Source organism: Pseudomonas fluorescens, from assembly GCF_001623525.1.
Classification (GTDB): domain Bacteria; phylum Pseudomonadota; class Gammaproteobacteria; order Pseudomonadales; family Pseudomonadaceae; genus Aquipseudomonas; species Aquipseudomonas fluorescens_Q.
In genome coordinates, this window is sequence record NZ_CP015225.1 from 3,096,480 (window position 1) to 3,154,150 (window position 57,671).

Below are 57,671 nucleotides of genomic sequence, written 5' to 3' on the forward strand. Positions count from 1 at the left end.
TGTGGCGCTCGCTGCTGCACTGGCTCGGCGGTATCGGCTTCATCGGCATGGCGGTGGCGATCCTGCCGCTGCTGCGCATCGGTGGCATGCGGTTGTTCCAGACCGAATCGTCGGACCGCTCGGAAAAAGTCATGCCCCGTTCCCACATGGTGGCGCGGCTGATCGTGGCGTCCTACGTGGGCATCACCATCCTCGGCACCCTGGCGCTCTGGTGGGCCGGGATGAGCCTGTTCGATGCCATCAACCATGCGATGTCGGCGATCTCCACCGGCGGTTTCTCCACCTCGGACCTGTCCCTGGCCAAATGGACCCAGCCGGCGGTGCACTGGGTCGCCATTGTCATCATGATCCTCGGCAGCCTGCCGTTTGCCCTGTACGTCTCGATGTTGCGGGGCAATCGCCGGGCGCTGATCAAGGACCAGCAGGTCCAGGGGCTCATCGGGGTGTTGTTGGTGACCTGGCTGGTGCTCGGCACCTGGTATTGGGCGACCACCGACCTGCATTGGCTGGACGCGCTGCGGCACGTGGCGCTGAACGTGACGTCCATCGTCACCACCACCGGTTTCGCCCTCGGCGACTACAGCCTGTGGGGCAATTTTTCGCTGATGCTGTTTTTCTACCTGGGGTTCGTCGGTGGTTGCTCAGGCTCGACGGCCGGCGGGATCAAGATTTTCCGCTTCCAGGTCGCCTACATCCTGCTGCGGGCCAACCTTAATCAACTGATCCACCCCCGCGCGGTGATCAAACAGAAATACAACGGTCATCGCCTCGACGAAGAAATCGTCCGCTCGATCCTTACGTTCTCGTTCTTCTTCGCCATCACCATCTGCGTGATCGCCCTGCTGCTGTCGCTGCTGGGCGTGGAATGGATGACGGCGCTGACCGGTGCGGCCAGCACCGTGTCCGGCGTCGGCCCGGGGCTGGGAGAGACCATCGGGCCGGCCGGCAACTTCGCACCGCTGCCGGACGCGGCCAAGTGGATTCTGTCCGCAGGCATGCTGCTGGGCCGACTGGAGATCATCACGGTGTTCGTGCTGTGTATCCCGGCGTTCTGGCGTCACTGACCACTTCTGGCTGGCTCGCCAACCGTGCCCGGTATTCACCGGGCGTGGTGTCGAACCAACGGCGAAAGGCCCGGAAAAAATTGCTCGGGTCGGCAAACCCCAACAGATAGGCGATCTCCAGCAGCGTCATGCCCGGCTGCGCCAGATACTGCTCGGCCAGTTCACGACGGGTGTCCTCCAGCAAACTCTGGAAACTGGTGCCCTCTTCCTGCAAGCGCCGCTGCAAGGTGCGCTGTGACAGGTGCAGCGTCTGCGCCACCACGTCACGCTTGGGCTCGCCCTGGGGCAACAGCCGACACAATATTTGTCGCGCCTTGTGGGTCACGCGGCTTTCCGAAAAACGCGCGAGGTATTCACCGGCAAACCGGTCATGCAACTGCGCCATGGCTTCGTTGGCCGTAGGCAGCGGCGCCTCCATGTCGGCCCGTTCAAAAATCAGCGCGTCATAAGACGCGCCGAACTCCAGCGGCGCGCAGAAGGCTCGCTGATAAGGCGCCAGGTCCAGGGGTTCGGTGCCTTGGAACAGCACTTTTACCGGGTGCAAGGTACGCCCGGTCAGCCAGTTGCACAGGGCCAACGCACAGGCCAGGGATGCTTCGGCACTTTGGCGGGTCGGGGGCAAATGGTCGCCGTGTACCGTCAAAATCAGCCCGTAGCCTTCTTCCAACCGACGAAAACTCAAGTCGGCGCTTTCGGCAATGATCCGCTGGTATCGCACCAGTCGCTGGAACCCCTCCGCCAGCGTGCGACTGGACATCAAGGCGTAGCCCGCCACATGGAACGAGGCCGGGCGCACCACTTTACCCATGTTCAAGCCAATGGCCGGGTTACCTGACAATTCCACCGCCCGTTGCCAGAGCCGCGTCATCGAGTCCTGGGAAAAACGTGCATCCGGATCGTCGAGCGCATCGAAGTCCAGCCCCAGTTGCTTGAACAGCACCCGACAATCCAGGCCGTCGATTTCCAACGCCTTGACAATCCCCATCGCCCAGCTTGAAGAAGTCGTTCGTTCGTTCATGACGTTTTACTTGCATGACGAGCCGCAGGGTACGGCTGGATTTGCGAAGGATAGCAGTGTCCGGTCTTACCAATAACGCCCCTTTTGGACGAGCGGCTGTTGTTGTCAGGCAAGACGCCACGACGACTCATAGCCCGCTATGGCGAGGAGTGGCAACGCAGCATGACGGCAACAGAAGCCGTCCAAAAGGGGCGTTATTGGTAAGACCGGACACTAGAGTGGCGCCCATTGTCACTGGCTGTTGCAAATGATGGCTCTAGACTCAAAGCAAGCCACTGGATGCATCGGTCGCCAGAACAATAACCAAAGAGCCTGCAGTCTTGGAAAACACTAAACGATTCAATAGCTTCGCCGAGTTCTACCCGTACTACCTCAGCGAACACAGCAACAGCACCTGCCGACGATTGCATTTCATCGGCACATCCCTGGTCATCCTGGTGTTCGCCCTCGCTCTCGTCGTGGGAAGCGGGTGGCTGTGGCTCGCCCTGCCCGTGGCCGGCTACGGCTTCGCCTGGGTCGGGCACTTCTTCTTCGAAAAAAACCGTCCCGCCACCTTCCAGCATCCGCTCTACAGCCTGCTCGGCGATTTCGTCATGTACCGCGACATGCTGCTGGGCAAGGTCGCGTTCTAACAAGGACTGCCGATGAGCAACCACGCGCGCTTTACCCACATGAAAGAAGGCACCCAACAAGACTGGGCGATCATCGCGGCCGACTTCAGCGCCTACGCGCGGCAATTGCCGGGCCGGATCCTCGCCCACTTGAAACTGCTGGACGGCGATTTCGGCGGGTTCCCGGTGGATCGCCTGACCCATTCCCTGCAAACCGCCACCCGCGCCTACCGTGACGGGCGGGACGAGGAGTACGTGGTCTGCGCCCTGCTCCACGACATCGGTGACACCCTGGGTTCATACAACCACCCGGACATCGCCGCGGCGATCCTCAAGCCTTTCGTCAGCGCCGAAAACCTGTGGATGGTGGAGAAGCACGGGATTTTCCAGGGCTATTACTTCTTCCATCACCTGGGCATGGACCGACACCTGCGCGAGCAATTCAGTGGCCATCCGCAATACCAGGCGACCATTGAGTTCTGTGCGAAGTACGACGCGGCGGCATTCGATGCCGAATACGACACCCTGCCCTTGAGTTTCTTCGAGCCGATGCTGGAAAGGGTCTTTGCCACGCCGAAGCAATCGATCTACAAGGCGGCGATGGCTGACATACCGGCCTGACAGATACAGTGCCCCCTGTGGCGAGGGGATTTATCCCCGCTGGGCTGCGAAGCAGCCCCAAAATGACTACCTGAGTTTGCGATCTACCTGATAAACCGAGGGGGCTGCTGCGCAGCCCAACGGGGATAAATCCCCTCGCCACAAAGGGTGTAAGACTCACGCAGGTTCGGCGACCTTTTCGGCCTTGAGCAACGCTTCGCGCGCCTGGGCCTCCGCCAACCGATACAACTCGATCGACCCGTCCCAATGCTCGATCAGCGCCGTGCAGGATTCGACCCAATCGCCACAATTGAGGTATTCCACCTCACCCACCCTGCGCATCTCCGCGTGGTGGATATGCCCACAGACCACGCCATGCAGTTCGCGCTTCACACACTCGTGGGCGATGGCTTCTTCGAAATCGCTGATGAAGCTGACGGCGGTCTTGACCTTATGCTTGAGGTACGCCGACAACGACCAGTAGCCGTAGCCGTAACGGGCTCGCCAATGGTTTAGCCAGCGGTTCAACGTGAGGGTGAACTCGTAGGCCGAATCCCCGAGGAACGCCAGCCAACGGTGGTACCGGGTGATGACATCGAACTGGTCACCATGGATCACCAACAGATGCCGGCCATCGGCCGTGACGTGCACCGCTTCGTCCACCAACTGGATATTGCCCAGGATCAGCTTCGAATAGCGCCGCAGGAATTCGTCATGGTTGCCGGTAACGTAGATCACTTCGGTGCCGCGCTTGCTCATGGTCAGCAAGCGACGAATGACGTTGGTGTGGGCCTGGGGCCAATACATGCCACCGCGCAGTTTCCAACCATCGATGATGTCACCCACCAAGTAGATTTTGTCGGCGTGGTAGCCCTTGAGAAACTGCGACAAGTGCTCGGCCTGGCAATCCCGGGTACCCAGGTGCACATCGGAAATCCACAGGGTGCGTACACGCTGTTTGCGGCTGGGTCTGGCGAGCTCGGCGCTGGTCATTGGGCAACCCTCTGATCGTTTTCGCCACTGTGCACGCCAGCGGTTAATGGCCCATGACAAACACAAGTCCATTACATGACAGCGCGGGCCGGTGTGCCCCCGGTGTATGCTGGCGGCCTGACACGGGAGACCGCGATGAGACCGATCCTCACGCTACGCCACTACAGCCACGATCTGATTGTCCACAGCCACGACCACGCGCAACTGGTGTTCGGGTTGTCCGGCGCGCTGGATTTCGAGGTCGAAGGGCGTGGCAGCCAGGTGGTGCAACAGAGTTTCGTGGTAGTACCCGCCGGTGCCCATCACGCCTGCGGCAGCCCCCACGGCAGCCGTTGCCTGGTGCTGGATGTGCCCAGTGACGATTGGGTCGGGCAATGCCTGGGGGATCACGCCGACGCCAGCCGCCGTTTGCTCGACGACACCGCGCGCCTGCCCCTGGATGCGGGGCAAAGCCAGTTGGTCAGTTGGTTGGCGGGCAGCCCGGTGGACGATCCGGTGATCGCCCAGCAAGGCGCGGTGCTGCTGCTGGCGAGTCTCAATAACGCTCGCCAGGCAACCCACGGCGGCCGGCGCCTGCCCTACGCCGCGCTCAATGCCCACATCGACCAGAACGCCGCCTATGCGCTGCAAGTGGCGGACCTGGCGCGAATCGCCGGCCTCTCCAACGCCCGCCTGCACGCACGCTTCGTCGCCGAGTGCGGGCAAACCCCGATGGATTACATCCGCAGCCGTCGCTTGCACAAGGCCGTAGCGTTGTTGCGTGATTCGCAGTTGCCCATCGGTGAGATCGCCCACCGCGTCGGCTACAGCTCCCAAAGTGCCTTCTCCGCGGCGGTGCTGCGCGAATTCGGCGTCTCGCCGGGCAAGCTGCGGCGTCAGCGCTAGCTTCGCGCTAAAAATCGCTAGGATCGCGACAGACGCCAGCACCTCCCTAACGCTTAAATACCCCCATGGGATTGATGTTTGTCCGTCGGTTTTGGCTTATCTGTTGAAAGGATTGAAATGACACCTCGTACTGCCCTAGGCGCCCTGCACATCGGCGCACTCATGTTTGGCCTGACCGGTGTCTTCGGCAAACTCGCCGCGGCTTCGCCGGCGGTCATCGTGTTCGGGCGCGCCGTCTTCGCCGTGCTGGCCCTGGCGATGTTCGCCCGGTTCGCCAGCAACAGCCGCTGGCAGAAGCTGCGGGCCCGGGATGGCCGGCGATTGTTGCTTGGGGGGCTGTTGCTGGCCGGGCATTGGGTGAGTTTCTTCATCGCCGTGAAGGTGGCCGGCGTGGCGGTCGCCACGCTGGGGTTCGCCAGTTTCCCGGCCTTCACGGTATTGCTCGAGGGGCTGATCTTCCGCGAACGGATTCGCGCCAATGAAATCTGGCTGGTGGTGCTGGTGAGCGTCGGCCTGGTGTTGGTCACGCCGAACTTCGACCTGGCCAGCGGTGCCACCACTGGCCTGCTGTGGGCCGTGGCCTCGGGGTTGCTCTTCTCCCTGTTGTCCTTGACCAACCGTGCCGGTTCGGCGCACGTCCCGCCGGTGCAGGCCGCGCTGTGCCAGAACGTGGTGGTCGGGTTGTGCCTGCTGCCGATGGCCGCGCCACAATTGAGCGACGTTCGCCCCCTCGACTGGTTGTGGATCGGCTTGCTCGGCGTGTTCTGCACCGGCCTGGCCCACAGCCTGTTCGTCGCCAGCCTGGCGGTGATCAAGGCCCGCACGGCGGCGGTGGTGTTCGCCATGGAGCCGGTCTATGGCATCGCCATGGCCTGGTGGCTGTTCGATGAGAACCCGACCCTGCGCATGCTGCTGGGTGGCGTGGTGATCATCGCGGCCATCGTGATCTCAAGCCAACTGGGCGGTTCGAAGAAACCGGGGGTTGGCGCCCAAGCCGCGTCTCACTGAACCCGATCGTTGTGGCCCAGGTCCCGCTCCGGATCGATCCGGTCGCGGACCCGCTGCTTGAGGACCTTGGCTTCGGGAAAACCGCCATCGGCCTTGCGCTCCCAGATCTGCGTATTGTCGCAACTGATGTGGAACACGCCACCGGTGCCCGGTACCAGGGACACTTTGCCCAAGTCGTCGCCGAAGGTGCTGAGCAGTTCCTGGGCCAGCCAGGCAGCGCGCAACAGCCATTGGCACTGGGTGCAATACGTGATGACGACTTCCGGTTTATGTTCGGTCATTGCGGGTGGACTCCTGGATTCGAAGGCGTCGTTATAATACCCGCCTTTGACGCCCGCCCCGAGATTGACGATGCGCCGCCTCCTGCCCCTCCTGCTTCTGTTGCTGTTGCCCCTGCTCGGCCATGCCAACGTGTCCGCCGTCGAAGCGCCACGCCCGAAAATCGGCCTGGTGCTGTCCGGCGGTGCCGCACGGGGGCTGGCTCACATCGGCGTGCTCAAGGCCCTGGAAGAGCAAGGCATCAAGATCGATGCCATCGCCGGCACCAGCATGGGCGCGGTCATCGGCGGGCTATATGCCTCAGGCTACAAGATCGACGAACTGGAAAAACTCGCCCTGGGCATCGACTGGCAACAGGCTCTGTCCGATGCGCCGCCACGCAAGGACGTACCCTTCCGGCGCAAGCAGGATGACCGGGACTTCCTGGTCAAACAGAAACTGAGTTTTCGTGACGACGGCAGCCTCGGCCTGCCCTTGGGGGTCATCCAGGGCCAGAACCTGGCCCTGCTGCTCGAAAGCCTGCTGGCCCACGCCAGTGATACACGGGACTTCGACAAACTGCCGATCCCGTTTCGCGCAGTCGCCACTGACATCGCCACGGGCGAAAAAGTCGTGTTCCGCAAAGGCCACCTGCCCAAGGTCATCCGCGCCAGCATGTCGATCCCGGCGGTATTCGCCCCGGTGGAACTGGACAACCGACTGCTGGTGGACGGCGGCATGTCCGACAACATCCCGCTGGATGTGGCCCGGGAAATGGGCGTGGACGTGGCCATCGTGGTCGACATCGGTACGCCCCTGCGCAACCGCAAGCAACTGGTCACGGTGGTCGATGTGCTGAACCAGTCGACCACCCTGATGACCCGGCGCAACTCTGAAGAGCAACTGGCAACGCTGAAGAAAGACGACGTGCTGATCCAGCCGGCGCTGGCGAGCTTCGGCTCCACCGATTTCGGCCGGGCCCAGGACATGATCGACGCCGGTTACCGTGCCACGCGGATACTCGAGACACGCCTGGCGCCTCTACGCCCGTCCGAGGCGCCCGACGCCGAGCTCATGGCCGCGCGCACCCCAAGCGAGCGCACGCCGGTCATCACCGCCATTCGGGTGGAGAACGACTCGAAAGTCGGCGATGACGTGATCCGCTATTACGTTCGCCAGAAAATCGGCGAGCCGCTGGACCTGGGCCGCCTGCAGACCGACATGGGCACACTGTACGGCCTGGATTACTTCGAACAGGTGCAATACCGCGTGGTCCGCAAGGGCCCGGATCACACGCTGGTGATCAGCGCCCGGGGCAGACGTACCGGCACCGACTACCTGCGGCTGGGGCTGAGCCTGTCGGACGACATGCGCGGCGACAGCGCTTTCAACCTGGGAGCCAGCTATCGGGTCAACGGCATCAATCGCCTCGGTGCCGAATGGCTGACCCGGGCGCAGATCGGCGACAAGCAGGAGCTGTACAGCGAGTTCTACCAACCATTGGATGTCGGTTCACGTTACTTCATCGCGCCCTACGGGCAATTTGAATCCCGCAACGTGGAGTCCATCCTGGACAACGATCCGGTGGCCCAGTATCGCGTCGAGCGCTATGGCTTCGGGCTGAACGTGGGCCGCCAAATCAGCAACAACGGCGAAATCCGCTTCGGTGTCGGCCAGGCCTGGGGCAAGGCGGATGTGCGCATTGGCGATCACGACCAGCCCAGCGAAAACTTCAATGAAGGTTTCTATGAGCTGAAGTACTCCTTCGATTCCTTCGACAACGTGTATTTCCCCCACGAAGGGGAAGATATCGGCCTGAGCTGGCGCCAATACGAACCAGGGCTGGGTTCCGACCAGCGTTACCGCCAGTGGGAGTTCAAGCTGGACAAAGCCCTGAGCAGCGGCCCGGACACCTTCATCCTGGGCGGGCGCTACGGTCGAACACTGGACACTGCTGAAGTCGTGACGTCCAGCTTTGTGCTCGGTGGCGCGCGGCAACTGTCAGGCTTTCGCGAAGACGGGGTATCCGGACAGAACATCAGCCTGATGCGTGCCGTGTATTACCGCCGCCTCACACCGCGGGCCTATCTGCCACTGGACTTCCCGCTGTACATCGGCGGCTCGTTGGAACGCGGCCGGGCCTGGAACAACGACAATGAATTCGACAGCGGCTACATCAACGCCGCCAGCATTTTCCTGGGCTTCGATACACCGCTGGGGCCACTGAATTTCAGCTATGGTTTTAACGACGATGATGAACAGGCGGTGTACCTGAACCTGGGGCAGACGTTTTGATGGGCTGGGTGTTGCCTGGACGGGATTGATAACCTGACAGACCGTCATCGCGAGCAAGCTCGCTCCCACATGGGGGCGCAGATGGCTGTGGGAGCGGGCTTGCTCGCGAAGAGGCCAGCCGCTACAGCCTCGATGGTTCTTAGCGAATCCCCGCCAGCAGCACCCGGGCGGTCTGCTTGAGGGGTTCGTCACCCTCCTCGAGCAGTTCTTCAAGCAGGGAGACGGCGGTTTTCAGGTCTCCGTCGTCGATGCAATTCTGTGCCTGCTCCAACTTGACCGAGTGTTCCGGGGCCTGAGGCTTGAGGGGCAGGGTGTCCAGGGAAACAGGTTCAAGGGCCAGTGGCTCAAGTTCCAGCGACTGTTCTTCGTCGGCAAAGCTATCGAGGAAGGCATCGTCCAACGACTCGGTTTCCAGTGGCGCTTCCCATTGCAGATCCGGCTCGTCAAAACCTGAAAGCGAAAAGCTCTCGGCGGCGTAAGGTGAAACAGCCTCTTTATCGGCAGTGTTGTCCTGGGCATCGGCGAGGTCCCAGCTGGTTTCCATGGACAGCGCATCCAGGTCCAACTCGAACTCGTCACCGGGCCCCGGCTCACGTTCAGGAGCAGGTGTCGGTGCCGGAGTAGATGAAAGAACCGGGACCTGAGGTGGTACCGACGCCACTGTCGGCGTGGCGATCATGGAAACCTTGGGGTAGCGCCCGCGGACCTCCTCCAACGTCCCGGCATCGATACCCTGTGCCTGTAGATGATGCTCCTGGGCCTGGAAACCGATGACATCGCCCTGCTTGCCCAGTACTTCCAGCAACTTGAGGCCCAGGTCGGTGCGCTCCGGCTCCGCCAGCAACGCGGCGCGCAACAGCCCTGCGGCCTCGGTGAATCGACCGTAGGTCAGGTAGATCCCGACGCCCTCCAGCACATCACCCAGGGGCGTGTCACCGTTATTGAACGATGCCGCGGTCTCGGACGGCTCCGTATCGGGGATTGATGCAAAGGTTTCGTCGCCCTCCTCCAGCATCGGCTCGGGACGCCCGGTCATCGGTTCCAACTCGGCCTGCTGCTGCCGACGCCGAACGAACAGTAACAGCGCCAGCAACCCCAACAGGCCCACCAGCCCCGCCACCCATGTCCAATTGATGCCCTCTGGCTCTGCTACCGGTTCTGTAGCGGGTTGCGCGTTCGACGCCAGTTCCGATGCAGGAAGCGCCGGTTGCGGTTGCGTCGATGCGACAGGGGCTGGCGCTACCTCGGCCAGCCGGGCCTGCAATTCGCTGATCTGCTTGCGCTGGCCAGCGACTTCCTCGTCCTGGGCCTGGAGCCGGGCCTGCAGTTGCTCGATAGTCTTCTGTTGCTGCTGGTTTAGCAGCACGCTGGCGGCCAATTGCTCATCGGCCGCGACGGGGGCCTGGCCGGCCGGGGTTGCAGCCGACGTCGGCAGCACGGCCGAATCGGGCAACAACAAGCGCTGGCCGATGGAAAGCCGGTCGCTGCCGGGGTTCAAGGCCTGGATTGCTTGCATCAATTCATTGATCGACGCGTTGCTGCCGGCGTCATGCAGGCGTTTGGCGATGAGCCAGGGGTTGTCCCCCGGCACCACGGTGTAGCGCTTGCCCTGTACCGCCGGGGGCGGCTTGATGGACGGCGGGGCCTCGGAAGGTTCGTCACGGACAGGCACGATACCCGGTGTGCCCGGCGGGTCGATCAGCACGGTGTATTCGCGCAGCAGGCGCCCGTTGGGCTGATTGAGCTGCACCAGGAAGTTGAGAAAGGGTTCCTCCACCGGTTTGCTGGAGGTCACCCGAATGAAGCTGCGCTCCCCGCGCAAGACCGGCGTGAAGCGCAGGTTGTTGAGAAAAAACGCCCGCTCCACACCCGCACGACTGAAATCGTCCGGGCTCGCCAGGCTGGCCGACAGATCGCCCTCGCCGATGCCGGCCACATCGACCAGGGCGATATCGGCGCGCAACGGCTGGTTCAGGGCGGAATGGAGCGTTATGTCCCCCAGTCCCAGCGCCGACGCCAAGGCCGAATACCCCAGGGCACCCACGACGACCGACACGTTGACCCAACTGCGCAACGTGGACTGCAAACTTTCAAGCATGGGTATCCCTTTCGACTACCAGACTGAGCGTAAACGCATCCATTACGATCACTTAGTACTGGTTATAGTTCGCTAATCGCCGAATCTCAAAAGTCTGGCGCCAGGGATATGCCTCAGGATTTTTCCAGGTTGGCCAGGATCGTACCGTGGACCCGCATGCACACGCGCATGTCCGCTTCATCGACCCCTTCGAACAGCTCACGACGCAATTGCGTGGCAATGGTTTCGATTTGTTCGATCAACGGTAGGGCCGGTGCGCAGAGCACGATTTTCTTGGCCCGGCGGTCCTCGGCCACGGCCTGGCGCTGCACCAGCCCCTGGGTTTCCAGGCTGTCGAGCAACCGGGCCAGGGTCGGCCCTTCGACGGCGACGCTCTGGGCCAGTTCACGCTGGGTCGGCGCCTGTTCGAAACGGGCCAGGTGCAACAGCACCAGCCAACGCGCCTGGGACAGGCCCAACCCGGCCAGGCGACGATCCAGTTCGGCACGCCAGCCTCGAGACATTTGCGCCAACTGCATGCCAAAACGGTGTTGATCGGTTAACGGCATAAAAAAACTCATCAGATCTGAAATAGAGAAAAACTAATTATTAGTCAGCTAAGCATGAGCTTTGGATTCAAGCAAGGCTCGCCTTGTACTGAATCGTTAAAGGAACGCAACTTACTGATCAGACTTCAAATTCCGACTGCAATGCAGCCCTGACGCAATACAACACGCCTTCGGGAACCCGTCCGACAAACAGTGCGGCAACTTCAGACACTGGTGGTAACTCGCCTTCGCCGTCCAGGAAGGCATCCTGCACTTCACCCATCAGTTCCTCGGGCAGATCCAGTGCCTGTTCCAGGGATAACTGCTGTTTGCCAATGGCCTCGGCCAGCATCGTGTAGACGTTCTTTTCCGAGCACTGCAGTTGCCCGGCGATCTGCAACGGCGTCATGCCGGCCCGGGCCAGTGTGATGAGTTCGTGGCGTACATCGGCCACCGCTTTCGGTGCTTCGGCCTCGCCGCCCAGTACCTGGAGGAAGGCCTCGCCATACCGCTCCAGCTTGCGCGCGCCCACGCCACTGACCCGGGCCATTTCCGCCAGGGAGGTGGGCTGGCTGCGGAGCATTTCCAGCAGCGTCGAGTCGGGGAAGATGACGTACGGCGGGACGCCGTGCTCCTCGGCCAGCTTGCGCCGCAAGGCCCGCAAGGCTTCCCATTGATCGCGCTCTTCGCCACGCACCAGTTGGCTGGCCTGGCTCTTGCTGCTCTTGACCGCCGTTGCCGGTTTGAGGTCGCGGCGCAGTTCGAGGGTGACTTCACCTTTGAGCAATGGCCGGCAAGTCGCACTCAGGCGCAGGCCGCCGTAGCCTTCCAGGTCGATGTCGGCCAGACCGCGGGCCACCAGTTGTCGGAATAATGAACGCCACTCACTCTCGGTGCGCGCCTTGCCCACACCGAACACCGACAGGTGCTGGTGGCCAAAGCTGCGGACCTTTTCGTTGTCCTTGCCCAGTAACACGTCCACCAGATGCCCAACACCGTAGCGCTGGCCGGTGCGGAAAATCGCCGACAAGGCCTGGCGGGCCGGTTCGGTGGCGTCCCAGGTTTCCACGCCATCGACGCAGTTGTCGCAATGCCCGCAAGGCTGGGGCATGTCTTCGTCGAAATAGGCCAGCAGGGTCTGGCGCCGGCAGCGGGTTTCTTCGCACAGCGAGAGCATCGCGTCGAGCTTGTGCTGCTCCAGGCGCTTGTGGCGCTCATCACCTTCGGAGCTCTGCAACATCTGCTTGAGCATCACCACGTCTTGCAGGCCGTAGGCCATCCAGGCGTCGGCCGGCAAGCCATCACGACCGGCACGCCCGGTTTCCTGGTAATACGCCTCGAGGGACTTGGGCAGGTCCAGGTGCGCGACAAAACGCACGTTGGGCTTGTCGATGCCCATGCCGAACGCAATGGTGGCCACCATGATCAGGCCTTCCTCGTTGAGGAAGCGCTTCTGGTGATAGGCCCGCAGGTCGTTGGGCAGGCCGGCGTGATACGGCAACGCCGGGAACCCCTGCTCACACAGAAACGCCGCCACTTCATCGACCTTCTTGCGCGACAGGCAGTAGACGATGCCGGCATCACTGCGACGTTCGGCGAGAAACGCCAGCAACTGCTTGCGCGGCTGCTCCTTGGGTACAATGCGGTAGAAAATATTCGGACGGTCGAAGCTGGACAGGAAGCGCTCGGCATCCTGCAAGTGCAGGCGCTCGACGATTTCCTCGCGGGTGCGCTTGTCAGCGGTGGCGGTCAGGGCGATGCGCGGCACGTCGGGGAACAGTTCAGCCAATTGCCCCAGTTGCAGGTATTCACGTCGGAAATCGTGGCCCCATTGAGATACGCAGTGGGCTTCGTCGATGGCGAACAGGGCGATTTCCAGGCTCTGCAGGAACGCCAGCATACGTGGCTGCACCAGGCGTTCCGGGGCCAGGTACAACATCTTCACTTCGCCGCGCCTGATGCGTGTCGCCAGGTCCCGCTGTTGCTCGGCGCTGAGGGTGGAGTTCAGCGAAGCAGCGGCAACCCCCAGCTCCTCGAGGGTCGCAACCTGGTCGTCCATCAATGCGATCAGTGGCGAGACCACCACGGCCAGGCCGTTGCGCAACAACGCCGGGACCTGGAAGCACAAGGATTTGCCGCCGCCGGTGGGCATGAGCACCAGGGCATCGCCACCGCTGGCCACGCGCTCAATAATGGCACCCTGGCGGCCACGGAAACTGTCGTAGCCGAAGATGTCCTTGAGGACGCGTTGAGCCTGTTCGAGCATAGAAACTCCAAAAATCACCGAAACATCCCTGCAAGGCTGGTTCAGAATCACAAAAGCTGCACCGGCAAATCGTAAGTGCGCGTTTCGAACCGGCGGGACGCCGCAGGGCATCACAAAACGCGGCAGTATACCCGAGGCCTTCGTTGCGAAGGGCGCTGCTGACAAGAGGTGTTCGATGAAGCCCTTGCACTGTTGCCAGTCATGCACCGAACCTGTGGCGAGGGAGCTTGCTCCCGCTGGGTGGCGAAGCCGCCCCAAAAAACAGGGCCGCTGCGCGCCCCAGCGGGAGCAAGCTCCCTCGCCACGGGGGATATATGCCAGGGCATGCGGGCAACCCAACCCTTACCGACAAGGCAAATACGCCACGCGGCTGGCCTGGGCGCTCAAGAAGGCCTAGAATTCCCGCATTGTTTATTCCCCAAGGTAGCCCGTAATGTCCTTCGCTGAGCAACTGACCCGCCTGCAAGTCTTCCTCGACGCCGATGAGCTGCACGAAGAGGCGCTGGACTACGTGGCCGCTCACGGCTATCTGACCGCCCTGTCCATCTGCGCAGAAACGGTGCCGGACCGTGAGTGGATCGACGCCCTGTTCGCCGAAGAGCCGCATTACAGCGACGAAGCCCAGCGTGCCGAAATCGAAGCCACGCTGGTCGGCCTCAAGGCCCACATCGCCCGCCAACTGGCTTCCGACGAAGAGTTCGAACTGCCGTGCGACCTGGACTTGGGCGATGACCCGGACGATTCGGAACTGCGTGGCTGGTGCATCGGCTTCATGGAAGGCGTGTTCCTGCGCGAAGCCGCCTGGTTCGAAACCGCCGAAGAGGAAGTCAGCGAAATGCTGCTGCCGATCATGGTCGGCTCCGGTTTGTTCGACGAGCAACCGGAGTTTTCCGACATCGCCGCCGACGCCAACCTGATGGACGACATGATCGTCCAGATCCCCGAAGCCCTCACGGCCCTGTACCTGCTGTGCAACGCACCGGACGAGAAACCGGCGATCCTCAAGCCTCGCCACCACTGAGTGACCGGGTGCCCTCGCCCATTGGCAATCGCCCGCTGATCCTGCGTTACGTTCTGTTGGCCATTGGCTGGCTGAGCGTCGCGCTGGGGGTCATCGGCATCTTCGTCCCCGTACTGCCCACCACCCCTTTCCTGCTCTTGGCGGCGGCCTGTTTCGCCCGCAGTTCGCCGCGCTTCTACCAATGGCTGGTAGAACATCCCCGCCTCGGCCCGTGGATTCGTGACTACCTCAGTGGCAAGGGCATCCCGCTCAAGGGTAAGGTCTATGCCATCGGACTGATGTGGGCGAGCATCCTCTTTTCCTGCTACCTGGTGCCCCTGCCGTGGGCCCGGGGGTTCATGCTCACCAGTGCGGTGCTGGTGACGGTTTATATCCTCAGGCAAAAGACGCTGCGCAAGCCTTGAATGTGGCACGAGCCTGGAACTCCCTCGCCACAATGGCATGCATGCGTCCAGCCAATCTGTGGATCCACCCACAAGTTTCAAAAAGACAAAACCCGCCATTTCCAGACCGAAAATCGCGGGTTTTGTTATTTCAGCTCATCTCACACCGTGTCCACCTTCAACGAGTGGTCATTCAACATCCCGTTGATGATGGTCGCCGTATCTGCACCTGCGATCATTCCGTCTGCGCCAGGTGTGACGCCGTAATGACTGGCGAGGTTGACGCCGGCCAGGTCGATGGTCTGGTTCGGCGTGGCGCCGGCGATGGCGCTGACGTCGATGCTGGTAATGACCGACGCCCCGCTGCCGCTCACGCTGAAATGCAGGTAATCGTCCAGTGACGCCGCGCTGCCATTCTCCCCCTGCAACAACTGGGACAGGTCGAGTTTGTCGACACCGGGCGCGAAGTCCGTGATCACGTCGTGGCCGCTGTTGCCTGCCTGCCATTGGAAGGTGTCGGCACCGCTGCCGCCAGTGAGGGTGTTGTTGCCCAGGCCGCCAATCAGCAGGTCATCGCCGCCACCGCCATTGAGCACGTCATGGCCCAATCCACCGTTGATGCGGTTGCTGGCGCCGTCGCCGGTGAGGGTGTCGTTGAAGTTCGAGCCCACCAGGTTTTCGATGCCGATCAATGTATCGGTGCCCGCGCCCAGGGTGTTCTGCGCCGCCAGCAGGCCCAGGTTCACCGTGACTGCCGACGTGGCATGGGCGTAGCTGACGGTGTCGTTGCCCGTACCGCCATCGAGCAGGTCGTTGCCAGCGCCGCTGTAGAGCAGGTCATTGCCGGCCCCACCATTCAGGGTGTTGTTGCCCGAACCGGCGCTGAGTACGTCGTTGCCGTCGCCGGCGTTGAGGATGTTGTCGCCGTTGCCAGCCAACAGCACATCGTCGCCACTGGTGCCCGTCAGGGTATGGCCCGCCTGGTAGCTGATGCCTACCGCTGCGCTGTCACTGCCGCCATGGTTGTCGCTGGCGGTGTAGCTGCCGTGGTAGTCCGGTGTTTTGTCTTGCGCCCCGGAATAGTCAACGGTGAGGGTCAGTTGATAGTTCTCCGCAGCGTTGGAATTACCGCCGCCGGGATTGGCGATATTGGTGACGTGGATCTGGTAATTGCCATCCGCTGCCGCGGTGAAAGAAGCCCCATCGTTGATCGCAATGAATGGCCCGCCGTTGAGCGAATACTCCATCGCAATGCGACCGGCCGACAGGTTGTGGTCCAGGGTGAGGGTTTCGCCCTGTTTGAGGCTGATGTTGAGCCGGTCTTCATCGTTGGTGTTGTTATTGGACACCATCCCCAGTGCACCGCTGACCACCAACATCGCCGTCATGCTCGCGGTATTGGCGACGAAAGCGCTGCGGCTGAGGTTGATCGATTGCACGTTGTTGCCGGTGAAGCTGGCCGTGCCGGTGCTGCCGGTGAAGTCCGCGCCTTTGGCGACCCAACCGGTATTGAAACTGGTGGGTGACGCGCTGAGCGGATCGCCGTTGGCGTCGCTGTCGTTACCCAACAGCAATTCGCCCGGAATCACGATGTTGCCCGACAGCACGTTGGTGATGATGTTGTCGTCAGCCGCTATCGGTGGGCTGTTGGGTACAACGTTGATCACCAGGTTGGAGCTCGCCAGGTCACCGTCATGGTCGCTGACGGTGTAGCCGATGTGCTCGGTGATCAAGGTGCTGGTGGCCGTCTGGGAGGTGTAGCTGAACGCACCGGTATCGAGGTTGACCACCAGGGTACCGTCGTGGTCGGTGGCGATGCTCAACGTGTTGGTGGCTGTATTGAAGGAGCCATGGTTGAGCCCGCCGCTGGCGGTCAGCGCGCCATGGCCACCGTTGGCCGCCGGGTCATAGCTGTACGTGGTGCCATCGACCACCAGACTCTTGATAAACCCGCTATCGGCGCCGAACGAGCCCCCCTCGCCCAGCAGGTTGCCGGTGACCGGCGCGCCTTGCACGGTACCGGAAAGCACCGAGTTGAGCTGGTTCAGGTCGGTGACCACCACCGCGTTGGTATCGGTGTGCGTACTGCCGTCATAAGCCAACGGGTCGAGGTTGACGTTTCTGGCACCGCTGCCCAGGCCGACGGCGTAATTCTTGATGCCGTTGGCATCGAGAAAGGCTTTCCATGCGACCTCGTCCGCCGAGCCGATTTCGCCCAAGGTCGGCTTGCCATCGGAGAAAAAATAACCAATGTTCTGGGCGCCGGTCAGTTGTCCGGGGGTGGCGAACGCCGTCTTGGCCATCGCCACGGCCGCATCGTAATTGGTGTCACCGTGCGCGCTCAGCGCGGCGATCAGTGTCTTGGCAGTTGCCACGTCCACCCACACGGCACTCTGGTCGGTGGCACTGCCGCTGAAGGTCACCAGCTGGACTTTGACGTCGCCCATGTCGTCGTATTTGTCGAGCAAGGCGCTGATCGCCTGTTTGGCCAGATCCATACGCGAGAGCCCCGGCACGCCGGAATCGTCTTTCATGCTGCCGGACACATCCAGCACGATCAGCAGGTTCGAATCGACCTCCACCGCCGTGACCGAACGCTCGGACGCGACAGCCTTTGGTATGTCATCGACGATGCTGACCACCAGGCTGCCGGTGGTGCTGTTGCCCAGGGAGTCCGTGGCCTGGTAGGTGAAGCTTTCGCTCAACACGTTCGGGCCATCGTTGGCATGGGGTGTGGTCGTGGCCGGCGAGGTCAAGGTGTAGGTGTACGACCCATCAGGATGGAGCAGCAACTGACCGTAGGCACCGGTGGCATTGCCCACCAGGGTGAAGGTGACGGCGCCCGTGGCACCGCTGACCGAGCCGACCAAGGTCCCGCTGGCGGTTTCACCGGTAGCGCTCGGGTCACTGCCGGTGACGGTGCCGGGGGCCAAGTCCAGGCCGTCCTGGGTCAGGTCCAAGGCTTTTTCGTAGACGGTCACGTCATGGTCGGTTTCTGCGACGAGGCAGCTGTTGTGCACGTCGACAGTGATGGTCGTCGTGCTTTCATCACCATCGGCATCACGCACGGTATAGGTGAAGACATCGGTCGCGCCTGGTGCGCCGACAGCATCGGGATTGCTGTGGTAGACGGCGTTGCCGTTGGCGTCCAGGGTCAGGTAGCCGTAGGTGCCATTGATCTGGCTATTGAGGCCGCCGATGGCTGGGTTGGTGGTGTCGTTGCCGGCACGCACGCCGATGATTGCGCCGCCGTCCGCACCGAGTACGTCGTTGTCCAGCACGTTGCCATTGACCGTGCCGCCCTCTACCACCGAGGCAAAATCGGCATGGGCCTTGGGCACGTCGTCGACAATGTCGATGACGATGGTGCTAGTGACCGTGTTACCCAACGAGTCCGTGGCCTGGTAGGTGAAGCTTTCACTCAAGACGTTGGGGCCATCGTTGGCGTGAGGCGTGGTGGTGGCTGGCGAGGTCAGGGTGTAGGTGTAGGAGCCGTCGGACTGAAGTGACAGTTGACCGTAGGCACCCGCGGCGTTGCCCACCAGCGCGAACGTGACGGTGCCAACGGCGCCGCTGATCGAGCCCACGAGGCTGCCGCTGGCGGTTTCACTGGTGGCATTCGGGGCGCTGCCGGTGACGGTGCCGGGGGCCAGGTCCTGGCCGTCCTGGGTCAGATCCAAGGCTTTTTCGTAGACGGTCACGTCATGGTCGGTTTCTGCGACGAGGCAGCTGTTGTGCACGTCGACAGTGATGGTCGTCGTGCTTTCATCGCCATCGGCATCACGCACGGTGTAGGTGAAGACATCGGTCGCGCCTGGTGCGCCGACAGCATCGGGATTGCTGTGGTAGACGGCGTTGCCGTTGGCGTCCAGGGTCAGGTAGCCGTAGGTGCCATTGATCTGGCTATTGAGGCCGCCGATGGCTGGGTTCGAGGTGTCGTTGCCGGCACGCACGCCGATGATTGCGCCGCCGTCCGCACCGAGTACGTCGTTGTCCAGCACGTTGCCATTGACCGTGCCGCCCTCTACCACCGAGGCAAAATCGGCATGGGCCTTGGGCACGTCGTCGACAATGTCGATGACGATGGTGCTAGTGACCGTGTTACCCAACGAGTCCGTAGCCTGGTAGGTGAAGCTTTCACTCAAGACGTTGGGGCCATCGTTGGCGTGAGGCGTGGTGGTGGCTGGCGAGGTCAGTGTGTAGGTGTAGGAGCCGTCGGGCTGAAGCGACAGTTGACCGTAGGCACCGGTGGCGTTGCCCACCAGCGCGAACGTGACGGTGCCAACGGCGCCGCTGATCGAGCCCACGAGGCTGCCGCTGGCGGTTTCACTGGTGGCATTCGGGGCGCTGCCCGTGACAGTCCCAGGGGCCAGGTCCTGGCCGTCCTGGTTCAGGTCGAGGGCTTTTTCGTAGACGCTGATTTCATGGTCGGGTGTGGCGACGAGGCAGATATCGTGGACATCGATGGTGATGGTGGTAGTGCTTTCGTCGCCATCGGCATCACGCACGGTGTAGGTGAACACATCGGTCGCGCCCGGGGCGCTGACGGTGTTCGGGTTGCTGTGATAGACGGCGTTGCCATTGGCATCCAGAGTCAGGTAGCCGTAGGTGCCGTTGATCTGGGTGTTCAAGCCGCCAATCGCCGGAGTCGAGGTGTCGTTGCCCGCACGCACACCGATCACGGCACCACTCGCAGCCGGTCCGTCGGCACCACCTTCGTCGTTGTTCAGGACGTTGCCACTGACCGTCCCACCCTCATCCACCGAGGCGGAATCAGCATGAGCGGTTGGCAAGTCGTCGACGATGTTCACGTCCAGATTGTCGTTGGCCGTGGTGCCATTATCGTCGGTGACCACTACGGCGAATTGCTCGCTAACGCTATTGGCACCGTTGGCGTTTGGATGGGTTTCATTGTCCAGCAAGGTGTAGCTATAGCTCACCACACCGGTGCTGGCGTTGTAGCCAGTGATGGTGAGCGTGTTGCCCAGCGCAGTGGTAATCGATTGTGGGAAACCCGCCGCCACGCCGCCGATGACGACGTTGATACCACCCACACTCAAGGTCTGCACGCCGTCCAACGCAGTCACGGTAAAGGTGCCGCTTTGAGTCAGCGCCAATGCATCCGGGCTGCTGCCGTCGCTGAGGTTTTTCTCCAGCAACGACAGCTCACCACCTTCGGTGTCGAGGCCGGTGATGACTACCGGGTCGTCGTTGTTGTGCACTTGCAGCACCAGGTTCGCGGTGCTGGTGTCGCCATCGGCGTCGGTCAGGGTGTAGGTGAAGGTTTCGCTGCCATTGCCACCACCGTGCAAGCCTTTGAAATCGGCGTCAGAGGTGTTAAGGGTGTAGGTGTAGGAACCGTCGGCGTTGAGCACCAGGGTGCCGTAGGTGCCGGTAAAAGTGCCGGGTGTGATGGGGCCGGACGCCACGTGATCCGCACCTTGGGTGTCGTTAGGCAATACGTTGCCGGTCAGGGTGACCAGGGTTTCCGAGGCCGTACTGGCGTTGCTGTCGTCCACGGCCTTGGGCAAGTCGTCGACGATGTTCACGTCCAGGTTGCCGTTGGCCGTGGTGCCGTTGTCGTCGGTGGCGACTACGGCAAATTGCTCACTAACGCTGTTGGCGCCGTTGGCGTTTGGATGGGCTTCGTTGTCCAGCAGCGTGTAGCTGTAGCTGACCACCCCAGTGCTGGCGTTGTAGCCAGTGATGGTGAGCGTGTTGCCCAGCGCAGTGGTAATCGATTGTGGGAAACCCGCCGCCACGCCGCCGATGACCACATTGATGCCGCCCACGCTCAGGGTCTGCACACCGTCCAACGCAGTCACGGTGAACGTGCCGTTTTGAGTCAAGGCCGATGCGTCCGGGCTGCTGCCGTCGCTGAGGTTTTTCTCCAGCAACGACAGCTCACCACCCTCGGCATCAAGGCCCACCAACACCACAGGGTCGTCGTTGTTGTGCACTTGCAGCACCAGGTTCGCGGTGCTGGTGTCGCCATCGGCGTCGGTCAGGGTGTAGGTGAAGGTTTCGCTGCCATTGCCACCACCGTGCAAGCCTTTGAAATCGGCGTCAGAGGTGTTAAGGGTGTAGGTGTAGGAACCGTCGGCGTTGAGCACCAGGGTGCCGTAGGTGCCGGTAAAAGTGCCGGGTGTGATGGGGCCGGACGCCACGTGATCCGCACCTTGGGTGTCGTTAGGCAATACGTTGCCGGTCAGGGTGACCAGGGTTTCCGAGGCCGTACTGGCGTTGCTGTCGTCCACGGCCTTGGGCAAGTCGTCGACGATGTTCACGTCCAGGTTGCCGTTGGCCGTGGTGCCGTTATCGTCGGTGACCACTACGGCGAATTGCTCGCTAACGCTGTTGGCGCCGTTGGCGTTGGGATGGGCTTCGTTATCCAGCAAGGTGTAGCTGTAGCTGACCACACCAGTGCTGGCGTTGTAGCCGGTGATGGTCAACGTATTACCCAGCGCAGTGGTAATCGATTGTGGGAAACCCGCCGCCACGCCGCCGATAACCACATTGATGCCGCCCACGCTCAGGGTCTGCACACCGTCCAACGCAGTCACGGTGAACGTGCCGTTTTGAGTCAAGGCCGATGCGTCCGGGCTGCTGCCGTCGCTGAGGTTTTTTTCCTGCAGCGATAGCTCACCACCCTCGGCATCAAGGCCCACCAACACCACAGGGTCGTCGTTGTTGTGCACTTGCAGCACCAGGTTCGCGGTGCTGGTGTCGCCATCGGCGTCGGTCAGGGTGTAGGTGAAGGTTTCGCTGCCATTGCCACCACCGTGCAAGCCTTTGAAATCGGCGTCAGAGGTGTTAAGGGTGTAGGTGTAGGAACCGTCGGCGTTGAGCACCAGGGTGCCGTAGGTGCCGGTAAAAGTGCCGGGTGTGATGGGGCCGGACGCCACGTGATCCGCACCTTGGGTGTCGTTAGGCAATACGTTGCCGGTCAGGGTGACCAGGGTTTCCGAGGCCGTACTGGCGTTGCTGTCGTCCACGGCCTTGGGCAAGTCGTCGACGATGTTCACGTCCAGGTTGCCGTTGGCCGTGGTGCCATTGTCATCGGTGACGACTACGGCGAATTGCTCACTAATGCTGTTGGCGCCGTTGGCGTTTGGATGGGCTTCATTGTCCAGCAAGGTGTAGCTGTAGCTGACCACGCCCGTGCTGGCGTTGTAGCCGGTGATGGTCAGCGTGTTGCCCAACGCAGTGGTAATCGATTGTGGGAAACCCGCCGCCACGCCACCGGTGACGACGTTGATTCCACCCACACTCAAGGTCTGCACACCGTCCAGCGCGGTCACGGTAAAGGTGCCGCTTTGAGTCAGCGCCGATGCATCCGGACTGCTACCGTCGCTGAGATTTTTTTCCTGCAGCGATAGCTCACCACCCTCGGCATCAAGGCCCACCAACACCACAGGGTCGTCGTTGTTATGCACTTGCAGCACCAGGTTCGCGGTGCTGGTGTCGCCGTCGGCGTCGGTCAGGGTGTAAGTGAACGTCTCAGTGCCGCTGCCCCCACCGTGCAACGCGACGAATTGCGGGTCGCTGGGGTTCAGGGTGTAGGTGTACGTGCCGTTGGGGTTGAGCACCAGGGTGCCGTAGGTGCCGGTGAACGTGCCGCCGATGATCGGCCCGCTGTCGGGACCGGTGGGGATCCGGTCGGCGCCCTGATGGTCGTTGGGCAATACGTTGCCGGTGAGGGTCACCAGGGTTTCCGACGCCGTGTTGGCGTGGCTGTCGTCGATCGCCTGGGGTACGTCATCGGTGATGTTGACGTCCAGGGTGCCGGTGGCCGTGTCGCCGTCGGTGTCGACAGCCACCACCGGGAACTGCTCGGTAATGTTGTTGGCACCACCGCCGGCAGGATGGGTTTCATTGTCCGTCAGGGTGTAGCTGTAGCTGACCACCCCCGTGGCCGGGTCATAGCCGGTGATGGTCAACGTGTTGCCCAGCGCCGAAGTGATGGTTTGCGGGAAGCCCGTGGGCACGCCGCCTGTGATCACGTTGATGCCGCCGATGCTCAGGCTGCTCAGCCCGTCAGGCGCGGAAACCGTGAAGGTGCCGCTTTGCACCAACGCCCCCGGATTGCTGGCCGAACCATCGGCCAGATTGGCCTCGTTGGTGGTCAGTTCGCCACCCTCGACATTGACCCCGTCGAGGGTCACCGGGTTATCCGGTGTCACCGGCGGCACGGTTGCATCGTCGCCCGTGTTGTCCGGATCACCGGCCAGGCGCAGCTGTGGAAACTCGGGAATCCCGTTGAACCCGGCCGTCGGAAAACCGATCTGCGGATCGACCTCCCCGCCAACCTCTTCCAGCAGCACAAAACTGTGCCCACCGCCCACGCCCCCCGGGTTGCCACCCTCGGGGCCGGCGGCCGTGGCTTCACCGGTCTGGGTCGGGTCGGCACCGGCGGCGATGGCTTGCTGCAGCTTTTGCACATCGGTCAGTTGCGCGTTACTCGGTGTCGCCGCGTCAGGCGTGTCGACATGCGGCGCATGGTTGGCGAGCAACTGCGGAGTCAGGGTCAGGTTGCTTTCGCGGCCCAGGGTCAACGTCTGGCCGTTCTGCATACGAACAGCCACCGCCCCTTCGGCACCGGTGACCAGGTGTTCGCCGGCATAAAGCCGATCGCCTTCGACCAGAGGCCGCCGCAGGCCACCGGCCGCTTCTGCGAATACTTGCCCGACTATTTTGCTGACGATACCGATGAGCGCTGCCATGTGCATTTCCTCCGTTGCCGACCGCAATCGGCACGTGTCTGGGTGAAGAATCCGTCCTCAGGTTTGGCAATCCAGAAAGCTGGAAAATCTGCCAGCTTTCGTGAAAGCAGAAGGTGCTGGCAATTCGCCAAAACGACAAAAAACCGTCACCAAAAACCACTTCACAGATCGCTCTTTCGACACTTCTTCACATCGTTTAAAAATTTGCATGGAACTTTTATTGACGCCTAAAAGCCGTCGCAACCCGCAAACTAAAAGGCTTTCGCTCTGAACAATGTGCCGGTTTTTTTCAAGCTCATAAGTTTTTTTCGGAATAAGCCTTATGAGAAATTCTTCTTAGGTTTTGCTCAGGATGTTCTTAGCTGTGTTGTTACAAGGTTGAAACGGTTTTGATCTTTAATACGTCAATATTTTGGCGACAAGCGAAGCACTACAGACCTCAGGAGATGCACCCCATGCGCGTTCTAACCCCCCTCTGCAGCGCGGTTTTACTGGCCATGGCCTGCTCTTCTCAGGCGCAGGCAATGTCCTTGACCGAGGCGATCCAGAGCACCATTGCCACTCACCCAGAGCTGGCACAACGGGTGGACAGCCGTCTGTCGGCCAATGAAGACGTCAAGGTCGCCCGAGGGGGCTTTTTCCCATCGGTGGATTTGAATGCCGGTTACGGTCGTGGCTATAGCGACAACACCAACACCCGGGCCTTGGGCAACCACCACACCAACATCCTCACCTATACCCAATCGGAGCTGCGCCTGCGGCAGATGATCTTCGACGGGTTCAACACTGCCAATGAAGTGGACCGCACCCAGGGCGTGGTCAACTCCCGGGCCTATTACGCCCAAGGCACCGCCCAGGACCTGGCGCTACGCACCATCGAGGTCTACCTGGAAGTGCTCAAGCGCCGCGAGCTGGTGACCCTGGCCAAGAACAATCTGCAGGCGCACCTGCGGGTCAACGACCAGATCGGCCTGCGCACCGAGCGAGGGGTGGGCAGTACGGCCGACTCCGACCAGTCCAATGCCCGTCGGGCCCTGGCGGAAAACAACTACGACACCGCCCAGGTCGACTTGGCCGACGCCGAGGCCAACTTCTACAGCGTGGTCGGACGCATGCCCGATGAGCTGGAGACACCGCCCTCGACCAAAGGCGAAATCCCCGCCGACCTGCGCGAAGCCCAGCAAAGCATGGTGGATAACAACCCCTACCTGAAATCGGCCCAGGCCGACATACAGTCCGCCGAGAGCCAGTACGAAGTGGCGAAGTCGCCGTTCTACCCACGCTTCGACGCCGAGGCAGCGGTGGGCGCCAATAACAACATCGGTGGCGAAGAAGGTCACGACAACAACTGGCGGGTCGGCGTGGTGATGAACTACAACCTGTTCCGCGGTGGCAGCGACAAGGCGCGGTTGGCGTCCAACGCCCACCAGATCAACCAGGCGATGGACATCCGCAACAATGCCCTGCGCCAACTCAACGAAGATACGCGCCTGGCCTGGAACGCGATGCTCAACGCCCGCAAACAGACCCCCACCGCCCGCGAATATGCCGACACCACCGCCCGTGTGCGCGCCGCATACCAGGATCAGTTCGGTCTCGGCCAGCGCACCCTGCTCGACCTGCTCGACAGCGAAAACGAGCTGTACAACGCCAACCGTCGCTACACCGAGGTGCGTTACACCGAGGAGTACTCGATGTACCGGGTGCTGGCGAACATGGGCCTGCTGTTGCACAAACAACGGATCGTGCTGCCGGCCGATACGGTCGCGCAGACCGAAGTCAAGAACCAGGCTCGGCTGCCGGAACTGAAGTAGCCCCCTCGAAAAAAAATGGGAGCGAACACTGTGACCAGCATGGAACCCGCAACCCTTGGCGCTGATCCGCGCCTGAATTTCGATGATCCCTTGCTGGACGGTCTGTTGATCCTCTGCAAACTCCATGGCGCGACGGTCAGCCGCGCCAGCCTCAGCGCCGGGCTCCCTATGGCGCACCAACGCTTGAGCCTGGACCTGCTGCCCCGCGCAGCGGCCCGGGCAAGCTTGCAGGCGCGGCTGTTGCGTCGTGAGCTGGCGGACATCTCCCCCCTGAACCTGCCGGTGATGCTGATCCTGGCGGGGGGCCGCTGTGCGGTCTTGCGACGCTGGGGCGAGGATGGCAAGGCGCTGATCCTGCCCAGCGAAGCCGATGGCGGCGAGCAATGGGTCAGTCGCGAGGAACTGACCACCGATTACAGCGGCCAGGCGCTATTCGCCCGGCCGCGCCATGAACTCGAAGACCTGCGCGCGCCCCTGGTGCCGCGGGTCGAGGCGTGGTTTCGCGACACCTTGAAACTGTCGCGCTGGCTGTACAGCGACGCGATCCTGGCGAGTTTCCTGATCAACCTACTCGGCCTGATGGTGCCGCTGTTCGTCATGCAGACCTACGACCGCGTGGTGCCGAACCAGGCCACGTCGACCTTGTGGGTGCTGGCCGTGGGGCTGTTGATCGGCACCGGTTTCGAACTGGTGTTGCGGGTGGTGCGTGCCCATCTGCTGGACACCGCCGGCAAGAAAACCGACGTGATTCTCTCCGCCACCCTGTTCGAGCGCATCACCGGCATGGCGATGAAGGCCAAGCCCGTGACCATCGGCGGCTTCGCCCAGAGCATCCACGACTTCCAGGGCCTGCGCGAATTCCTCACGGCGGTGACCCTCACCAGCCTGATCGACCTGCCCTTCGCCCTGCTGATGCTGGTGGTGATCGGCCTGTTGGGCGGCTGGCTGGTGGTGATTCCAGTGGTGGCGTTTCCAATCACCATTGTCTTCGCGATGATCATCCAGGTGCGCCTGCGCGACACCGTGCAAAAAAGCCTGGCCCTCGGCGCCCAGCGCCAGGCTCTGCTGATCGAAACCCTCGGCGGCCTGGAAACCCTCAAGGCCTGCAGCGCCGAGAGCGAGCGCCAGCATCAGTGGGAAAGCACCCACGGAGCCCTCACCCGCCTGGACAGCCACGCGCGCAACCTCTCGGCTCTGGCGACCAACGGCACGTTGTTCCTGCAACAACTGGCCGGCATGGCGACCATCGTCGCCGGAGTCTACAGCATCATCGCCGGCAACCTCAGCGTCGGCGCGCTGGTGGCGACCTATATGCTCGGCAGCCGGGTGCTCGCCCCGCTCGGGCAGATCGCCGGGCTGATCACCCGTTACCAGCAAGCCCAGCTCACCATGCGCAGCACCGATGCCCTGATGGCGCTGCCCCAGGAACGCGATGCCAAACAACGGCCGCTGGATCGCACCCAGTTGCAGGGCGCGCTGGACGTCAGCGGCGTGACCTTCCACTACAACGGCCAGAGCAGCCCAGCACTGGCGAACATCAGCTTCAGCCTCAAGCCCGGCGAACGGGTCGGGATCATCGGCCGCAGTGGCTCGGGCAAGAGCACCCTGGCGCGCCTGGTGATGGGGTTCTATGCGCCGGAGGAAGGCCAGTTGCTGCTCGACGGCCTGGACCTGCGGCAACTGGACGTCGCCGACCTGCGCCAACAGATCGGCTACGTTGCCCATGACCTGCCGCTGCTGGCCGGTAGCCTGCGGGACAATCTCACCTTGGGCGCCCGTTACATCAGCGACGCGCGCATGTTGGAAGTGGCGGAGCTGACCGGTGTCACCGAACTGGCGCGCCAACATCCCCAAGGTTTCGACCGCCCGGTGGGCGAGCGCGGGCAACTGCTCTCCGGCGGCCAACGCCAGGCCGTGCTGCTGGCCCGGGCCTTGCTGCTCGACCCGCCGATCCTGCTGCTGGACGAACCCACCAGCGCCATGGACAACAGCAGCGAAGACGTCCTGCGGCAAAAACTCCACACCCATGTACAGGGCAAGACCGTGCTGCTGGTCACCCACCGCACCTCGATGCTGAGCCTGGTGGACCGCTTGGTGGTGTTGGACAACGGACGGATCGTGGCGGATGGACCGAAGGAAGCAGTCATCGATGCGTTGCGCAAGGGACGGGTGGGAACGGCGGCGGTTTAACAGCCCCCACAACACCTGTGGCGAGGGAGCTTGCTCCCGCTGGGCTGCGAAGCAGCCCCCAAGCCATTCACCCGATTGTGTCAGACGGACCGCCTCGACAGGTTTTACGACGGCTTCGCCGCCGAGCGGGAGCAAGCTCCCTCGCCACAAAAAGCAGCGCCCAGCTCTCTTCTAAAAGCAGCACCCGCTCTTTTCTAAAAAGCAGCGACCGGCTCCACTTCACTTAACCGACGGGTACCGCTCCATGTCAGCCCAAACACCGGATTCAACCGCTCGAAGCTACTTCGGCAGTTTCAGCAAAAGCGCCGAAAGCGAGTTCATGCCGGAAACCGCCGGCGCCACGCTGCAGGATTCGCCCCGCCGCTCGCGGGTCACCGTGTGGCTGGCCGCCGTGTTGATCGTCACTGGGCTGGTCTGGGCGAAGTTGGCGGTTTTGCAGGAGGTCACCACTGGCGAAGGCAAGGCGATTCCGTCGAGCAAGATCCAGGTGATCCAGAACCTGGAGGGCGGCATCGTCACCGAAATATTCGTGCGCGAAGGCCAGATGGTGAACAAGGGCGACACCCTGCTGCGCCTGGATGACACCCGATATCAGTCGAACAAGGGCGAGAGCGAAGCCGACCGCTATGCCTTGACCGCCCAAGTCGAGCGTCTGTCGGCCGAGGCCGAGGGCCGGCCGTTCAATCTTTCGGCCGAGGTGATCGCCAAGGCCCCGCAAGTGGCCGAGGACGAGCGCTCACTGTACGAACAACGCCAGCGGCGCCTGGCCAGTGAACAACGGACCCTGACCGAACAGCTGCGGCAGAAGACCCAGGAGCTGGCGGAGTTTCGCTCCAAGCAAGGCCAGTTCAGCTCGGCCCTGGCCTTGCTGCAAGAAGAAATGAACATGTCCGCCCCGCTGGTGCGCACCGGGGCGGTATCACCGGTGGAGATCCTGCGGCTCAAACGCAGCGCGGTGGAAATCCGCGGCTCGCTCAACGCCACCACCCTGGCCATTCCCCGAGCCGAATCGGCGATCAACGAGATCAAGAGCAAGATCGACGAATCGGAACAGACCTTTCGCTCCGAAGCAGCCAAGGACCTCAACGAGAAACGCACCGAACTGTCGAAAATCACCGCATCGAGCATCGCCATCGACGACCGCGTGACACGCACTACGGTGGTCTCGCCCGTGCATGGGGTGATCAAGCAACTGAAGGTCAACACCATCGGCGGCGTCGTGCAGCCAGGCAACGACATGGTGGAAATCGTGCCCCTGGAAGACAACCTGCTGATCGAAGCCAAGGTCCGCCCCCAGGACGTGGCGTTCCTGCACCCGGGCCAGAAAGCCATGGTCAAGTTCAGCGCCTACGACTACACCATCTACGGCGGGCTCAGCGCCAAGCTCGAACTGATCGGAGCCGACACCATCACCGACGACAAGGGCAACAGTTTCTACTTGATCCAGGTGCGCACCGACAAAAACCATTTGGGCGGGGATGCCAAACCCTTGCTGATCATTCCGGGCATGGTGGCGACGGTGGATATCATTACCGGAGAGAAGAGTGTGTTGGATTACTTGCTCAAGCCGGTGTTGAAGGCGCGGACCGAGGCGATGCGCGAGCGCTGATCTGGATTTGACTCGCCCTGTGGCGAGGGAGCTTGCTCCCGCTGGGCTGCGAAGCAGCCCCAAGACCATTCACCTCGCTGTATCAGACAGACCGCGCCAGTAGGTTTTACGACGGCTGCGCCGCCGAGCGGGAGCAAGCTCCCTCGCCAAAGGGGCCTCTAAACCTCTCCATGGTTCTTCTGGTAAGTCTCCTCCCCCATCGCCGCAATCTGCCCCTCGATCAGCGCTTCGAACGGCCTCAATAACGGTTCGAAACTCGTCGGCGCCTCCAGCGTCTGCAACGCCTGGACAATCGCCTCCACCGTCGACAACGCCCCCGGTCCGGGCGCCTTGCGCAAGCGGTAACGGGACACAGCGCCTTCGGCCAGGGTCACCCTCGGCAGCGCCGCCAACAAGGGATTGAGGTGCAGCAACTTGCGCGCCTTGCGCCAGGTGCCATCGGGAACGACCAACAGCAGCGGCTCATCGGGCAGGACATAGGCTTGCAACGGCTGCGCCTCGTCGCCGGGAAACAGCAAGCGCGCCTGATACCCCGGTTGATTGAGCAACCGGGGCAAATCCTCGAACACCTCACCCACGATCAACTCGGCATTATTGAGTCCCAATGCCGCCAGCCGGGCGGTATTCAAAGCATGGTTCACTTCACTGGGATGCTGTAACAGCAAGACGCGGGTACGGCTGTCGAGGCTGGGGATCAGCGGGCACAGGCAATGGCTTTGCGGCCTGTGGCAACGCGGGCATTGGATTCTGGACATGGTCAGGCCTGATTCAGTTGAGCTTTGAGCAAATCGCGGAAGGTCTGGATCAGCGGCTCGCGGCTACGACCACGGCGTACGATCATCGAAAACGGCGCCTGATAACCAAAGGTCGCCGGCAGCAGCACGCGCAAGTCGCCCTTGTCGACCCAGGCCTGGGCGTAGTGCTCGGGCAGGTAACCGACGTAGGCGCCGGATAACACCAGAATCAACTGCGCCTCCATGCTCTCCACCGTCGCCGCGCTGTGCTTGAAACCGTGGCGAGCCAGTTCGGCCTGGCTCCAGTAACCGCGCCCGACCATGCGTTGCTGGGTGATGACCTGCTCGGGGATGCGCCGCTCGTTGAACAACGGGTGGCGGTTGCTGCAGTACAACCAGTGCTGCTCACGGTACAGCGGCATGTAGACCAGCCCGCTCATGCGCGTGGAAAACGCACCGATGGCCAGGTCCAGGCGATTGTCCTGCACGCCGAGTTGCAGCTCGTAAGGGCTCATGACCGACAGGTGCAAATGCACCGCCGGATGTTCCTGGCTGTAGGCGCCGATGGCTTCGGCGAACGGCAAGGCCTTGTCGCTGACAGTGGAGTCGATCACCCCCAGGTTCAAGGTGCCGCGCAGCTCACCCTTGAGCGCTGCGGCATATTGCTCGAACCCTTCGAGCTCGCCCAGCAGGCGCAAGGTTTCCTGATGGAACAGCTCGCCCTTGCTGGTCAGGCTGAAGCCACCCCGGCCGCGATGACACAACACCAGGCCCAAGGCCGATTCCAGTTGGCTCATGTAGGTGCTGATGGCCGACGTGGACAGGTTGAGTTCGTGCTGGGCATTGGCGAACCCTTGGTGCCGAACCACGCTGACAAAAATGCGCAGCAGTTTCAGGTCGGGTAGAGCGTTGGCCATCAGATACTCCTGAACTCACGGGACATAGAACTTGCAGAGCTTTTGTGGCGAGGGAGCTTGCTCCCGCTCGGCGGCGCAGCCGTCGTAAACCTATCGCTGCAATCTGCCTGAGGCACCGAGGTGATTTTGGGGCGGCTTCGCCGCCCAGCGGGAGCAAGCTCCCTCGCCACAGGGGCACCATGTCCCCCAGACCACACGGGATACTGCACGGATTGGGAGTCTATCGCCCCGCCCGCCATTAGTTTAGAAAAATCTGAACTAAGTATTTGCCCCCAGCGATTCTTCACGGCAACGGCTTTTCGCAGAATCGGCCCCTGATAAGTAAAACAACGATGAGGCCCTACCCGTGGACAAGATTCTGCACCAACCACTGGGCGGCAACGAAATGCCGCGCTTCGGCGGCATCGCCACCATGATGCGACTCCCCCATCTGCAAACCGCTGCCGGCCTGGATGCGGCGTTCGTCGGCGTACCGCTGGACATCGGCACCTCCCTGCGCGCCGGCACTCGTTTCGGGCCGCGGGAGATCCGCGCCGAATCCGTGATGATCCGCCCCTACAACATGGCCACTGGCGCCGCGCCGTTCGACTCGCTGTCGGTGGCCGACATCGGCGACGTGCCGATCAACACCTTCAACCTGCTGGACGCGGTGCGGATCATCGAGGAGTCTTACCACAAGATCCTCGAACACAACGTCATCCCCCTGACCCTGGGCGGCGACCACACCATCACCCTGCCGATCCTGCGGGCGATCCACAAGAAACACGGCAAGGTCGGCCTGGTGCACATCGACGCCCACGCCGATGTGAACGACCACATGTTCGGCGAGAAGATCGCCCACGGCACCACCTTCCGCCGCGCCGTCGAAGAAGGCTTGCTCGATTGCGACCGCGTGGTGCAGATCGGCCTGCGGGCCCAGGGCTACACCGCCGATGATTTCAACTGGAGCCGTAACCAGGGTTTCCGTGTGGTCCAGGCCGAAGAGTGCTGGCACAAATCCCTCGCCCCTCTGATGGCCGAAGTGCGTGAGAAAGTCGGCGGTGGCCCGGTGTACCTGAGCTTCGACATCGACGGTATCGACCCGGCCTGGGCCCCTGGCACCGGCACCCCGGAAATCGGTGGGTTGACCACCATCCAGGCGATCGAAATCGTGCGCGGCTGCCAGGGCCTCGACCTGGTCGGTTGCGATCTGGTAGAAGTCTCGCCGCCGTACGACACCACCGGCAACACCTCGCTGCTGGGCGCCAACCTGCTGTACGAGATGCTCTGCGTACTGCCCGGTGTGGTTCATCGCTGAGGTGCGCCCATGAACGAACAACAGCAGGTTCTCAAGGCCGCCGCCGATCTGGTGTCGGCCTTCGCCCGTAATGACCGCGACGCCTACTTCGGCGCGTTCACCACCGATGCGAGTTTCGTGTTCCACACCCTCGAACAGCCCCTGCTGTCACGCGATGCCTACCAGGCGTTGTGGGATCGCTGGCGGTCCGAGGATGGCTTCGAGGTGCTCAATTGCACCTCGAGCAACGCCTTCGTCAGCCTGCAAGGGGACGTGGCGATTTTCATCCATGACGTGGCCACCGAGCTGCGCATGCAAGGGGAGCTTCACTTTAGCCAGGAGCGCGAAACCATTGTGTTTCGCCAAGAACAACAAGGCCTATGGCTGGCCTGCCACGAACATTTGTCCGCAATGCCGGAAGGGCTGCCAATCCCTTAGCAACAGGTGACGCCCGCACACGACGGGCGCGCCTTTATGATCGGAGCAGATCATGCATAACAATAACGACAACAGCCTTACGCAAATTGAAACCTTCGGGGTCGAACAGATCCCGGACCACGAGCGAACCGCCGGCCCGGGCGATCTGTTTCGCCTGATCTTCGGCGGCGCCAATACCTTCGCCACCGCCGTGCTCGGCAGTTTCCCAGTGCTGTTCGGCCTGTCATTCCAGGCCGGGGTCTGGGCCATTGTGCTGGGCGTCCTGGTGGGTTCGATCATCCTCGCGCCCATGGGTCTGTTCGGCCCGCTCAACGGCACCAACAACGCGGTTTCTTCCGGTGCGCACTTCGGCGTGCACGGGCGGATCGTCGGCTCGTTCCTCTCGTTGCTGACCGCCATCGCGTTCTTCTCGCTGTCGGTGTGGAGTTCGGGGGACGCGTTGATCGGCGGCGCCAAGCGGCTGATCGGCGTGCCGGAAACCGACCTGAGCCTGGGCCTGGCCTACGGCCTGTTTGCCCTGCTGGTGTTGACGGTGTGCATCTACGGCTTCCGCTTCATGCTGTGGGTCAACCGCATCGCCGTATGGGCCGCCAGCCTGCTGTTTTTGCTGGGTATCCTGGCTTTCGCACCGACCTTCGACAGCCAGTTCGCCGGCACCGTCAGCCTCGGCCAGCCGGGCTTCTGGGCGGCGTTTATCGGCGCGGCGCTGGTGGCCATGAGCAACCCGATTTCCTTCGGTGCGTTCCTGGGTGACTGGTCGCGCTACATCCCCCGCAACACGCCCAAGCGCCGCATCATGCTGGCGGTGATCGCTGCGCAGCTGGCGACGTTGATCCCGTTCCTGTTCGGCCTCGCCACCGCCACCATCGTGGCGATCAAGGCGCCGGACTACATCGCGGCCAACAACTACGTGGGCGGCCTGCTGGCGGTTTCGCCGAGCTGGTTCTTCCTGCCGGTGTGCCTGATCGCGGTGATCGGCGGCATGTCCACCGGCACCACGTCGCTGTACGGCACCGGCCTGGACATGTCCAGCGTGTTCCCACGGGTGCTGTCGCGGGTCAAGGCGACGCTGCTGATCGGCGTGCTGTCGATTGCGTTCATCTTCATCGGGCGCTTCGCGGCGAACCTGGTGCAGAGCGTCTCGACCTTCGCCGTGCTGATCATCACCTGCACCACACCGTGGATGGTGATCATGATCATCGGCCTGTTGGTGCGCCGCGGCTTCTACTGCCCGGACGACCTGCAAGTGTTCACCCGCGGCGAAACCGGCGGGCGCTACTGGTTCAGCCATGGCTGGAACTGGCGCGGCCTCGGGGCGTGGATTCCCAGCGCATTGGTGGGGTTGTGCTTCGTCAACCTGCCGGGGCAGTTCGTCGGGCCGCTGGGGGAACTGGCCGGTGGGATCGACATCAGCCTGCCGGTGACCCTGGGGTTGGCCTCGGTGGTGTACCTGGTGCTGCTTGGGTTATTCCCGGAACCGGCGGCGGTGTACGGGCCGGATGATCCGCGGAGCAAAGGCTCTTCGGTGTCAATCGATAGCCCCTCCCTCAGGCAGACCGTCTGACCCGAGCCAACAAACCCCCTGTGGCGAGGGAGCTTGCTCCCGCTCGACTGCGCAGCAGTCGCTATCAAGGGCTGCTTCGCAGCCCAGCGGGAGCAAGCTCCCTCGCCACACAAGCACGTTCGCACTGAGGGCGCGGTGCCAGGGAGGGCATCACCCCGACTTCCTATAAAAAAGACAATCGGAGACACGCCATCATGGCTTTGGACTTAATCGTCGTTCTTCTCTACGCCACTGGCATGATCGCCCTCGGCTGGTACGGCATGCGCCGCGCTAAAACCCGTGACGACTACCTGGTCGCCGGGCGCAATCTCGGCCCGGGCTTTTATCTGGGCACCATGGCTGCCACCGTCCTGGGCGGCGCGTCCACCATTGGCACCGTGCGCCTGGGTTATGTCTATGGCATTTCCGGTTTCTGGCTGTGCGGCGCCATCGGCCTGGGCATCGTCGGCCTGAGCCTGTTCCTCGCCAAGCCGTTGCTCAAGCTCAAGATCTACACCGTGACCCAGGTGCTGGAGCGCCGCTACAACCCGGCCGCGCGCCAGGCCAGTGCGCTGATCATGCTGGTTTACGCACTGATGATCGGCGCCACCTCGACCATCGCCATCGGCACCGTGATGCAGGTGCTGTTCGGCTTGCCGTTCTGGGTGTCGATCCTGGTGGGCGGTGGCGTGGTGGTGCTGTATTCCACCATCGGCGGCATGTGGTCGCTGACCCTCACCGACATCGTGCAATTCCTGATCATGACCGTTGGCCTGGTGTTCCTGCTGATGCCGATGTCCATCGTCGATGCCGGTGGCTGGGATGCGATGGTGGCGGCATTGCCGGCCAATTACTTCGATTTCACCGCGATTGGCGGGGACACCATCCTCACCTACTTCCTGATCTACTTCTTCGGCATCTTCATCGGCCAGGACATCTGGCAGCGGGTATTCACCGCTCGCAGTGAAGGCGTGGCCAAAGTGGCCGGCACCGCCGCCGGCCTGTACTGCGTGCTGTACGGCCTGGCCGGTGCGTTGATCGGCATGGCGGCCAAGGTATTGCTGCCGGACCTGGAAAACGTCAACAACGCCTTCGCCAGCATCGTCCAGACCAGCCTGCCCAACGGCATTCGCGGCCTGGTGATCGCCGCGGCCCTGGCAGCCTTGATGTCCACCGCCGCAGCGGGCCTGCTCGCGGCGTCCACCACGGTGGTCCAGGACTTGCTGCCCCGTCTGCGCCAGGGCCGTGAAAGCGGCAGTGGCGACGTTCACGAGAACCGCATCGCGACCCTGCTGATGGGCGCGGTAGTCCTGGTGATCGCCCTGGTGGTCAGCGACGTCATCAGCGCCCTGACCCTGGCCTACAACCTGCTGGTGGGCGGCATGCTGATCCCGCTGATCGGCGCCATCTACTGGAAACGCGCCACCACCGCCGGCGCGATCACCAGCATGTCGCTGGGCTTCCTGACCGCGCTGTTCTTCATGCTCAAGGATGGCCTGGACGCCAACACGCCGATCTACTACAGCCTGAGCGTGGCGCTGGTGAGTTTTGTGCTGGTGAGTGTGCTGTCGCCACGGCCGAGTGCGGTGGCCAAGGCGATCTAACCGGTACGACGCAGTACCCGTGGCGAGGGAACTTGCTCCCGCTGGTGCGCGAAGCGCGCCCAAAGCCAGGCGCCTCGGTGTGTCAGAAAGGGCTCAGGTGCTGATGGGGTCTGCTTCGCAGCCCAGCGGGAGCAAGCTCCCTCGCCACAGATTGCATACAAAATAAAAGATCGCAGTCCTCGGCCGTCTCGTTTGAAACGGTCGAAGACTGCGATCTCTCCAAATTCTGCGGTGTAGTTACCGGCGGCGCGGTTGGCGGCGGCGTTGCTCGTCATCGGTGCGGATCGGTATCGGTTGCATCGGTGGCTCGATCAGGCCAAGCGCGACACCCAGGTCATGAAGCCAATTCTGGATTTTCTCTTTCATCGTGGTGCCCCCTCAGGGTGGTACGAGCGGCAAATTACTGTGGCCCCTTCGCACTGATAATAGTCCGATGTTCTACGCAATGCTCGTCTCAGTTTGCAATGATCTGTTACTGAATTGATCCAAATCCACCTCCCGGAGTTCAAGCCGATTGCGCCGTCGTCATGGGCGTTCGCGGCCAGGCCTGTTGTTGCAATTCAATCCAAGCGTTGAGGTTGGCCCCGACCATGCCTTTGCGCCACATCAGCCACGTGGTGGCACTGGCGAACGGCTCGGCCAGCGAATGCACCGATACCCGCTCGCGGCCCGGCAGGCTGGCCAGCATCGACTCGGACATCAACGCCACCCCGGACCCGGCGATCACACACGCCAGCATCCCCTGGTAAGACTCGATTTCCATCGCCCGGCCCATGGTCGCGTGATCATGGGCAAACCAGGCCTCTAATCGCATCCGGTACGAACAACCACGCCGGAACGTGAACACAGCGCGGCCCTGCACATCCAGGGCACTGCGAACCGGCGGATGATCGGCCTCGGTAATCAGTACCAACCGCTCGTCGCACAACGGCACGCCATCCAACCCCGCGAGCTCCAGCGGGCCGTCCACCAGCGCCGCGTCGAGCCGGTTGGTGAGCAGGCCTTCAAGCAGCTCGCCACTGGGCCCCGATTGCACTTGCAGGTTCACCGCCGGATACGCCCGGTGATAAGCCGCCAGCAGGTCCGGCAAATGCGTCGCCGCCGTGCTGTACATCGTGCCCAGCAGGAAGTCCCCGGCCGGCTGCCCACCCTGCACGGCGGCATGGGCCTCGTCGTGCAAGGCGAACAGCTTGGCCGCGTAGTCCAGCAGGACTTTTCCTGCCGGCGACAACTGCAAACGCTGACGCTCCCGCAGGAAAAGGTCCACACCCAGTTGCTCTTCAAGCTGCTTGAGCCGGGTCGACAGGTTCGACGGCACCCGGTGCAGGCGCTCGGCGGCCCGGGTGATGGAACCTTCCTCGGCCACGGCCTGGAAAATTCGCAGTTGGCTGAACTCCATGACCTTCTCCAAAAAAGAACAAGTTACTCACTATTATTCATTTTTAATGAAAGTCAATCAGTCCTAGCCTGACGGTCATTCGCCCCGACACCGGAGAACGACCATGTCACCTCTAATTCGCCTGCTCGGCAGTTTCATCGCGCTGATGATGGCCATGGGCATTGGCCGCTTCGCCTTGACGCCCCAGTTACCTCATTTGATCGGCGAAGGTCAGGTCGACTTGACCGCCGCCGGTCTGATTGCCGCCGCCAACTACCTGGGGTATTTCCTTGGCGCGCTGGACGCCATGTTCGCCCGTCGTCCGGAACAGGTGCGGCGGCGGTTGCTCGGCGGCCTGTGGCTGTGCGTGCTGCTGACCCTGGCGTCGTTCTGGGCCTGGGGCTTCTGGCCGCACCTGGCGTTGCGCTTCGGCACCGGCGTGGCGAGCGCCTGGGTGATGGTGATGATCACCGCCCTGAGCCAACCCTTGGCCGCGGCGGTGGGACGGCCACGGCTCGGTGCCCTGGTGTTTGCCGGCCCGGGCCTGGGGATTTTCCTGACCGGCCTGCTTGCCCTCGGCTCGAACCTGCTGGGCCAGACCTCCGCCACCCTGTGGCTGGTGTATGCCGGCGTCGCCTTGGCGATGTTGCTGGTGATCTTGCCGATCCTGCCGCAGCCGGCCGTCGCAACACCTGTCGCTGGGCCGACCGCCCCTTCGCCGAACACCGGCATCGCTCGACTGGGCGTGGTGTACGCCCTGTACGGCGTGGGCTACATCATTCCGGCGACGTTCCTGTCGCAGATGGCCTCGGCGCAGTTCCACGGCCAATGGCTGGCCGATCTGTTCTGGCCTTGCTTCGGCCTGGCCGCCGCCAGCGGCGTGTTGCTGGTCAGCCGGCGGCGGCCGAACCCGAACACCACCGGCCGCTGGCTGATCGGCACGCTCTGGCTGCAAGCCGTCGGGGTATTTGCCTGCCTGCTGGGCAGCGGGCCGGGGCTGGCGCTGGGGGTGATCCTGTGTGGCACGCCGTTCCTGGCCTGCATGCAGTTGGTGATGCTGCGCTCCCGGGAACTGGCGCCCCACGCCACCCAGCGCAACGCTGGCCTGTTGACCGCCTGCTTTGCCGTGGGCCAGCTCAGCGGGCCACTGCTGGCGGCGCTGAGCAGCCATTTCAGCGGAGGCCTGCAACCGGCGCTGATCATTGCCGGCAGCGGCCTGGTGCTGGCCGGTGGCCTGTTGCTGCGGCCCGCCAGTCGGCGCGCGGCGAGCCCTTGCGCCGAGACCGCCCTGCGTTGATCAGGCCTGGCCAGCCGGGCTGAACGCCTTGCTCGACTGCGTGGCCGGCTCGCGTCGCGCCAAGGCGAAATACAACACCCCGCCGAGGAAGCAACCGGTGAACCAGGCAAAGTTGGCCATCGGTTGCAGCATCGGCGTGAAGGTGATCGCCACCCCCATCAGCGTCGCCGGAATCAACGCCTTCACCGCCGTCCAGTTGATGCCGCCGCTGTAGTAATAACGCCCGCTCGGCCCGTCATTGAACAGCGCATCGACGTCGATCTGCTGTTTTTTGATCAGGTAGTAATCCACCAGCAGAATCCCGAACAGCGGGCCGATAAACGCCGCCAACACGTCCAGGGTGTAGTGGATCACTTCAGGGTTATTGAACAGGTTCCACGGCGTGATGAAAATCGAGGCCAGCGCCGCGATCATGCCACCAGCGCGCCAGCTGATTTTGCTGGGAGCGACGTTGGCGAAGTCGAAGGCCGGCGAGACGAAGTTGGCGACAATGTTGATGCCGATGGTCGCCGTCACGAAGGCAAAGGCCCCCAGCAAGACCGCCACGTCGTTGTCGATGCGCGCCACGGTGGCAATCGGGTCGTGGAGCATTTCACCGAACACCGGCAAGGTCCCGGAAACAATCACCACGGTGACCAGGGAGAACGCCAGGAAATTCACCGGTAATCCCCAGAAATTACCCCTGCGCACGTCAGACATGCTCCGGCAGTAACGGCTGAAATCGCCGAAATTCAGGGTCGGACCGGAAAAGTACGACACCACCAGTGCCGTCGCCACGATCACTTGGCCGAACGCCTGCCAACCGGACAAGGACTTTTCCGCCAGGGTGAAGCTGATGTTGCTCCAACCGGCCTTCCACACGATCCAGCCGGCCAACAAGAACATCACGGCGTACACAACCGGCCCCGCCCAATCGATGAAACGACGGATCGAATCCATACCGGTCCAGAACACCAGCGCCTGGACGAACCACAAGTTGAGGAAACCGAACCAACCCAGGTAGGACAAACCGGCAAAATGCGGCGTCGCGTAGACCTCCATCGAAGGAAAAAACCGCAGCACCACGATGATCAGCGCGCTGGAGGCCAGGTAAGTCTGAATGCCATACCAGGCCACGGCGATCAAACCGCGAATGACCGCAGGAATATTCGCCCCGAACACCCCGAACGCCAGTCGGCAGATCACCGGATACGGCACCGCCGCCTGTTGGCTCGGCCTGGCGACCAGGTTGGCGATCAACTGCACGATGCAGATCCCGCCGAGCAAGGCGATAAGCACCTGCCAACTCGCCAGGCCCAAGGCGAACAGACTGGCGGCGAAGACATAACCGCCCACGCTGTGCACATCACTCATCCAGAACGCGAAGATGTTGTACCAATTCCATTTCTGCGGCAGTGGGCCCAGGTCCTCGTTGTAAAGGCGGGGGCTGTAGCCATTGGGCAATTGCTCGGACATTGCGGGGCTCCTTTGAGTACCGCCGTGCCCCCGTATCGACCTGCTCACCATACTGCGCACGGGAGCCGGCATGGTTTGTATACGCGTTTCCACGCAGAATGCGTGCCATAGGCGCTGAATGTGAGACAAACCGGGGTGTGTGGCGCAGAGAAACACCACGCAGGAACAGGCATACGCCCACGAACAGGGCGCGAGTGCATGCTAAAGGTGCAAGATTTTGTATACAGCGAAGATCAACCTGTGGCGAGGGAGCTTGCTCCCGCTGGGGCGCGAAGCGGCCCCTTCGAACATGCTACCTCGGTGTCTTAGCTTGGATTGAGTGCAGCTGGTTTGGGGCTGCTTCGCAGCCCAGCGGGAGCAAGCTCCCTCGCCACAGGAATTGTGTGCAGTTAGCTCAATTCAATGCGATCGGCATGAATGACAATCTGCCCATTCTTGTACAGCGCACCAATGGCCTTCTTGAAGTTGCCCTTGCTCACGCCAAACAGGCTGCTGATCAGCGCCGGGTCGCTCTTGTCGCTGACCGCCAGGGTGCCGTTGTTCTCTCGCAACTTGGCGAGAATCTTGGCGTTCAGGCTGGTGGCAGCTTCCTGGCCCACCGGCTGCAGGCTCAGGCTGATCTTGCCGTCTGGGCGAATCTCCTTGATGAAACCTTTTTCCTGCATGCCCGCGCGCATGAACTTGAAGATTTCGTTCTTGTGGATCAAGCCCCAGTGCTTGTTATTGATGATCGCCTTGAACCCCATGTCGGTGGCTTCGGCGACCAGCAAATCCACTTCCTGGCCCGGCGTATAGTTGGCCGGGGTCTTGTCCAGATAGCGATCCAGGCGTGCCGTGGCGGTGATGCGGCGGGTGTGCTTGTCGAGGTAGACGTGCACCACGCAGTATTCGCCGGCGGTCATCTGGCGCTTTTCTTCGGAATACGGCAGCAACAGGTCCTTGGGCAGGCCCCAGTCCAGGAACACGCCGATGCTGTTGACCTCAACCACTTTCAGGCTGGCGAACTCACCGACCTGCACTTTTGGTTTTTCGGTGGTGGCGATCAGTTTGTCGTCGCTGTCCAGATAAATAAAAACATTGAGCCAGTCTTCATCTTCGCTGGGAATATCCTTGGGGATATAACGGTTGGGCAGCAGAATTTCGCCGTCCGCGCCGCCATCCAGATATAAACCGAAGTTAGTGTGTTTAACCACTTGCAAACTGTTGTAGCGCCCGACTAAAGCCATTTCCAATACCCTCATTGCGTGGGCGGCATTCTACCCGGTTTTGCGGCGCGATTCGTGGCCGCCGGCAAGGTTTGCCTGGAAGGCCCGGCACAACCGTTGATTTTCCTGGGTTTGCGTCCGAGGCACAGCCATTCGTCAGGCCGGAGACGGTGCATGCCGTCCTTTCTCGGCACAATATTCTTCACACGGTTGTTATTTAAAACAGAGGCTTAGGGCAATTATTGCCGGATAACGGCTGATTATTCCCGTCACGCTGGCGATAATTCAGAAGGATATTTGCCAAGCAATTGTCAAGTATTTCCTGTACGATGCCTGGCCCAATTAATTATCTACAGGTTAATGGCCGTCATGCGCGTAAAAGCATCCAACAGCAAAGCAAAGCCAGCTCCAGCCGTTGAAACCAGCGAGTCGATCAACGACCAGATCGCTGCGTTCCTCAAGTCCGGCGGCGAGATCCAGCAAATTGCCAAAGGCGTCAGCGGCCAGACATTCGGCCCGTCCAAGCAGATCAGCCTGGGCAAGAAGTAACCTGCGCGTCACCTGGTCCCAAAGCGCTTTGAGTTTCGAAGCGCTTGGACTGGAACCCTCCCCGCCCTATCCATTCCCCATGAATCGACGAACGGCCTTCGCAGCCGAGCATTCGCCGGTATGCTTTCACCTCTCTAGCCCAAGCGTTTCAGCTTAGTTCCTGCTCCTCGCTATTTCATGGAGTGAAGCATGCGTATCCCTATTGTTGCGCTGGCGATCAGCCTGCTGACGTGCCCCCTCGCCCAGGGGCAGGTGTTCCAACGCGAACTCGGCGACTTCGATCTCAAACTGGGCACCACTCCAAGCCGTAGCATGGCCGAAGGCCTGGTCACGCCGTCGAGCACCGGCTCGTTTCATGGTGGGTTGGACCTGAGCCATGACAGCGGCTGGTACGTTGGCCAGTGGTCACCCAGCGCCGGCCTGACATCGTCCGCCGACCTTGAGGTCGATTCCTACATGGGCTTTAAACAACCCTTCGACCAGACCCTGGGCTACGAAGTCGGCCTGATCCACTACAGCTACCCCACCGTCGATACCCTCGACAGCCAGGAGTTCTACGGCGGCCTGACCGTACTCGGCAGCCGTTTTGGCGCGGCCCTGAGCAACGACCCGGACAAACAGAACAGCACACTGTTCGCCGACCTGGGCGGCAACGTGCCGTTCGGCATTGGCATCAGCGCCAAATACACCACCCACCAACTCAATACGCCAGTCTCGGTGGAGAACGGTTATATCGGCAGCTTCAGCGACTGGTCGTTGAAAATTTCCCGTCCGTGGAAGGGCCTCGACCTGGATCTGATCTACAGCGACTCAAGCCTCAGCGGCAGCAGTTGCTCGGCGTACTCGGGCCACAACAGCGAGTGCGACAGCCTGCTGACCCTCAAGATGGCCCACCCTTTTTACTAAGCGTTACGCATTTAATCGGCTGAACTGCCGCGCGTCTGCGATGCTCAAACAAAGCACCTACGCCTTCGCAAGGACTCGCTCATGCCGCGCTGGTTGACCCGCACTGCCATGTTCATCGCCCTATTGCTGACGCTCACCGCCTGCAGCCGCATCGGCCTGGCCTACCGCAACCTCGACCTGATCATCCCCTGGACCCTCAATGATTACCTGGACATCAGAGGCGAGCAAAAAGACTGGTTCAACGAACGCCTCAAGGACCACCTGACCTGGCATTGCACAACCCAATTGCCCGACTACCTCGACTGGCTGGATCGCCTCAAGACCATGGTGAAAACTGACCAGGTAACCGACGAAGCCTTGCAACAACGTACCCAAGAAGCCAAGGCCGCCATCGCCGAAACCGCACGGCAGATCACTCCCTCGGCCATCGAACTGCTGCAAGGCCTGAACGACGACCAAGTCGATGACATGGATGCCGCCTTCGTCAAGGATCAGCGCAAACGCCAGCAGCAGTACCTCAAGCCGACGTTGCAACAGCAGATTCAGGAGCGCAGCGACCGCATGGTCAAACGCCTAGACGACTGGCTCGGCCCGCTCAACGAAGCCCAGCACCAACGGGTGATGGCCTGGTCCACCGCCCTGGGTGACCAGAACCAGCAATGGATCGCCAACCGCGCCCACTGGCAAAACCAGTTCAGCGAAGCCGTGGCCCAGCGCCACAGTCCTGACTTCCCGAAACGCATCGAGCAACTGCTGGTCAATCGGGAAAGTCTCTGGACCCCGGCCTATCGCGAGGCCTTCAGCAAAACCGAAGCCCAGGCCCGCAGCCTGCTGGTGGACCTGATGGCCGAAAGCACCCCGCCCCAGCGCGAACGGCTGCTGAAGAAAATCGACGGGGTGAAGAAGGATTTCACTGACTTGAAGTGCCTGAAAGCAGCACGATCTTAAAACCACTGAAGATCCAATGTGGGAGCGAGCTTGCTCGCTCCCACAAGGTTTGTGCCTGGTTCCTAGGCAATCTGCGCCTTGGACGCCAAATCATCAAACGTGAACTCATCCAGCGCATCGTCCTGCTCATCCAGCACCTGGCGCGGATGATCATTGCCCGGAATGCTGCTGTCGATCAGGCTCAACAACCGCGAGCCACGGGGCGTCAGCACGAAGTTCTCGCCGTTACCGCCCTCTTCCTCTGGCCGCGGCTCGATATAGCCACGCTCCAGCAGTAACTTTTCATACTCCCCGGCGACCGCTTTCAGATGATCGAGGTTCTCGATTTCCTCACCCGCCGCCGCCTTCTGAGCTGCGTATTCCTCCGCATAAGGCCGAGGCGTAAAACTATGGCCGGCGCCGTTCTGCACTTCGTGCAACAACTTTTCGATCAAGTCCCAGTTATAAGTCGTCATCCTGGTCCATCCTCTGAAGAGTGAGATGCCTACCTAGGTTGTGACCGAGGTGCTGCGCCGCCGTTCAGCCGGGTTTCCGGGCGCAATGCTGTTTACTTGAGGCCTATCCAATTCATTGTGGCGAGGGGATTTATCCCCGTTGGGCTGCGAAGCAGCCCTGAATCCAACCGCGCGGTTTACAAGCTTAACGGCTAGCTATTTCACAAACCGACCAACGGCCTGTCGAATTCATCCAGAGCCAGACGACCACTTACAGAAAGTGCCGACTCAGCGGCTCTGCCATGCAGGAGAATTCATCATGAATGTTGAGAATCATCCGGTCGTCTCGCGGGAAGAGTGGCTCGCCGCCCGCCGCCAACACCTGGCCCACGAAAAAGCCTTCACCCGCGAACGAGACAAACTCAGCGCCGAACGCCGCGCCCTGCCCTGGGTAAAAATCGACAAACCCTACCGCTTCCAAGGCCCCCACGGTGAACTGAGCCTGGCCGACCTGTTCGGCGGCCGCAGCCAACTGATCATCTACCACTTCATGTTCGGCCCCGGCTGGACAGAAGGCTGCCAGGGCTGCTCATTCCTCTCCGACCACATCGACGGCGCCAACCAACACCTGGCCCACCACGACGTGGCCGTGGTCGCCGTCTCCCGCGCCCCCTTCGCCGAGTTCCAGCCATTCAAGCGCCGCATGGGCTGGACCTTCGACTGGGTCTCGTCCAACGGCTGCGACTTCAACTACGACTTCGGCGTCAGCTTCAAAGCCGAAGACACCGCCGGTGGAAAAGCCACCTACAACTACGAAAAAACCGACACCACCGAAGGCGAACTCCCCGGCCTGAGCGTCTTCTACCGCAACGAAGCCAGCGACATCTTCCACACCTACTCCACCTACGCCCGCGGCCTCGATATCCTGGTCGGCACCTACAACTACCTCGACCTGACGCCCAAGGGCCGCAACGAAGACGAAATCATGGACTGGGTGCGGCATCACGATAAATACGACGAGGCCAAGCCACACAGCTGCTGCCACAGCTGATGCGCCAACCCGCACAAGTCGAGCGCGATCCCCGTGGCGAGGGAGCTTGCTCCCGCTCGACTGCGCAGCAGTCGCCTGCAGTGCCTGACCCGCGGCAGCCCAAAAAGCCGACTGATGCAGGGCTAAAGGTCCTACACAAAGCTCGGAAAGTGGCGTCTTGTGGCTCTGGAACGGGGCGGTCTATAGTCCGTTGTCGCCCAAGAAGCGACCGGGTTTGGCGACCCGATCCACAGAGAGACTCATTAATTTTCGAGGCTCTGAATATGACCAGATACATGCCCATCACCGGCATTGACTGTACCCCCGCTACCCTGCTCATCGACACTGAGGCCCCGCTCGACGTTCTTTTCGAAACGGCTGATTACCGCATTCGCACCGTGACCCAACTGCTGGAAAACATCGCGTTTCGTTCAGATATCAGCTCCGATACGGTGGTGCTTTCGGACTTTTGCAAAATGCTAACGATAGCGTTGCGCGATGGGTGTGATGTGATGGACGTGATTGGGAGACGGTTGCGGGCGCAAGCTGCTGAGTAACGAAAACGGGCGACCTCTGGGTCGCCCGTCTCACTTTCTAATTAGTGGAATAACAAGGCACACGCTTGACCGTAAATATGCAGCCTTGCCTTTTCTGTATTTTATAGACTACATTTCATGAAGAAGATCGAATCCAGCAAATTCCGATCCTGGCTGAAAAAGCTCAAGGATGGCACCGGCAGAGCTCGTATCACCTCACGGATCAATCGACTGATAGAGGGCTTACCTGGCGATGTCGCTCCAGTCGGCCATGGTATCAGTGAGCTACGAATTCACTACGGGCCTGGCTACAGGGTGTATTTCTACCAGCAGGGCGACGTGCTGGTGATTCTGCTCTGTGGCGGCGACAAAGGCAGTCAGAGCCGCGACATTGAAACCGCCCACCAGATAATGCAGGCGTGGAGAGCACAAAATGACTGAGACTTTTACAGAATTTGACCCCGCAGAATACCTCAGTACTCCCGAAGCCATCGCGGAGTTCATGAGCGATGCTCTGGAAACCGGCGATGCAAGTTACATCGCCAAAGCGATGGGGGTAGTCGCGCGAGCTAAGGGGATGACCGAATTGGCCAGGGAAACAGGCCTGTCGCGCGAACAGCTATACCGTTCCTTCAGCGAGCATGGTAATCCCACTCTGAAAACACTCCTGGCGGTCATGAAGGCACTTGGTGTCGATATGACGGCTCGGCCACACACGCACACTGCGCCGTAATCCTAATGGAAAGAAAAGGGGACAAAGAAACACGAAAAGGGGACCAGACGGCGATTAAAAAGACAGGCCGATCTCGATTAGTCTGTCTCAAATCCCAGAAAAAAGGGGACAGATTCTGAGGAATCCCCGAATTTTCTTACGAAAAATCAAGAAGTTGGAATATTGAAGATACCTGCATGAGTCGGCAGCTTGTGTTGCACCACACAAAACAAGATCCCGACCCATGCAGGCCATCCGATTCTTACATAGCGCGCTCGCTCAAGCGCTCCCCGGTGTTCACTCTCGTCGCCTGAAAACGTTGATGTGTTGTGTCAGCGCATTGCTACGAGGACGTCAGCTCACGCTGACGGGGCTTGGTCGATTTTTACCGAGCAAAGCCTATCCCAAACACACCATCAAACGAGTGGATCGGTTGCTGGGTAATCGGCATCTGCAAACCGAGCGCCCGCTGTTTTACTGGGTCATGCTGCGAGCCCTGTTGGGCTCGCTCAAGCATCCATTGATCCTGGTTGATTGGTCACCCATTGATGCGGCTGGAGAGTTCTTTTTGTTGCGCGCAGCCATCCCTTTGGCGGGACGCTCATTCCCGATCTATGAGAGCGTTCATGAACGTGAGGGTTGTCCGAAATATCAAAAACGATTGCTACAAACGCTGGCCGAAATGCTTCCCGAAGAGTGCGTTCCGATCCTTGTGGCTGACGCAGGTTTTCGCCGGCCATGGATCAAAGCCGTCGAGGCGCAAGGCTGGTATTACGTGGGACGCGTGCGTAACCGGGATCTCTACCGAGCCGACGCAGACACTTGGCTACCCGTTAAAAACCTCTACGCTCTGGCATCGTCCTCACCGAAGTCATTGGGGCGGATCGAGATGACCCAAAGCGCTCCGCACATCATTCATCTGTACTGCGTTAGGCATTCGGCAAAAGGTCGCAAACACCAGCGTGTCACCGGATCAATCGCCAAAAACAAACTCAGCAGGCAATCGGCCAATCGTGAACGCGAGCCCTGGTTATTGGCTAGCAACCTGCCGGAGGATCAATGGAATCCATCGAAAATCGTGGCCATTTACAAACAGCGCATGCAGATAGAAGAAGGCTTCAGAGATGTAAAAAGTGAGTATTTTGGCGTAGGCGTCACTCGCCATCGGAGTCACTGCCCACGCCGAATCGAAGTACTTTTGCTGATCTCGGCTCTGGCTAATTACATCATTTGTTTAACGGGGTTGCAGGCCCGCGAGGCGGGGCATGAGCGCCGTTTTCAAAGCAATAGCCTTAAACGCCGACGAGTGTTATCGCTATGGCGGCTGGGCTTGGAATACTGGCGTAGCGGACGCGGCTCAAACTCTCGAAAAACTTTGGAAAGACTTGAGCACGCGTTGCGAGCAGAGGTACATCAAGAGGTGCAGACATTGGAATAGATTTGTGGGGATCCCTCAGAATCTGTCCTCTTTTTCCTCCTTTTTCCTCAGATAAAAGGGGAACCCAGCAGTTAAAAGCTGCAGGGCGAGTTGGCTTTTAGCCTTGACTTGAGACCGGCTAATGGGTGTCCCCTTTTCTCTCCGCTTTTTTTCACTAATTTAGACCAAGCTCTCGCAACTGAATTTCGCTCGCAAAGTCTAATTCATCACTTTTAACCCTAGTCCCATCTGAATAATGAGAGTAACCACAGACACCACACTGACAAGCTAACAATCCATTATATCTACCTATAAAAATGCGTCCCCCATCAGACTTACATCTTGGACATTGCTCATCTACTTCGACCGTTATCAACTCCTCAATCGTATCGCGCAGAAATCTCGCAATCGCCTCTCCCTCCCGAGGCTGACGTTTCATGATAGTATTTTTAAAATTCATTAAATCCACCGCCGTAAAACAAGAGCGCTCAACCGGCATTGCTCGCTCATTGACCTTCATAACCCTATCAAATCCATAAGTCGTGAACGGCTCACAGTCAAGATACTGATAATTACTCCGAATCCAGTGGAGTATTAATTCAAGAATTTGTCTCGAAGATGCCTCATCAGCCAGAGCTGAGACTGCCGACTGAAACTCACCCCAAACTTTAGTTGGTAGACCACCCATCAAATACCCGCCTTAACAGGAAAAGTTGTTATCAAATTACCGGCTCTGTCGGTAAATACCTTTAACACAGAAGTGGGGACACCGCCATCCTTCAACGTAGTAGTACCAATCGTCCGCCCCACATCAACCGTTCTAACAAACTGGCCATCCGGCAGCCCCACAACCGGGGACTTCACCACAGATGTACTTTGCAAAATCCCTTTTAGCTCCTCCGGTGCAATAGTGAATACGGAGCGTGAATTAGATATTTCCCTATTAAAATGCCCTTCTAAAACATGTTCGAAACCCGCAGACACGGGTTTACCACTATCCCGAAGAGGTGTCGTTGCAGTACGGCCGTTGGCAATGTTTATGCGGGACTGTACGCGGCCCGGGACTGGGATAATGGGTTCACTTGGAACATCTTTAACCGGATGAGTATAAGGCATCCCCGCCTCAGCATCCGGCCCCCCAAGCGGCGTGCTGCCGTTCTTGCCCGTAGAAGCTCCCGTACGTACGGCCTTGGCTTCCGTAAACTTATCCAAAGCCGCCTGAACCCTAGGCGAAATCCCTCCTTCGCCAACGCCAGCACCACGCGCGCCGCCTGAGGTCGGTATGACCAGCGTAGCCACGCTTGTTGCGTTTTCCCACGTGTCAGTAACCTTCGCCAAGTTCGTCAGGTCGTTCAACGCACGCTCAGTCAGGGTGTCCTTGTATTGCGTACAAGTCGCCGTCGTGCAATTGAGGTCATTCAGTGCGGTCAGCCCGCCCTGGATCGAGGTCAGCAAGGATTTCGCAAATGCACCACTGACGGCCTTCTCCGACCAATCGGTGATTTCGTTACTGATCTGTTCGTACTTCCCCCCTTCCCACGTGTTTTTCTGACAAGTCTCGCTGCTACCACAGGCATTCATGTCCCCGACAAAGTCACTCATATCGGGGTGATTGAGGTTGTTGTACTGGGTCGCGTTGCCAGCCACATACGCGCCGGTCTGTAGACTATTCGCATCATCACCAGCCACAGCTGCGGCAGCCACCACACCCAGCAATTGCGAAGACATGAGCATAAGATGGTCACGGTTCTCCGGACTCATCTGAGCCGACATCCGCCGCAACTGGTTAGCGAACGTCTCATTCACTCCCGCTGCCATCGCACCGACAGCAAAGTCGCTGCCCGATGCTTCGGCGATCATGCCGCCTACCAAGGCGTGCAGGGCGATCTTCTCCGGACTGCCGGTCTTCAGGCCGAGGTTACCTACCTGGTCAAAGGAATAAGCCGCCAAGGTGTTGTAGACCGCCGACTGCAGGATGCCCGCTAACGTAACGTCCCGACCGAAAGCTTTGGCGATCGCAGCAGCAGATGCGTTGTTGATCAGTTGCTGACCCGCAAAATGGCTGACGGCTTCGATCGAACTTAAGTCAATCACCGTCTTGCCATTGACCTGCTTGGTCATGGTCATATCGCCCAGGTAGTTCTCGGCGACACCGGCCGTGATGGCCGCGATGGCGGCGTTGGTAAGGCCGTCTTTGCTGGCTACCGCTTTCAACCCGGCACCTAGGTCGCCGTTATTGTTGATCGTCGCCACAGTGCCGGTGGTTGCCAGACTGGACGCACCAGCCAAGGCCCAGCCGCCAAGACCGGCACCAGCAGGGCCGAGCAGAACGGTCATCAGAATGGCAATTATCATCTGCGCTGCCGGCCCCAGGCCGGAGTTCGAGTACTTGAAGCTGGTATGGATCTCCTGCACTTGCCGCCAATCAACACCACCCTGCTCATCAAGCTCCTTGAGCCAAGCCAGTTTCGGATCGGCCTTGGCCATCGCATCGATGGATTCGCTGACCGTCTGCTTGTTGACTTGCAGCACGTCCGCATGAATCTTGCCCACCGCGCTGATGACCAAGTCGCCTTGAGCAGTCAGTTCACTCTGACGAACCGTCTCATCCGTGCGGCCGCTGCCCTTCATGCTGAACCACGCGGCGCTGGTCTTGCTTTTCTCGTGACTCTCCTGATGCAGGTCCTTGGCGCTCTCAAAGGTAATCGAGCCACCGCTTTGCAAGGTCAGGTCATTGCCACTGTTCAGCTTGGCTACTTGATAATGCTGATCCTCACCGGAAACCAAGGTCAGATCGCCCCCAGTGGTAATCTCACTCCCCACATGAGTCACCTTGGTCAGCTCATCACGCCGACTCTGTTTCTTCCCCCAGCTCCCCTTCTTCTTTTTCTCATACAGCGAATAATCGCTGTCCTGCGCGGCCAGAAGCGCCAGGCTTTCTCCAGCCACCAGATAAGCTTCATCACCGGCGTTGATACGGCTGGAGATAAGCGCCATATCCTTCCCGGCATCCAACCTCACGTCGCCTCCAGCACTGATAGCGCTGCCGATCTGTTTGACGTGGTCCTTTTGGGCCGTGACCTTTTTCGACTTGTAGTAAGAGTGGGTTTCGTTGGCGCCGGAGGAGATTGTCATGTTCTCGTCGGCGGCCAGCGCTACATCGCGATCAGCACTGATCTGGCTCGCGATGGCGTTGAAGTCTCGACCGGCATTCACAACAACGTCGCGCCCTGCATCCACCTCCGAGCCCAATTGAGTGATCGAACTTCTACGGGTACCACCGGTGTTAGCGGTCTGTTGTTGCGCAGAAACGATATTGACATCCCGCCCTGCATTGATTTGGGTGTCGCGTCCGCTGACCATGACGCTGCCAACGCTGTTGACGTCTCTACCAACTCCCATGGTCAGGTCGTTGGCCGCCTCGATACGCGAGGCGTTATCCGCATAGTCCTGCCGCTGCGTGTAGCCCTTGTTACTGATACTTGCGGTGGTCAACGTGCGCTCGTTGATTATGTCGCCAACGATCGCATTCATGCTGACGTCACGCCCGGCGATGATGCCGCCGGATTTATTGACGATGTCGTTGCCGGCCAACAGGTCAAGACGGTTGCCGGCTTCAATCAATCCGCTGTTCGTCAGGTTCTCGCCAGCGGATGCGGAGAGGTTATTCGTAGCCCGAAGCGTACCGGCGTTCTCTAGATCCTTGCCGGCAATCAACGTAACGTTCTGACCAGCAATCAATGCACCATTAGGCGCCAGACGATTATTGGCCTGGGCCAGGTACAGCACCGGCACCAGCACCTTTTCACCGTTCACTTCGTGCTCTTCGAGCCAGACGATGTCGTGGGTCAGGGCGGCAACTTGTTGGGCGGTGAGGGTGACGCCTACCGACAAGTTGAGGGCGTCCTTGCTGGCGATGGCGTTGTTCATCAGGTACTCGAACATCGCCTCATCGGAGGTCTGGCCGTCGATGAAGCGTTGGCCGGTGCGGGCGACGACGGCTTGCTGGATCAGACGTTGTTCAAACAAGCCATCGCCCAGGCGCTTGGCGCTGGTGTCGGCGTCGTAGCCGAGTTTCGTCAGCAAATAATCCGAGCTGGTGAATGACTTGAGGTCGGTAAGGACCGGGTTGGTCTCGATCAAGTATTTATGTGGCGTCGAGGCAACCGTCGTGCTTGGCAGGCCCGTTACCCGTGCCACCGTTTGGCCGTTGACAGGCGCTGGACCGCTTACCGAGGCGTCGGTTGGACGACTTACGCCGACCGGCGGCGTGCTCGAAGTGTCCAGTGCAATGTCGACGCCACGGGGGATGGTGCCGTCGAGCGAATGCCCTGGCAGTTGCGGCGTGCCTGTGGACGAGTCCGTTGGAGCGGTGACCTGAATGGCGGACGCGCCAGCCGTAACGCCACCGCTCTCACGATTCAACAACTGCACCTGTCGTTCGGCGGTGGAAACCTGGGTGGCATCGGCGATCTGGATGTCGCGCACATTGGCGGTCGGGGCGGCGGTGGATCGATTCGATGCGCTCACGCTGGCGCCGCCGATTGTCCAGTTCTGCGACACGACCGGCGTCTGGGAGGATGACGCGTCGCTGGCGCCCTGCCCGCTCAGCCGGAACAGGCCGTTTTGCCCGGTGGGGAGGCTGAAGCCGGGGAGTGTCAGGGGGTTTATTTGTTGTTGGGCCAAGTCCGGTGGGAGTTGGCTGTTCAGGGTCACGACCGTGGTTTTGCCTGAGCCTGAGGCGGCGGTTGTGGTGTTGCGGGGCGACGTTGTTATGCCGGTGGCGAATGGGCGCTCCACGCCGTTGGTGATTTTGTTTGTTGCGGTAATGGAGACGTTGCCGCCGGCTTGGATGATGGCCGGGGCAAAATTATCGGATGAGGTCGAGGAAAAAACCTCCTGCTTAAATGGAGTAAGTCTTTTTATAAAATCTGGCAGTTCGGTCCGAATACCCGCCGAATACTTAGAGCTATTGAAAACTACTACTTTCGTCCCTCCACCGCTATAGCTATCAACCATGTTAACCACCGGACCAACAACCTGATAATACTCCCTATCTACAGGCTTGTTAGTGGTCATAAAATTGCGTGACAGAACAAAACTTTCATCCCCCGCCGCATTCCAAAAACGAATATCTTTATTGTAGCCAGAGTCATTGTAAACATTATAGTCCACAACCCTCTGCAACTCATCCCCATTCTGGATATTATTATAATTTATATATTGATAACTCGTATAATCTCCCAAAGCCGTACCGGAATTTTCAAAATCATCGACAATTATAGAAATATCACCTCCAGCTGTAGTAGTTGAGTTCGAATTAACAAATGATGCACCATCGATAGCTAGATTTCTTCCAGCACTCAACGAAGCCGACACCGCGGTAGAGTCCCCGGACACCAAGACACGATACTGCTGCTTATAGACTAGGTAGTAGGGTATCTGTTCGCTTCCATATTGAGGAAGCGAATCACAACTGGAGCAACGAAACCCCAACGCCGAAGAATACAACTCCGCCTCAGTCTTAAAATCCCCGCGCTTATTAATAATTGAATCCGCATTAATGGAAAAATCCCGCCCACTCTCCATGGTGCCCGAATCATTCTCCATCAACGCCGACCGCCCCCCCAGGTCATTGCGCGCTACATCAATGTTCTCTAGGGCATAAACATCCGACTTACGGTTGGTAAAACTCCCCACCCGCAATTTCATGTCCGCCCCACTGAACAAAAACCCACCTTGATCGTTCAGCAAGGTCGAAGCCGTCAGTTTCAAACCATCTGCACCGGCAACCGTCCCATAGTTATTAATGGTGCCCGCAGTGATATTCAACGCACCCGCCGATGTCAGCCGCCCGTAATTGTTCAGGCTGCCCAGGCCACCGCGCCCACCGATCGTCGTGGTCCCGCCGCCGGTGATACTGGCCACACTACTCAAGTCGATCGCAGCGGCATCTACCGTCATGTCGCCCAGGCTGGAGACCCGGCCATTGCCGCTATACCGCCCAGTCAACTGCAAGCCCAGGCCACCATCACTGGCAATCAACCCGTTGTTAACCCAGTTCCCGCCTTTACCCTCCAACTGCGTCGAGGCCAGCAGTTGCCCAGTCTCGGTCTGGGTGAAATTGTTGACGTCGACCGTCAGCCGCCCGGCCTGGATGACGCTGGTGTTGGTCCAGGTGTCGGCTTTTAGCGTCAAGCCGCCGCGGGTGACGATGTCGCCGCCGGCGCCGGTGACGTTGGCCAGGGAGATGTCGAACGTGCCGTCACCCAGATGCAGTAATTGGCCGCCGCCATTGAGGAAGCTGTTGGCGGACAGGGTCAGGTGACTGTTGGCGCTTTCCAGCTTGCCATTGCGGTTGTCGAAGAGGCTGCCGATCTGGAAGTCGGTTTTGCCCGTTACCCCAAGGGCTCGCAGTTGGCCCGTCTGGTTATCGAGGCTGGCGGCACTCACCACCAAGGTGCTGTCGCTTTCCAGAATGCCGCCACGGTTGATCAGGGCGCCGTCCAGGTCCAAATTGATGGCGTTGCCGGCGATCTGGCCGGCGGTGTTGTCCAGGCTGGCACCGGTGCCGCTGACCTTGATCAGCCCAGAGGCATAGAGACCGCCACTGCGATTGTTCAGGCCGACGGTGTCGATGACGATATCGCCCGTCTGCGCGGCAATCCGGCCACCGTTGTTGTTCAGCCCGGCCAAGGCGCGCAGGCCAAGGCGTTGGCCTTGAATCACACCGCCCTTGTTGTTCACATCGAAGCCGTTGCGCAGCACCCCTACGGTTCTCGCCTCAAGGGCGCCCTTGAGGCTGGCGAGGGTGCCGCCACGGTTATCGATGTTGGCCGCGGTCACGTTTACATCGCCGGTTTGGGCGATGAGTTTGCCGCCCTGGTTGTCCAGGTCCGCGCGCAATTCAAGACTCACACCCGTCTGGCCTTGCATCTCGCCTTGGCCGTTGGCAAGGCTCGCGGCATTGAGTTCAACGTCCGCCGTCTGGCTGTAGATCAGCCCGTTGGTATGGTTCTGCACGGCTCCGGAGGCAGTGACCGTCAGCGCATTTTTCGCGGCGACAGTGCCGGTATAGCTGTTGTCCAGGGTGCCGGTGCCCAGGGTCATTTCGCCCTGGCTGACCAATTGACCGCCTTGGTTGTTGATCGCGGTCGCATCTTTAACCGTCAACGGACCAGCGCTGGCAAGCTTGGCGCCGTGGTTGTCCAGGGCCCCCTTGAGGTTGAGGGTCACGGCGGCGTTACCGATCAGGTTGCCGCCACTGTTGTCCACGGAGGTGCCGGTGAAGCTCAAAGCGTTTTGTGCGTTGACAGTACCGCCGACGTTGCCCAGGGTCATGGCCTTCATGACCAGAGTCGCGCCGCTGTCGATCAAGCCGCCTTGGGCGTTGTTCAGCAAACCGCCAGTGACGGTCAGGGTCTGGTCGGCGCCGCTGGACAGATTCCCGCCCTGGTTATCCAGGCTGGCAGCGCTGACAGTGAGTTTTTTCTGGCCGACCAGCGCACCGGTAGCGCTGTTGAGCAGTGCCCCGCTGAGGGTGACGCCAACGTCTCCATTGCGGCTGGAGAGCGTGCCGTTGTTGCGGTTGTCCAGGCTGCTGCCACTGACCTGCAAGTCCTGCCATCCAGAGATCAAGCCGTTCTGGTTGACCAGGCTATCGCCATGAAGGCTCAGGTTCTGACTGCTGATCAGCTTGCCGCCGCTGTTATCGATCGTCTGGCCGCTGAGGTTGAAGCTCTGGCTGCTGGAGATTTCGCCACCCTGGTTATCAAGGTTGCGCAGGCCGTTGACGGTCAGCAAACCTTTGGCGGTGATCAGGCCGTTGCGATTGTTCAGGTCATGACCGCCGAGGTTCAGCGTCACGGCTTGTTCGCCCAGTAGACGTCCACCGTTTTGGGTCAGCGCCGCGAGGGTCAGGTTCATATCGCCCTTGGCCGACACTTCGCCGCCGTCGCTGGAGTCCAGCGAATCGGCGCCGAGGGTGAGTCTGGATTGGGCATTGATCAGGCCGTTGGCGCTGTTGTCCAGGGCCATGGCGTTGAGGACCAATGCACCGCCCGCCAACACGCTGCCACCCTGGTTGTTCAAATTGCCGCTGTTGAGTGTCAGCAACTGTGCGGCGCTGATCAGGCCTTGGGCCTGGTTGTCTATTTCTTGGCCAACCGTCAGGTCGAGCTTGCCACGACTGGTCAGGGTGCCGCCGTTGTTGTTCAGGCTTTGCGCAAGGACATCGACGCTGGCCGCGCCGATCATGCCTTTGACGTTGTTCAGCGCCTGGGCGATGCGCAGCGTGAGGCCCTGGTTGCTGAGCAGCCGGCCGCCATCGTTGTTGAGGTTTTGTGCCGCCAGGGTGAAGGCTTGGGCGCTGGAGATTTCACCGCCCTGGTTGTTCACGCCGAGGAGGTTTTTCAGCAGCAACGTACCGGGGGCGTTGATCAGGCCGTTCTGGTTGTTGAGCTGGCCATTGTTCATGTCCAGGCTCAGCGAGGTGTTGCTGAACAACTGGCCGCCCTGTTGATCCAGGCCGGAAACCGAGGCAGTCAGTGCGCCCTGGCTGCCGATGCGGCCGCCGTCCTGGTTGGTGACCTGGGCCGCCTTGAGGTTCAGTGTGCTGCCGCTGTTGAGGCGTCCGTTCTGGCTGTTGTTGAACGCGCCGGTAGAGATGTTCACCGTGCCTTTGCCGCTGATGTTGCCCTGCTGACGGTTGTCCAGGGCCGTGCTGCTGAGCAGCAACGCGCCGTCGGTCACCAGTTCGCCGCCCTGGTTATCGAGGCGGCCCAGGCTTTTAACCGTCAGGTTGGCCGCGCTGGACAAGCTGCCGCCGCTGTTGCCCAGGTTGGCGGCGCTGACGTCGAGGGTACCTTCGCTGCTGAGTTGACCCTGGGTGTTGATCAGGTCGCCACTGAGGTCGATGCGCTGGTTCTGCTGGCTGACCAGATAGCCGCCGCTGTTGTCCAGGGAACCGCCGTCGAGGCTCAATTGTGTCTTGGCACTGAGCAGGCCTTTGGTCCGGTTGAGCAGCTTGTCCACGGTGAGCTTCAGGGTTTGCCCGGCGAATATTTGGCCGCTGTCGCTGTTGTCGAGGTTTTTGCTCACCAGTGTGACGCCGGTGTTACCGCTCAGCTCGCCGCCACGGTTGTCGAGGTCGTCAACGTTGATATCCAGCGCTTTTGTCGCGCCGATCAAGCCGGCCTGGCGGTTGTCGAGGCTCGACGCTTGCAACGTCAGGTCCGTGGTGCTGACCAGCGTGCCTTGACGGTTATCCAGCGCAGTGACGGTGACGTCGAGCCCGGCCTTGCCGGCGATACTGGCAGCGCGGTTATCCAGGCGATCAGCGTTCAATACCAGTGCGCCGTCGGCGATCAGCGAACCGCGCTGGTTGTCGAGCAACGTATCGACCTTCACATCGAGCTGATCGCGACTGCTGATCAGCCCATCGCTGTTATCCAGGCTGGCGCTGTGGCTGTCCACGGACGCAGCCGAAACAATCCCTTTGGCGTTGTTCAGCGCCTGCACGGTTCGAAGCATCAGGGCTTGGTTGCTAAGCAGTTTGCCGCCGCTGTTATCGAGGTTCCGCGCGGCCAGGGTGAACGCTAGCCGGCTGGAAATTTCACCGCCCTGGTTGTTGACGTCCTTGAGGTTGCTCAGCAGCAACAGACCCGCGGCATTGATCAGGCCGCCCTGGTTGTTCAACTGGCCTTGGTTCATGTCCAGGCTGACGCTGGTGTTGCTGAACAACTCTCCTTGCTGTTGATCCAGCCCGGTGACCGATGCAGTCAGAGCCTGACTGCTGGCGATACGGCCGTCGGCGTTGTTCACCTGAGTGGCGGTGAGCGCGAGGGTGTTGCCCGAGGTCAAGCGCCCGCCCTGGCTGTTGTTGAGAGCGCCGGTGCTGACTTGGGTGGCGGCGCTGCCCGAGACCAGGC

40 protein-coding genes (2 of these 40 cut by a window edge) are annotated in these 57,671 nt (G+C 60.9%); 24 read left to right on the forward strand and 16 right to left on the reverse strand.

Annotation, left to right across the window (positions count from 1 at the left end; all coding sequences use genetic code 11):
* Positions 1-1,064: the 3' portion of a TrkH family potassium uptake protein gene (locus TK06_RS13245; protein WP_063322432.1), read on the forward strand. It extends 391 nt beyond the left edge of the window; the window shows 1,064 of its 1,455 coding nt (coding positions 392-1,455); its start codon lies off the left edge, out of view; it ends in the stop codon at positions 1,062-1,064.
* Here TK06_RS13245 and TK06_RS13250 read toward each other — a convergent pair.
* Entirely contained in the window at positions 1,021-2,082 is a 1,062-nt protein-coding gene (locus TK06_RS13250; protein ID WP_086936647.1) for an AraC family transcriptional regulator, read from the reverse strand. The genes TK06_RS13245 and TK06_RS13250 overlap by 44 nt on opposite strands.
* Positions 2,083-2,402: 320 nt before the next feature.
* Between TK06_RS13250 and TK06_RS13255 the strand changes: the two genes are divergently transcribed.
* Positions 2,403-2,714, forward strand: coding sequence for a DUF962 domain-containing protein (locus TK06_RS13255; RefSeq protein WP_063322434.1), 312 nt, complete (start codon positions 2,403-2,405; stop codon positions 2,712-2,714).
* Between the two features lie 12 nt (positions 2,715-2,726).
* Positions 2,727-3,314 carry an HD domain-containing protein gene (locus tag TK06_RS13260; RefSeq protein ID WP_063322435.1) on the forward strand — a complete coding sequence of 196 codons (588 nt, stop codon included), beginning with the start codon at positions 2,727-2,729 and terminating at the stop codon, positions 3,312-3,314.
* Between the two features lie 156 nt (positions 3,315-3,470).
* Here TK06_RS13260 and TK06_RS13265 read toward each other — a convergent pair whose 3' ends face one another.
* On the reverse strand, positions 3,471-4,286 hold the full coding sequence (locus TK06_RS13265; protein WP_063322436.1) for a UDP-2,3-diacylglucosamine diphosphatase: 816 nt from the start codon (positions 4,284-4,286) through the stop codon (positions 3,471-3,473).
* Between the two features lie 135 nt (positions 4,287-4,421).
* Here TK06_RS13265 and TK06_RS13270 point away from each other — a divergent pair, with 135 nt between their 5' ends.
* Entirely contained in the window at positions 4,422-5,171 is a 750-nt protein-coding gene (locus tag TK06_RS13270; protein WP_063322437.1) for a helix-turn-helix transcriptional regulator, read from the forward strand.
* A 117-nt stretch (positions 5,172-5,288) separates the two neighbouring features.
* The gene (locus TK06_RS13275) at positions 5,289-6,179 is read left to right on the forward strand and encodes a DMT family transporter (RefSeq protein ID WP_063322438.1); all 891 of its coding nucleotides are present in this window, start codon (positions 5,289-5,291) and stop codon (positions 6,177-6,179) included.
* Here TK06_RS13275 and TK06_RS13280 read toward each other — a convergent pair.
* Entirely contained in the window at positions 6,173-6,460 is a 288-nt protein-coding gene (locus tag TK06_RS13280) for a SelT/SelW/SelH family protein (RefSeq protein WP_063322439.1), read from the reverse strand. The two genes, TK06_RS13275 and TK06_RS13280, sit on opposite strands and share 7 nt — an antisense overlap.
* Positions 6,461-6,530: 70 nt before the next feature.
* Here TK06_RS13280 and TK06_RS13285 point away from each other — a divergent pair, with 70 nt between their 5' ends.
* Entirely contained in the window at positions 6,531-8,732 is a 2,202-nt protein-coding gene (locus tag TK06_RS13285) for a patatin-like phospholipase family protein (RefSeq protein ID WP_063322440.1), read from the forward strand.
* Between the two features lie 139 nt (positions 8,733-8,871).
* On the opposite strand, the gene TK06_RS13290 is transcribed toward TK06_RS13285, so the two are convergent.
* From TK06_RS13290 to recQ, 3 genes are all read right to left on the reverse strand, one after another.
* Positions 8,872-10,830, reverse strand: a complete 1,959-nt coding sequence (locus tag TK06_RS13290; RefSeq protein WP_063322441.1) for a FimV/HubP family polar landmark protein — start codon at positions 10,828-10,830, stop codon at positions 8,872-8,874.
* Between the two features lie 113 nt (positions 10,831-10,943).
* Positions 10,944-11,378: a MarR family transcriptional regulator gene (locus TK06_RS13295; protein WP_003199001.1), complete on the reverse strand. Its 435-nt coding sequence runs from the start codon at positions 11,376-11,378 to the stop codon at positions 10,944-10,946.
* Positions 11,379-11,496: 118 nt separating this feature from the next.
* Positions 11,497-13,623, reverse strand: a complete 2,127-nt coding sequence (recQ, locus tag TK06_RS13300; protein ID WP_063322442.1) for a DNA helicase RecQ — start codon at positions 13,621-13,623, stop codon at positions 11,497-11,499.
* Positions 13,624-14,056: 433 nt separating this feature from the next.
* On the opposite strand from recQ, the gene TK06_RS13305 reads away from it, so the two are divergent.
* Positions 14,057-14,644 carry a YecA family protein gene (locus TK06_RS13305; protein WP_003198997.1) on the forward strand — a complete coding sequence of 196 codons (588 nt, stop codon included), beginning with the start codon at positions 14,057-14,059 and terminating at the stop codon, positions 14,642-14,644.
* Between the two features lie 8 nt (positions 14,645-14,652).
* Positions 14,653-15,048 carry a YbaN family protein gene (locus tag TK06_RS13310; RefSeq protein ID WP_063322443.1) on the forward strand — a complete coding sequence of 132 codons (396 nt, stop codon included), beginning with the start codon at positions 14,653-14,655 and terminating at the stop codon, positions 15,046-15,048.
* A 140-nt stretch (positions 15,049-15,188) separates the two neighbouring features.
* Here TK06_RS13310 and TK06_RS13315 read toward each other — a convergent pair whose 3' ends face one another.
* Positions 15,189-23,750 (reverse strand): retention module-containing protein, encoded by an 8,562-nt coding sequence (locus TK06_RS13315; protein ID WP_063322444.1) that lies wholly within the window; start codon positions 23,748-23,750, stop codon positions 15,189-15,191.
* 455 nt (positions 23,751-24,205) lie between these two features.
* On the opposite strand from TK06_RS13315, the gene TK06_RS13320 reads away from it, so the two are divergent.
* The 3 genes from TK06_RS13320 (at position 24,206) to TK06_RS13330 (ending at position 29,363) form a co-directional block, all read left to right on the forward strand.
* Complete coding sequence (locus TK06_RS13320; protein ID WP_063322445.1) at positions 24,206-25,564, forward strand: TolC family outer membrane protein; 1,359 nt, start codon at positions 24,206-24,208, stop codon at positions 25,562-25,564.
* Between the two features lie 30 nt (positions 25,565-25,594).
* Entirely contained in the window at positions 25,595-27,754 is a 2,160-nt protein-coding gene (locus TK06_RS13325) for a type I secretion system permease/ATPase (protein WP_063325147.1), read from the forward strand.
* A 244-nt stretch (positions 27,755-27,998) separates the two neighbouring features.
* Complete coding sequence (locus TK06_RS13330; protein WP_063322446.1) at positions 27,999-29,363, forward strand: HlyD family type I secretion periplasmic adaptor subunit; 1,365 nt, start codon at positions 27,999-28,001, stop codon at positions 29,361-29,363.
* Between the two features lie 158 nt (positions 29,364-29,521).
* Here the strand turns inward: TK06_RS13330 and TK06_RS13335 are convergent, their stop codons facing one another.
* Both TK06_RS13335 and TK06_RS13340 read right to left on the reverse strand, forming a co-directional pair.
* A complete protein-coding gene (locus TK06_RS13335; RefSeq protein ID WP_063322447.1) occupies positions 29,522-30,118 on the reverse strand; it encodes a tRNA-uridine aminocarboxypropyltransferase in 597 nt (198 codons plus the stop codon).
* A 2-nt stretch (positions 30,119-30,120) separates the two neighbouring features.
* On the reverse strand, positions 30,121-31,014 hold the full coding sequence (locus tag TK06_RS13340; protein ID WP_003184133.1) for a LysR family transcriptional regulator: 894 nt from the start codon (positions 31,012-31,014) through the stop codon (positions 30,121-30,123).
* A gap of 346 nt (positions 31,015-31,360) precedes the next feature.
* Between TK06_RS13340 and speB the strand changes: the two genes are divergently transcribed.
* The 4 genes from speB (at position 31,361) to TK06_RS13360 (ending at position 35,875) form a co-directional block, all read left to right on the forward strand.
* Positions 31,361-32,311 (forward strand): agmatinase, encoded by a 951-nt coding sequence (speB, locus tag TK06_RS13345; protein ID WP_003198979.1) that lies wholly within the window; start codon positions 31,361-31,363, stop codon positions 32,309-32,311.
* Between the two features lie 9 nt (positions 32,312-32,320).
* A complete protein-coding gene (locus TK06_RS13350) occupies positions 32,321-32,728 on the forward strand; it encodes a YybH family protein (RefSeq protein WP_063322448.1) in 408 nt (135 codons plus the stop codon).
* A gap of 49 nt (positions 32,729-32,777) precedes the next feature.
* A complete protein-coding gene (locus TK06_RS13355) occupies positions 32,778-34,292 on the forward strand; it encodes a purine-cytosine permease family protein (protein WP_238992632.1) in 1,515 nt (504 codons plus the stop codon).
* A 194-nt stretch (positions 34,293-34,486) separates the two neighbouring features.
* The gene (locus TK06_RS13360; RefSeq protein WP_063322450.1) at positions 34,487-35,875 is read left to right on the forward strand and encodes a sodium:solute symporter; all 1,389 of its coding nucleotides are present in this window, start codon (positions 34,487-34,489) and stop codon (positions 35,873-35,875) included.
* 237 nt (positions 35,876-36,112) lie between these two features.
* On the opposite strand, the gene TK06_RS33215 is transcribed toward TK06_RS13360, so the two are convergent.
* The gene (locus TK06_RS33215) at positions 36,113-36,241 is read right to left on the reverse strand and encodes a PA1414 family protein (RefSeq protein WP_256222727.1); all 129 of its coding nucleotides are present in this window, start codon (positions 36,239-36,241) and stop codon (positions 36,113-36,115) included.
* A 139-nt stretch (positions 36,242-36,380) separates the two neighbouring features.
* Entirely contained in the window at positions 36,381-37,274 is an 894-nt protein-coding gene (gene ptrR / locus TK06_RS13365; protein ID WP_063322451.1) for a putrescine utilization regulator PtrR, read from the reverse strand.
* 103 nt (positions 37,275-37,377) lie between these two features.
* Between ptrR and TK06_RS13370 the strand changes: the two genes are divergently transcribed.
* The gene (locus TK06_RS13370) at positions 37,378-38,550 is read left to right on the forward strand and encodes an MFS transporter (RefSeq protein ID WP_063322452.1); all 1,173 of its coding nucleotides are present in this window, start codon (positions 37,378-37,380) and stop codon (positions 38,548-38,550) included.
* Here the strand turns inward: TK06_RS13370 and TK06_RS13375 are convergent, their stop codons facing one another.
* Positions 38,551-40,005 carry an NCS1 family nucleobase:cation symporter-1 gene (locus tag TK06_RS13375; RefSeq protein ID WP_063322453.1) on the reverse strand — a complete coding sequence of 485 codons (1,455 nt, stop codon included), beginning with the start codon at positions 40,003-40,005 and terminating at the stop codon, positions 38,551-38,553.
* A 389-nt stretch (positions 40,006-40,394) separates the two neighbouring features.
* Positions 40,395-41,231 (reverse strand): CvfB family protein, encoded by an 837-nt coding sequence (locus TK06_RS13380; protein ID WP_060738695.1) that lies wholly within the window; start codon positions 41,229-41,231, stop codon positions 40,395-40,397.
* A 339-nt stretch (positions 41,232-41,570) separates the two neighbouring features.
* On the opposite strand from TK06_RS13380, the gene TK06_RS13385 reads away from it, so the two are divergent.
* From TK06_RS13385 to TK06_RS13395, 3 genes are all read left to right on the forward strand, one after another.
* Complete coding sequence (locus TK06_RS13385) at positions 41,571-41,759, forward strand: hypothetical protein (protein ID WP_018607615.1); 189 nt, start codon at positions 41,571-41,573, stop codon at positions 41,757-41,759.
* Positions 41,760-41,948: 189 nt separating this feature from the next.
* Complete coding sequence (locus TK06_RS13390; RefSeq protein ID WP_063322454.1) at positions 41,949-42,665, forward strand: TorF family putative porin; 717 nt, start codon at positions 41,949-41,951, stop codon at positions 42,663-42,665.
* 81 nt (positions 42,666-42,746) lie between these two features.
* The gene (locus TK06_RS13395; protein ID WP_063322455.1) at positions 42,747-43,613 is read left to right on the forward strand and encodes a DUF6279 family lipoprotein; all 867 of its coding nucleotides are present in this window, start codon (positions 42,747-42,749) and stop codon (positions 43,611-43,613) included.
* A 62-nt stretch (positions 43,614-43,675) separates the two neighbouring features.
* Here TK06_RS13395 and TK06_RS13400 read toward each other — a convergent pair whose 3' ends face one another.
* A complete protein-coding gene (locus TK06_RS13400; protein ID WP_063322456.1) occupies positions 43,676-44,068 on the reverse strand; it encodes a hypothetical protein in 393 nt (130 codons plus the stop codon).
* Positions 44,069-44,366: 298 nt separating this feature from the next.
* On the opposite strand from TK06_RS13400, the gene TK06_RS13405 reads away from it, so the two are divergent.
* The 5 genes from TK06_RS13405 to TK06_RS13425 all read left to right on the forward strand — a co-directional run bounded on the left by TK06_RS13405 (position 44,367) and on the right by TK06_RS13425 (position 47,763).
* Positions 44,367-45,098: a DUF899 domain-containing protein gene (locus tag TK06_RS13405; RefSeq protein WP_063322457.1), complete on the forward strand. Its 732-nt coding sequence runs from the start codon at positions 44,367-44,369 to the stop codon at positions 45,096-45,098.
* Between the two features lie 263 nt (positions 45,099-45,361).
* Positions 45,362-45,634, forward strand: a complete 273-nt coding sequence (locus TK06_RS13410; protein WP_003184161.1) for a hypothetical protein — start codon at positions 45,362-45,364, stop codon at positions 45,632-45,634.
* Between the two features lie 117 nt (positions 45,635-45,751).
* Positions 45,752-46,054, forward strand: coding sequence for a type II toxin-antitoxin system RelE/ParE family toxin (locus TK06_RS13415; RefSeq protein WP_063322458.1), 303 nt, complete (start codon positions 45,752-45,754; stop codon positions 46,052-46,054).
* Complete coding sequence (locus TK06_RS13420) at positions 46,047-46,346, forward strand: addiction module antidote protein (protein ID WP_063322459.1); 300 nt, start codon at positions 46,047-46,049, stop codon at positions 46,344-46,346. Before TK06_RS13415 ends, TK06_RS13420 begins: the two co-directional genes overlap by 8 nt.
* Before the next feature lie 223 nt (positions 46,347-46,569).
* Positions 46,570-47,763, forward strand: coding sequence for an IS4 family transposase (locus TK06_RS13425; RefSeq protein WP_063322460.1), 1,194 nt, complete (start codon positions 46,570-46,572; stop codon positions 47,761-47,763).
* Positions 47,764-47,917: 154 nt separating this feature from the next.
* Here TK06_RS13425 and TK06_RS30865 read toward each other — a convergent pair whose 3' ends face one another.
* Together TK06_RS30865 and TK06_RS13430 are read right to left on the reverse strand one after the other, a co-directional pair.
* Complete coding sequence (locus TK06_RS30865; RefSeq protein WP_086936648.1) at positions 47,918-48,430, reverse strand: hypothetical protein; 513 nt, start codon at positions 48,428-48,430, stop codon at positions 47,918-47,920.
* On the reverse strand, positions 48,430-57,671 hold the 3' portion of the coding sequence (locus tag TK06_RS13430) for a filamentous hemagglutinin N-terminal domain-containing protein (protein WP_238992630.1). Its footprint extends 3,844 nt past the window's final position; the window shows 9,242 of its 13,086 coding nt (coding positions 3,845-13,086); its start codon lies off the right edge, out of view; its stop codon occupies positions 48,430-48,432. The genes TK06_RS30865 and TK06_RS13430 overlap by 1 nt, the downstream gene beginning before the upstream one ends.

Bases quoted from the DNA above. Each gene is read 5' to 3' on its own strand.
- TK06_RS13375 (WP_063322453.1), bottom strand. From the start codon at position 40,005: ATGTCCGAGCAATTGCCCAATGGCTACAGCCCCCGCCTTTACAACGAG.
- TK06_RS13360 (WP_063322450.1), top strand. From the start codon at position 34,487: ATGGCTTTGGACTTAATCGTCGTTCTTCTCTACGCCACTGGCATGATC.
- TK06_RS33215 (WP_256222727.1), bottom strand. From the start codon at position 36,241: ATGAAAGAGAAAATCCAGAATTGGCTTCATGACCTGGGTGTCGCGCTT.
- TK06_RS13260 (WP_063322435.1), top strand. From the start codon at position 2,727: ATGAGCAACCACGCGCGCTTTACCCACATGAAAGAAGGCACCCAACAA.
- TK06_RS13250 (WP_086936647.1), bottom strand. From the start codon at position 2,082: ATGAACGAACGAACGACTTCTTCAAGCTGGGCGATGGGGATTGTCAAG.
- TK06_RS13390 (WP_063322454.1), top strand. From the start codon at position 41,949: ATGCGTATCCCTATTGTTGCGCTGGCGATCAGCCTGCTGACGTGCCCC.
- TK06_RS13280 (WP_063322439.1), bottom strand. From the start codon at position 6,460: ATGACCGAACATAAACCGGAAGTCGTCATCACGTATTGCACCCAGTGC.
- TK06_RS13290 (WP_063322441.1), bottom strand. From the start codon at position 10,830: ATGCTTGAAAGTTTGCAGTCCACGTTGCGCAGTTGGGTCAACGTGTCG.
- TK06_RS13295 (WP_003199001.1), bottom strand. From the start codon at position 11,378: ATGCCGTTAACCGATCAACACCGTTTTGGCATGCAGTTGGCGCAAATG.
- TK06_RS13370 (WP_063322452.1), top strand. From the start codon at position 37,378: ATGTCACCTCTAATTCGCCTGCTCGGCAGTTTCATCGCGCTGATGATG.
- TK06_RS13330 (WP_063322446.1), top strand. From the start codon at position 27,999: ATGTCAGCCCAAACACCGGATTCAACCGCTCGAAGCTACTTCGGCAGT.
- TK06_RS13305 (WP_003198997.1), top strand. From the start codon at position 14,057: ATGTCCTTCGCTGAGCAACTGACCCGCCTGCAAGTCTTCCTCGACGCC.
- TK06_RS13270 (WP_063322437.1), top strand. From the start codon at position 4,422: ATGAGACCGATCCTCACGCTACGCCACTACAGCCACGATCTGATTGTC.
- TK06_RS13415 (WP_063322458.1), top strand. From the start codon at position 45,752: ATGAAGAAGATCGAATCCAGCAAATTCCGATCCTGGCTGAAAAAGCTC.
- TK06_RS13425 (WP_063322460.1), top strand. From the start codon at position 46,570: ATGCAGGCCATCCGATTCTTACATAGCGCGCTCGCTCAAGCGCTCCCC.
- TK06_RS13335 (WP_063322447.1), bottom strand. From the start codon at position 30,118: ATGTCCAGAATCCAATGCCCGCGTTGCCACAGGCCGCAAAGCCATTGC.
- TK06_RS13340 (WP_003184133.1), bottom strand. From the start codon at position 31,014: ATGGCCAACGCTCTACCCGACCTGAAACTGCTGCGCATTTTTGTCAGC.
- TK06_RS13350 (WP_063322448.1), top strand. From the start codon at position 32,321: ATGAACGAACAACAGCAGGTTCTCAAGGCCGCCGCCGATCTGGTGTCG.
- ptrR (WP_063322451.1), bottom strand. From the start codon at position 37,274: ATGGAGTTCAGCCAACTGCGAATTTTCCAGGCCGTGGCCGAGGAAGGT.
- TK06_RS13395 (WP_063322455.1), top strand. From the start codon at position 42,747: ATGCCGCGCTGGTTGACCCGCACTGCCATGTTCATCGCCCTATTGCTG.
- TK06_RS13405 (WP_063322457.1), top strand. From the start codon at position 44,367: ATGAATGTTGAGAATCATCCGGTCGTCTCGCGGGAAGAGTGGCTCGCC.
- TK06_RS13410 (WP_003184161.1), top strand. From the start codon at position 45,362: ATGACCAGATACATGCCCATCACCGGCATTGACTGTACCCCCGCTACC.
- TK06_RS13380 (WP_060738695.1), bottom strand. From the start codon at position 41,231: ATGGCTTTAGTCGGGCGCTACAACAGTTTGCAAGTGGTTAAACACACT.
- TK06_RS13285 (WP_063322440.1), top strand. From the start codon at position 6,531: ATGCGCCGCCTCCTGCCCCTCCTGCTTCTGTTGCTGTTGCCCCTGCTC.
- TK06_RS13385 (WP_018607615.1), top strand. From the start codon at position 41,571: ATGGCCGTCATGCGCGTAAAAGCATCCAACAGCAAAGCAAAGCCAGCT.
- TK06_RS13400 (WP_063322456.1), bottom strand. From the start codon at position 44,068: ATGACGACTTATAACTGGGACTTGATCGAAAAGTTGTTGCACGAAGTG.
- TK06_RS13265 (WP_063322436.1), bottom strand. From the start codon at position 4,286: ATGACCAGCGCCGAGCTCGCCAGACCCAGCCGCAAACAGCGTGTACGC.
- TK06_RS13420 (WP_063322459.1), top strand. From the start codon at position 46,047: ATGACTGAGACTTTTACAGAATTTGACCCCGCAGAATACCTCAGTACT.
- TK06_RS13320 (WP_063322445.1), top strand. From the start codon at position 24,206: ATGCGCGTTCTAACCCCCCTCTGCAGCGCGGTTTTACTGGCCATGGCC.
- TK06_RS30865 (WP_086936648.1), bottom strand. From the start codon at position 48,430: ATGGGTGGTCTACCAACTAAAGTTTGGGGTGAGTTTCAGTCGGCAGTC.
- TK06_RS13315 (WP_063322444.1), bottom strand. From the start codon at position 23,750: ATGGCAGCGCTCATCGGTATCGTCAGCAAAATAGTCGGGCAAGTATTC.
- recQ (WP_063322442.1), bottom strand. From the start codon at position 13,623: ATGCTCGAACAGGCTCAACGCGTCCTCAAGGACATCTTCGGCTACGAC.
- TK06_RS13275 (WP_063322438.1), top strand. From the start codon at position 5,289: ATGACACCTCGTACTGCCCTAGGCGCCCTGCACATCGGCGCACTCATG.